The 51,473-nt window shown below is 69.4% G+C and carries 46 protein-coding genes and 2 tRNA genes (1 of these 48 only partly in view); 22 read left to right on the forward strand and 26 right to left on the reverse strand.

Annotated elements, in window-relative coordinates; genetic code table 11:
• Positions 1-703, forward strand: the 3' end of a protein-coding gene (locus tag ACLJRL_RS28145; protein ID WP_410659304.1) for an ABC-F family ATP-binding cassette domain-containing protein. It extends 917 nt beyond the left edge of the window; only the last 703 of its 1,620 coding nucleotides appear in the window; the start codon falls outside the window, past its left edge; the stop codon is at positions 701-703.
• Between the two features lie 29 nt (positions 704-732).
• Here ACLJRL_RS28145 and ACLJRL_RS28150 read toward each other — a convergent pair whose 3' ends face one another.
• From ACLJRL_RS28150 to ACLJRL_RS28165, 4 genes are read right to left on the reverse strand one after another with little or no spacing between them, the layout of a single operon-like run.
• Positions 733-1,695: a pyridoxal-phosphate dependent enzyme gene (locus ACLJRL_RS28150; RefSeq protein WP_410659305.1), complete on the reverse strand. Its 963-nt coding sequence runs from the start codon at positions 1,693-1,695 to the stop codon at positions 733-735.
• A complete protein-coding gene (locus ACLJRL_RS28155; protein WP_410659306.1) occupies positions 1,692-2,336 on the reverse strand; it encodes a transcriptional regulator in 645 nt (214 codons plus the stop codon). The genes ACLJRL_RS28150 and ACLJRL_RS28155 overlap by 4 nt, the downstream gene beginning before the upstream one ends.
• Positions 2,329-2,682: a RidA family protein gene (locus tag ACLJRL_RS28160; protein ID WP_410659307.1), complete on the reverse strand. Its 354-nt coding sequence runs from the start codon at positions 2,680-2,682 to the stop codon at positions 2,329-2,331. Before ACLJRL_RS28160 ends, ACLJRL_RS28155 begins: the two co-directional genes overlap by 8 nt.
• Before the next feature lie 46 nt (positions 2,683-2,728).
• The gene (locus ACLJRL_RS28165) at positions 2,729-3,109 is read right to left on the reverse strand and encodes a hypothetical protein (protein WP_410659308.1); all 381 of its coding nucleotides are present in this window, start codon (positions 3,107-3,109) and stop codon (positions 2,729-2,731) included.
• Positions 3,110-3,226: 117 nt separating this feature from the next.
• On the opposite strand from ACLJRL_RS28165, the gene ACLJRL_RS28170 reads away from it, so the two are divergent.
• The 3 genes from ACLJRL_RS28170 to ACLJRL_RS28180 all read left to right on the forward strand — a co-directional run bounded on the left by ACLJRL_RS28170 (position 3,227) and on the right by ACLJRL_RS28180 (position 5,404).
• On the forward strand, positions 3,227-4,417 hold the full coding sequence (locus ACLJRL_RS28170; RefSeq protein WP_410659309.1) for an MFS transporter: 1,191 nt from the start codon (positions 3,227-3,229) through the stop codon (positions 4,415-4,417).
• Positions 4,414-4,830: a Dabb family protein gene (locus ACLJRL_RS28175; RefSeq protein ID WP_410659310.1), complete on the forward strand. Its 417-nt coding sequence runs from the start codon at positions 4,414-4,416 to the stop codon at positions 4,828-4,830. The genes ACLJRL_RS28170 and ACLJRL_RS28175 overlap by 4 nt, the downstream gene beginning before the upstream one ends.
• A gap of 133 nt (positions 4,831-4,963) precedes the next feature.
• Positions 4,964-5,404, forward strand: coding sequence for a hypothetical protein (locus ACLJRL_RS28180; RefSeq protein WP_410659311.1), 441 nt, complete (start codon positions 4,964-4,966; stop codon positions 5,402-5,404).
• Positions 5,405-5,469: 65 nt separating this feature from the next.
• On the opposite strand, the gene ACLJRL_RS28185 is transcribed toward ACLJRL_RS28180, so the two are convergent.
• Positions 5,470-5,940, reverse strand: a complete 471-nt coding sequence (locus tag ACLJRL_RS28185; protein ID WP_410659312.1) for a cupin domain-containing protein — start codon at positions 5,938-5,940, stop codon at positions 5,470-5,472.
• 207 nt (positions 5,941-6,147) lie between these two features.
• Here ACLJRL_RS28185 and ACLJRL_RS28190 point away from each other — a divergent pair, with 207 nt between their 5' ends.
• Together ACLJRL_RS28190 and ACLJRL_RS28195 are read left to right on the forward strand one after the other, a co-directional pair.
• Positions 6,148-7,158: a YdcF family protein gene (locus tag ACLJRL_RS28190; protein WP_410659313.1), complete on the forward strand. Its 1,011-nt coding sequence runs from the start codon at positions 6,148-6,150 to the stop codon at positions 7,156-7,158.
• A gap of 74 nt (positions 7,159-7,232) precedes the next feature.
• Positions 7,233-8,468, forward strand: a complete 1,236-nt coding sequence (locus tag ACLJRL_RS28195; RefSeq protein ID WP_410659314.1) for a serine/threonine-protein kinase — start codon at positions 7,233-7,235, stop codon at positions 8,466-8,468.
• A 48-nt stretch (positions 8,469-8,516) separates the two neighbouring features.
• On the opposite strand, the gene ACLJRL_RS28200 is transcribed toward ACLJRL_RS28195, so the two are convergent.
• Entirely contained in the window at positions 8,517-9,101 is a 585-nt protein-coding gene (locus ACLJRL_RS28200) for a hypothetical protein (protein ID WP_410659315.1), read from the reverse strand.
• Between the two features lie 404 nt (positions 9,102-9,505).
• Between ACLJRL_RS28200 and ACLJRL_RS28205 the strand changes: the two genes are divergently transcribed.
• The gene (locus ACLJRL_RS28205; RefSeq protein WP_410659358.1) at positions 9,506-10,690 is read left to right on the forward strand and encodes a DUF222 domain-containing protein; all 1,185 of its coding nucleotides are present in this window, start codon (positions 9,506-9,508) and stop codon (positions 10,688-10,690) included.
• Between the two features lie 198 nt (positions 10,691-10,888).
• On the opposite strand, the gene ACLJRL_RS28210 is transcribed toward ACLJRL_RS28205, so the two are convergent.
• Positions 10,889-11,095, reverse strand: a complete 207-nt coding sequence (locus tag ACLJRL_RS28210) for a hypothetical protein (RefSeq protein ID WP_410659316.1) — start codon at positions 11,093-11,095, stop codon at positions 10,889-10,891.
• Between the two features lie 22 nt (positions 11,096-11,117).
• Here ACLJRL_RS28210 and ACLJRL_RS28215 point away from each other — a divergent pair, with 22 nt between their 5' ends.
• Positions 11,118-11,945, forward strand: a complete 828-nt coding sequence (locus ACLJRL_RS28215) for a DUF2382 domain-containing protein (protein ID WP_410659317.1) — start codon at positions 11,118-11,120, stop codon at positions 11,943-11,945.
• Between the two features lie 52 nt (positions 11,946-11,997).
• On the opposite strand, the gene ACLJRL_RS28220 is transcribed toward ACLJRL_RS28215, so the two are convergent.
• A complete protein-coding gene (locus ACLJRL_RS28220) occupies positions 11,998-13,692 on the reverse strand; it encodes a serine/threonine-protein kinase (protein ID WP_410659318.1) in 1,695 nt (564 codons plus the stop codon).
• Complete coding sequence (locus tag ACLJRL_RS28225) at positions 13,689-14,486, reverse strand: hypothetical protein (protein ID WP_410659319.1); 798 nt, start codon at positions 14,484-14,486, stop codon at positions 13,689-13,691. Before ACLJRL_RS28225 ends, ACLJRL_RS28220 begins: the two co-directional genes overlap by 4 nt.
• Positions 14,487-14,814: 328 nt before the next feature.
• Between ACLJRL_RS28225 and ACLJRL_RS28230 the strand changes: the two genes are divergently transcribed.
• Positions 14,815-15,465, forward strand: a complete 651-nt coding sequence (locus ACLJRL_RS28230; RefSeq protein ID WP_410659320.1) for a hypothetical protein — start codon at positions 14,815-14,817, stop codon at positions 15,463-15,465.
• An 18-nt stretch (positions 15,466-15,483) separates the two neighbouring features.
• Here the strand turns inward: ACLJRL_RS28230 and ACLJRL_RS28235 are convergent, their stop codons facing one another.
• The 6 genes from ACLJRL_RS28235 to ACLJRL_RS28260 all read right to left on the reverse strand — a co-directional run bounded on the left by ACLJRL_RS28235 (position 15,484) and on the right by ACLJRL_RS28260 (position 20,980).
• Positions 15,484-15,921 carry a response regulator gene (locus tag ACLJRL_RS28235; protein WP_410659321.1) on the reverse strand — a complete coding sequence of 146 codons (438 nt, stop codon included), beginning with the start codon at positions 15,919-15,921 and terminating at the stop codon, positions 15,484-15,486.
• The gene (locus tag ACLJRL_RS28240) at positions 15,918-17,468 is read right to left on the reverse strand and encodes a sensor histidine kinase (protein WP_410659322.1); all 1,551 of its coding nucleotides are present in this window, start codon (positions 17,466-17,468) and stop codon (positions 15,918-15,920) included. The genes ACLJRL_RS28235 and ACLJRL_RS28240 overlap by 4 nt, the downstream gene beginning before the upstream one ends.
• A complete protein-coding gene (locus tag ACLJRL_RS28245) occupies positions 17,465-18,688 on the reverse strand; it encodes a PP2C family protein-serine/threonine phosphatase (RefSeq protein ID WP_410659323.1) in 1,224 nt (407 codons plus the stop codon). The genes ACLJRL_RS28240 and ACLJRL_RS28245 overlap by 4 nt, the downstream gene beginning before the upstream one ends.
• A gap of 165 nt (positions 18,689-18,853) precedes the next feature.
• Entirely contained in the window at positions 18,854-18,979 is a 126-nt protein-coding gene (locus ACLJRL_RS28250) for a hypothetical protein (RefSeq protein WP_410659324.1), read from the reverse strand.
• Positions 18,979-19,998 carry a TerC/Alx family metal homeostasis membrane protein gene (locus ACLJRL_RS28255; RefSeq protein WP_410659325.1) on the reverse strand — a complete coding sequence of 340 codons (1,020 nt, stop codon included), beginning with the start codon at positions 19,996-19,998 and terminating at the stop codon, positions 18,979-18,981. The genes ACLJRL_RS28250 and ACLJRL_RS28255 overlap by 1 nt, the downstream gene beginning before the upstream one ends.
• 178 nt (positions 19,999-20,176) lie before the next feature.
• Positions 20,177-20,980: an LLM class flavin-dependent oxidoreductase gene (locus ACLJRL_RS28260; protein WP_410659326.1), complete on the reverse strand. Its 804-nt coding sequence runs from the start codon at positions 20,978-20,980 to the stop codon at positions 20,177-20,179.
• Between the two features lie 353 nt (positions 20,981-21,333).
• Here ACLJRL_RS28260 and ACLJRL_RS28265 point away from each other — a divergent pair, with 353 nt between their 5' ends.
• Complete coding sequence (locus tag ACLJRL_RS28265; protein ID WP_410659327.1) at positions 21,334-21,771, forward strand: SRPBCC family protein; 438 nt, start codon at positions 21,334-21,336, stop codon at positions 21,769-21,771.
• Here the strand turns inward: ACLJRL_RS28265 and ACLJRL_RS28270 are convergent.
• Genes ACLJRL_RS28270 through ACLJRL_RS28280 form a run of 3 tightly spaced genes read right to left on the reverse strand, consistent with a single transcriptional unit; the run spans position 21,747 to position 24,879 of the window.
• Positions 21,747-23,009 carry a glycosyltransferase gene (locus ACLJRL_RS28270; protein ID WP_410659328.1) on the reverse strand — a complete coding sequence of 421 codons (1,263 nt, stop codon included), beginning with the start codon at positions 23,007-23,009 and terminating at the stop codon, positions 21,747-21,749. The genes ACLJRL_RS28265 and ACLJRL_RS28270 overlap by 25 nt on opposite strands.
• Entirely contained in the window at positions 23,006-23,839 is an 834-nt protein-coding gene (locus tag ACLJRL_RS28275) for an SDR family NAD(P)-dependent oxidoreductase (protein ID WP_410659329.1), read from the reverse strand. Before ACLJRL_RS28275 ends, ACLJRL_RS28270 begins: the two co-directional genes overlap by 4 nt.
• Positions 23,836-24,879, reverse strand: a complete 1,044-nt coding sequence (locus tag ACLJRL_RS28280; RefSeq protein ID WP_410659330.1) for an alpha/beta hydrolase — start codon at positions 24,877-24,879, stop codon at positions 23,836-23,838. Before ACLJRL_RS28280 ends, ACLJRL_RS28275 begins: the two co-directional genes overlap by 4 nt.
• A 446-nt stretch (positions 24,880-25,325) precedes the next feature.
• Between ACLJRL_RS28280 and ACLJRL_RS28285 the strand changes: the two genes are divergently transcribed.
• Genes ACLJRL_RS28285 through ACLJRL_RS28300 form a run of 4 tightly spaced genes read left to right on the forward strand, consistent with a single transcriptional unit; the run spans position 25,326 to position 33,553 of the window.
• Complete coding sequence (locus ACLJRL_RS28285) at positions 25,326-26,063, forward strand: hypothetical protein (RefSeq protein ID WP_410659331.1); 738 nt, start codon at positions 25,326-25,328, stop codon at positions 26,061-26,063.
• A 40-nt stretch (positions 26,064-26,103) separates the two neighbouring features.
• The gene (locus tag ACLJRL_RS28290) at positions 26,104-27,849 is read left to right on the forward strand and encodes a fatty acyl-AMP ligase (RefSeq protein ID WP_410659332.1); all 1,746 of its coding nucleotides are present in this window, start codon (positions 26,104-26,106) and stop codon (positions 27,847-27,849) included.
• The gene (locus ACLJRL_RS28295; RefSeq protein WP_410659333.1) at positions 27,846-32,048 is read left to right on the forward strand and encodes a beta-ketoacyl synthase N-terminal-like domain-containing protein; all 4,203 of its coding nucleotides are present in this window, start codon (positions 27,846-27,848) and stop codon (positions 32,046-32,048) included. Before ACLJRL_RS28290 ends, ACLJRL_RS28295 begins: the two co-directional genes overlap by 4 nt.
• Positions 32,045-33,553: an MFS transporter gene (locus tag ACLJRL_RS28300; protein WP_410659334.1), complete on the forward strand. Its 1,509-nt coding sequence runs from the start codon at positions 32,045-32,047 to the stop codon at positions 33,551-33,553. The genes ACLJRL_RS28295 and ACLJRL_RS28300 overlap by 4 nt, the downstream gene beginning before the upstream one ends.
• Here ACLJRL_RS28300 and ACLJRL_RS28305 read toward each other — a convergent pair.
• Positions 33,528-33,947, reverse strand: coding sequence for a VOC family protein (locus ACLJRL_RS28305; protein WP_410659335.1), 420 nt, complete (start codon positions 33,945-33,947; stop codon positions 33,528-33,530). The two genes, ACLJRL_RS28300 and ACLJRL_RS28305, sit on opposite strands and share 26 nt — an antisense overlap.
• 124 nt (positions 33,948-34,071) lie before the next feature.
• On the opposite strand from ACLJRL_RS28305, the gene ACLJRL_RS28310 reads away from it, so the two are divergent.
• A complete protein-coding gene (locus tag ACLJRL_RS28310) occupies positions 34,072-34,707 on the forward strand; it encodes a TetR/AcrR family transcriptional regulator (RefSeq protein WP_410659359.1) in 636 nt (211 codons plus the stop codon).
• Here the strand turns inward: ACLJRL_RS28310 and ACLJRL_RS28315 are convergent.
• The 6 genes from ACLJRL_RS28315 to ACLJRL_RS28340 form a co-directional block, all read right to left on the reverse strand.
• Positions 34,667-34,738, reverse strand: a tRNA-Val gene (locus ACLJRL_RS28315). The two genes, ACLJRL_RS28310 and ACLJRL_RS28315, sit on opposite strands and share 41 nt — an antisense overlap.
• 35 nt (positions 34,739-34,773) lie before the next feature.
• Positions 34,774-34,848 (reverse strand) — tRNA-Val (locus tag ACLJRL_RS28320).
• An 80-nt stretch (positions 34,849-34,928) separates the two neighbouring features.
• A complete protein-coding gene (locus tag ACLJRL_RS28325) occupies positions 34,929-36,773 on the reverse strand; it encodes a serine/threonine-protein kinase (RefSeq protein WP_410659336.1) in 1,845 nt (614 codons plus the stop codon).
• 9 nt (positions 36,774-36,782) lie between these two features.
• Entirely contained in the window at positions 36,783-38,666 is a 1,884-nt protein-coding gene (locus ACLJRL_RS28330; RefSeq protein ID WP_410659337.1) for a serine/threonine-protein kinase, read from the reverse strand.
• 278 nt (positions 38,667-38,944) lie between these two features.
• Positions 38,945-40,066, reverse strand: a complete 1,122-nt coding sequence (locus ACLJRL_RS28335) for a DUF6801 domain-containing protein (RefSeq protein ID WP_410659338.1) — start codon at positions 40,064-40,066, stop codon at positions 38,945-38,947.
• Positions 40,067-40,129: 63 nt separating this feature from the next.
• Positions 40,130-41,356 carry a DUF6801 domain-containing protein gene (locus ACLJRL_RS28340; protein WP_410659339.1) on the reverse strand — a complete coding sequence of 409 codons (1,227 nt, stop codon included), beginning with the start codon at positions 41,354-41,356 and terminating at the stop codon, positions 40,130-40,132.
• Positions 41,357-41,857: 501 nt separating this feature from the next.
• On the opposite strand from ACLJRL_RS28340, the gene ACLJRL_RS28345 reads away from it, so the two are divergent.
• From ACLJRL_RS28345 to ACLJRL_RS28355, 3 genes are read left to right on the forward strand one after another with little or no spacing between them, the layout of a single operon-like run.
• The gene (locus tag ACLJRL_RS28345; RefSeq protein WP_410659340.1) at positions 41,858-42,427 is read left to right on the forward strand and encodes a hypothetical protein; all 570 of its coding nucleotides are present in this window, start codon (positions 41,858-41,860) and stop codon (positions 42,425-42,427) included.
• A gap of 30 nt (positions 42,428-42,457) precedes the next feature.
• A complete protein-coding gene (locus ACLJRL_RS28350; RefSeq protein WP_410659341.1) occupies positions 42,458-43,672 on the forward strand; it encodes a lipase family protein in 1,215 nt (404 codons plus the stop codon).
• 7 nt (positions 43,673-43,679) lie between these two features.
• Positions 43,680-44,231 (forward strand): GtrA family protein, encoded by a 552-nt coding sequence (locus ACLJRL_RS28355; protein ID WP_410659342.1) that lies wholly within the window; start codon positions 43,680-43,682, stop codon positions 44,229-44,231.
• Here ACLJRL_RS28355 and ACLJRL_RS28360 read toward each other — a convergent pair.
• On the reverse strand, positions 44,171-45,367 hold the full coding sequence (locus tag ACLJRL_RS28360; protein ID WP_410659343.1) for a helix-turn-helix domain-containing protein: 1,197 nt from the start codon (positions 45,365-45,367) through the stop codon (positions 44,171-44,173). The two genes, ACLJRL_RS28355 and ACLJRL_RS28360, sit on opposite strands and share 61 nt — an antisense overlap.
• Before the next feature lie 314 nt (positions 45,368-45,681).
• Between ACLJRL_RS28360 and ACLJRL_RS28365 the strand changes: the two genes are divergently transcribed.
• The 4 genes from ACLJRL_RS28365 to ACLJRL_RS28380 all read left to right on the forward strand — a co-directional run bounded on the left by ACLJRL_RS28365 (position 45,682) and on the right by ACLJRL_RS28380 (position 51,127).
• A complete protein-coding gene (locus ACLJRL_RS28365; protein WP_410659344.1) occupies positions 45,682-46,902 on the forward strand; it encodes a helix-turn-helix domain-containing protein in 1,221 nt (406 codons plus the stop codon).
• Positions 46,903-47,286: 384 nt separating this feature from the next.
• Positions 47,287-48,297, forward strand: coding sequence for an alpha/beta fold hydrolase (locus ACLJRL_RS28370; RefSeq protein WP_410659345.1), 1,011 nt, complete (start codon positions 47,287-47,289; stop codon positions 48,295-48,297).
• 339 nt (positions 48,298-48,636) lie between these two features.
• Positions 48,637-49,827 (forward strand): helix-turn-helix domain-containing protein, encoded by a 1,191-nt coding sequence (locus ACLJRL_RS28375; protein ID WP_410659360.1) that lies wholly within the window; start codon positions 48,637-48,639, stop codon positions 49,825-49,827.
• Positions 49,828-49,882: 55 nt separating this feature from the next.
• Positions 49,883-51,127, forward strand: a complete 1,245-nt coding sequence (locus tag ACLJRL_RS28380; RefSeq protein WP_410659346.1) for a PucR family transcriptional regulator — start codon at positions 49,883-49,885, stop codon at positions 51,125-51,127.
• Positions 51,128-51,473 lie beyond the last annotated feature (346 nt).

The raw sequence follows: 51,473 nt of genomic DNA on the forward strand, positions 1-51,473 counted from the left end.
GTTCGAGGAGGCCGGACAGCCCGCCGCTCCCCCGCGCGAGCAGAAGATCACTATGCGGCTGCGTGGCGGCCGGACCGGCGTCCGCGCCGTCACCTGCCAAGCGCTCGAACTCCGCGGCCTGATGAAGCCGTTCGACCTGGAGATCTTCTACGGCGAGCGCGTCGCCGTGCTCGGCTCGAACGGCTCCGGGAAGTCCCACTTCCTGCGCCTGCTGGCCGGCGAGGACGTCGCGCACGACGGGCTGTGGAAGCTCGGCGCCCGGGTCGTCCCGGGACATTTCGCGCAGACGCACGCCCACCCCGAACTGCTCGGGCACACGCTCGTCGACATCCTCTGGACCGACCACGCGCGGAGCCGCGGCCCGGCGATGAACCTCCTGCGCCGCTACGAACTCGACGGCCAAGCCGATCAGCGGTTCGAGAAGCTCTCCGGCGGCCAGCAGGCGCGGTTCCAGATCCTGCTCCTGGAGATCGGCGGCGCCACCATCCTGCTGCTCGACGAGCCGACCGACAACCTCGACCTCGCTTCGGCGGAAGCGCTGCAGCAGGCGTTGGAGGCCTACGAGGGAACCACGGTGGCCGTCACGCACGACCGCTGGTTCGCCCGCTCCTTCGACCGATACCTCGTCTTCGGCTCGGATGGCAAGGTTCGCGAGACGACCGAACCGGTCTGGGACGAGCGGCCGGTTCAGCGGGCCCGCTGAACCCCGCCATTAGAGGACTAATCGCGGAGTCACGGGGTCACGAGAAGCTCGGCGAAGCGTTCGGGGCTGATGTTGCCGCCGCTGATGATCACGCCCACCTTGCCCGGGGTGGCGACCTGCCCGCTGAGCAGCGCGGCGATCCCGGTCGCGCCGCTGGGCTCGACGACGAGCTTCAGGCGTTCGAACACGAACCGCATCGCCTCACGGATGGCGTCGTCGGTGACCACCGCGATCTCGTCGACGAGCTCGCGGTTGATCGAAAAGGTGAGTTCTCCGGGGATTTCGGCGGCCTGGCCGTCGGCGATGGTGCGGGGCACGGGGATCGAGACGCGTTCACCCGCCGCCAGTGATCGCTTGGTGTCGTCGCCTGCCTCGGGTTCGACACCGACGACGCGGATGCCGGGCTGCAGCGCCTTCGCGGCCGTGGAACTGCCCGCGATGAGGCCACCGCCGCCGACCGGGACCACCAGGGTGTCCAGCGAACCCGCTTCCTCCAGCAGTTCCAGCGCCGCGGTGCCTTGGCCGGCGATGACGTGCGGATGCTCGTAGGGCGGGATGAGCGCCAGGCCACGTTCGGCGGCCAACGCCTCTCCGATCGCGACGCGGTCGCCGGTGTACCGGTCGTAGGTGACGACTTCGGCGCCGTAGCCCTCGGTGGCGTCCTTTTTGGACTTCGGGGTGTCCTCCGGGACCAGGATCACCGCGCTGCTCCCGAGTTCTCGTGCGGCGAGCGCGACGGCCTGGGCGTGATTGCCCGACGAGTAGGCGGCGACGCCCTTGGCCAGCTGCTCCGGCGAGAGGCGGGAGACGGCGTTGTACGCGCCGCGGAACTTGAAGGCGCCGATGCGCTGAAGGTTCTCGCATTTGATCAGGACTTCGGCGCCGACGAGGTCGTCGAGGGTACGGGAACGCACCACCGGGGTCCGGTGCGCGACTCCGGCCAGGCGGGTGGCGGCGTCGCGGATGTCGTCGAAGGTCACGGCGGGGGTCATGAGGCTCCTTGGGCGCGGATGTCGGAGAGGTAGTTGTAGGCGGAGGCGCGGGAAATGCCGATCCGGGCCGCGACCTGCGGCACGGCCCGCCGCACGGCGAAGACGCCGCGGGCGTGCAGGCTGCGGAACAGGTCGAGCCGCTCGTCGCGGCTGAGCGCGGCCCAGGGTTTGTTCAGCTTGAGCTGGTGTTCGTCGACGATCGCGTCGATGACGGCGTCGATGTCGTCGCCGAAGGTGGTGGTCGGTGTCTCGGCCGTCGTGCCGACGTCGGCCAGTTCACCGACCAGCGTCCGCAGCTGGCCCAGCGCGGTGACGTCGAGGTTCACGCACAGGGCGCCGAACACCGAGCCGCCGCTGTCGCGCACCAGCATCGTCGAGGACTTCACCAGTTTCCCGGAAGCCGTGCGGGTGACGTAGTTCAGCTGGTCCTCGGCGTCGTCGCCCCGGGCGAGCAGGCCCATGCCGATCTCGCTCATCGACCCGCCCACGGTCCGTTCGGTGACCGCTCCGGCGATCGCGACCACCGACCGGTCCGGCTGCCGGAAGTCGTGCACGACGACCTCGCAGAACGAGCCGAGGGTCGCGGCGATACCGTCGGCCACCGGGGCGAGCGCGGCGAGGATCGCGTCCTGCTCAGACATCACGCACTCGAGCGAGGGCCTCGACCTCGACGACACCGCCGTAGGGCAGGGACGCCGCCCCGATACAGCTGCGAGCGGGCCGGGACTCGGCGAAGAACCCCTCATAGACGGCGTTGAGGGCGGAGCGGTCGGTGATATCGGTCAGGTAGGCCACGACCTTCACCACGTCGGTCCGGCTCGCTCCCACCGACTCGAGCGCGGCGTCGAGGTTGGCGAAGGCCTGCGCGCATTCGGCGTCGAAACCTCCCGGCACCAGCTCGCCGGTCTCGGTCACGCCGAGCCGCCCGGACACGGAGACCAGGTCGCCACTGCGGAAGGCGGCGGGGTAAGGGTGCTCGCTCGTCATGGACTCACTGTATATCGATTAGACGAAACGTCCAAAATGGCGTGCGTCACTCCCTCAGCCACTGTCCCGCCGCCTGCCAGAGGAGCCGCTGGTCGGGCTCGCCGGAATGCCACGTTGTCGCGCGAGCGGCGCCGAGGCGCCGGTACTTGCGCATGATCGCGACGTGCGCAGGCAGCCCGACGAAGCCACGCATGCTTTCGCGATCGCGCCAGACCGAGACCGAGCCCAGCCGGCGGCGCGACGGTTCGGCCCACAGCCACAGGCCCACCGCGCCCGCCAGTCGCGGCCATTCACGGCTGAGCGCGAAACCCGCCCGATAGGCGCCCGGGGTATGCCGGAAGTCGTCGAGGGTGAACTCGGTGACGCTGACCAGCACTTCTCCGGCGAAGCCCGCATCCGGGCCGAGGATCCACTTGCTCCTGAACACGCCTGCCCCTGTCAGCATTGATCGCACATCGCGATGATAAGCACATGTATATCATTATCGGCGATTAGGTGATTCCCACCGACGCGAAGCAGGGGATGCGGCTGCGAGCTTGGTGTCATGACGAGCCGAGCTGAGACCAGGGCGCCGACACGCGCGGCCCGCGGCACGGTGCTGGCCGCCGCGACCTTGACCATCATGGCGGCGGCGATCATCGCGCCCAGCCTGCCGGCGATGCGGGAGGTCTTCTCCGGAACACCCGGCGCGGACCTCCTCGTCCGGCTCGCGCTGACCGTGACCTCGCTCGCGATCGCGATCAGCGCGCCGCTGTCCGGGATCATCGCCGACCGCGTCGGACGTCGGCCGCTCCTGGTGGCGAGTCTCGTGCTCTACGCCGTTACCGGCACCGCGGGGTTCTTCCTCGACGACCTGTATCCGCTGCTGGTCTCCCGGGCCGGGCTCGGGCTGGCGGTGGGCGGCATCATGACCGCGGTCAGCACCCTGATCACCGACTGGTTCGAGGGACCCGGCCGCGCGTCGTTCTTGGGGCTACAGCAGGCGTTCGCGAGCCTGGGCGGTGTCGTCTTCCTGCCGCTGGCCGGGATTCTGGCCACGGTGAGCTGGCAGGCGCCGTTCTGGATCTACTCGGTTTCGGCCGTCATCGCGATCGCGGCGATCCTCGTCCTGCGGGAACCGCCGCGGACCAGCCCGGCCGCGATGACCGGCGGGCCGGGAGGCGGACCGCCTGGACGCATCATCGGTGTGTACGTGCTGGCGCTCGTCGCGACACTGGTGTTCTACATGGCGCCGACCCAGCTGCCGTTCCTGCTGGAGGGCTTCGGAAGCGGGCCCGCCCTGATCGGCGCCGTCGTCGCCGGAAGCACGCTGACCAGTGTCGCCGGGGCGCTGGCCTTTCCCCGACTGCGCAAGCGGCTGAGTCCCACCGCGATCACCACGATCAGCGTCGCGCTGCTCGGCACGGGCTGGCTGCTGGTCGGCACGGCGGGCACCGTCGTCCAGGTCGTGGCCGGGCTTCTCGTCGGCGGCGCCGGTGTCGGCTTCGTCGTGCCCAACCTCAACCTGCGCCTGGCCGAGTCCGCCCCGCCCGCCCGGCGCGGCCGGGTGCTCAGCGGCCTGGTCACCGGGATCTTCCTGGGCCAGTTCCTCTCCCCGCTGGTCGTCCAGCCCCTCGTCCGAACCCTCGGGATCCCCGGCACCTTCACCTGGTCCGGCGTCGCGATGGGAGCCGGCGCTGTCGTCGCCGCAGTTGTCCATCAAGCAAGGAAAACCAACCGGAAGGAAGCACGATGATCTACCACGGCAACCGTTTCACCCTGAAGCCCGACGCCTCCCCCGAGCAGATCGAAGAGGCCTTGGAGAGCCTGCGCAACCAGGGCCGCGTCATCCCGTCGGTGAAGTCCTTCGTCGTCGGCCGCGACTTCGGTGGCGAGTACGAATGGGGCGCCGTCTTCGTGATCGAGGACCTCGAAGGCTACTGGGAGTACCTCATCCACCCCGCGCACCGCGACACCGACCGGGTCGGGCTGCCGCTGGTCGACAAGTTCGCGTCCTTCGACATCACCGACGACGAGGACCCGGAGATGGCCGCGAAAATCGCCGAACTCCACCAGCGCCGCTACGACAACGACCCCGAACTGACCAAGCTGGTGTCCGACCTCGGCGAGTACACCGGAAGTGCCGCGCCCGGAAAGCACGGCGAGTGATCATGTCCACAGCACCGTCCACATCGGACTGATAGTCGACGTTGGCCATCCGGCCGACTCCACCCTGGCACCGGAAGCCGATCGGCCGATCACAGACGACGCCGGGCGCCCGAGAATCAACACTGTGAAGATCATGAAATCGAGTACGGCACTGGCGATCGGCGGCATGGTGGCGGTGACCGCGCTGAGTGGCTGCGGGCTCGCCGAATCGATGGCCGTATCGTCGAACGGGCACGCGCAACCGGTCAACTATTCCAGTGGCACCGAGGGAAAGACGAACGCGGACGCCCGGCTGCCGGACTGGGTCCCGGATCAGGCCACCGGGATCGCCGAGATCGTCCGGACCACCGGCACGGAACGAATCCTCCGTTTCTCGAGCGCCGGCTCGAAGCTGCCGGCGCTCTGCGTGCCGGGCGCCGCGTCCACCAAGGCGGCGACCTTGACCGCCGACTGGTGGCCGAAGGGCAAGGAGAGCAGGACGACGCAGATCTGCGGCGGCGACTGGCACACTCTCGCGGAGGGCGACGTCGTCTACGCCTACAAGCCGGAAACGGTGGCCAACGCCGACAAGTGAGGCCGCTGGGGAGAACCCGGGCGAACTTCGCCCGGGTCTTCCCCGGATCAGCCTGCCGCAAATCTTCAGGCCGTGAGTTCGGTCATCCCGGGCGGCCCGAGCAGGACGTCGCCGAGTTCGGCGGCGACACGCGCGAAAAGCTCGGCGTCGATCTCGGTGTCCGGGCCCACGAGCTCGGCTGGTGTCGCGACCCGGGCGATGAGCTCGGCGAAACCGGCGGGCGAAGTCGTGTTGAGGGCGCGGACGCCGTCAGGACCGGCATGGATGGCGTGCACCACGTTCCGCTGGATGAGGGCGTATTCACCGGGGCCGAGCGTCTTCGGATCGCCGTCCAGCCAGACGGTGAGCGAACCCTCGAGGACGTACACACGCTCCTCGTATCTCGTGTGCTTGTGCAGCGGCGTCATGGACCCCGCCGACTGGACGGCTTCGGTGATATCGTGCCTGCCGTCGGTCTCGGCGGCGTTCGCGAGAATGGTGAATTCCTCGTGAGGCCCCAGAAAGAACTTTCCGCGGACAGCGCGGGGGTCGGTCATCAGGTCCTCCATCGAGTGAGCATCGGCACCGGATTCGATCACCTCTCCGTTTATATCGTGTCGACGTCCGATATACACTTCCGGCCGAAATTCCCCCTGATGTGCAAGGAAAAAGCGACACGCCGACCCGGAACCGGACCGACACCGCCCCGCGTGTTCTAATTCCGCCGCACCGCGTTTCGGCGACTGGAGAAGGCTGGGGATCTCGTGAAGGCCGCTGCAGTCCCGTTCGCCATCGCGGCCCTGTGCTGTGCGGCGTTCCTGGTGAGTTTCCTGCGCGACCGCCGTCGGCTGCGCAACGGCTTCTACCTGTTCTTCGCGCTCTTGTTCCTCGGGGTGACCTTGCTCGCCTTGCTGGCCTCGGTGTCACCCGAGGCGGCGGGCGCGATCGCGGTGGGGGTCATCCTGCTGATCGTGCCGACCGTCCTGGCGCTGACGGTGTTCCTGATCTGCAACGGGATCACCATGATCCGCCGCGAGGGGCGCAGCCCGGCCAACGTGCTTTCGCTGCTGACCGGGCTCGGGATCTGCGCGCTCATCGTGTTCAACGCGACGGTCACTCAAATCGCCTGGCTGCCGCTCGACGTCCTGCGCGGCAGTCTCAACGGCATCATCGTCTACGTATCGTTCCTCTTTGTCTGCTTTCTTCTCTACTCGGTCGTCTACGGCCGGATCCGGATGGTGAAGGGCGCGGACTTCGTCGTGGTGCTGGGTTCGGGCCTGACCGACGGCCACAAGGTGCCGCCACTGCTGGCCGGACGCCTGAAGCGGGCCAAACGTGTCGTGGACGCCGAGGCCCGCCGGGGCCGGGAACCCCTGATCGTCACCTCGGGCGGGCAAGGCCCAGACGAGGACCTGCCGGAAGCCGAAGCCATGGCCGAGTACCTCGTCACGGCCGGGATACCGCGCGAGCGGATCCTGGTGGAGGACCGGTCCCGGACGACGCTCGAGAACCTCACCTTCAGCGCGGACATCATGCGGGAGCACCGAGCGGATTACCGGTGCACCGTGGTGACGAACAATTTCCACGTGCTCCGCGCCGCGCTCATCACCCGGCGGGCCAAGGTGAACGGCCAGGTCATCGGCTCGCCGACGGCCTGGTACTTCTGGCCCAGCGCCACTCTCCGCGAGTTCGTGGCCATCCTGGTCGACCACAAGATCAAGAATCTGGTCATCTGCGGGCTGATCGTCGCCTCGCAGGTCACGCGAGCCTTGTGACTCCGTGTCATCCGTTTGTCATGGTCCCGGACTTAGCCTTCCGTGACCGGACTTCAGGATTCTAGGAGAACACTGTGACGGAGTTGGCGAACGCCGAGGCGGGCCCACGCACGATCGGCGGCCGCTACACCCTGCTCGAAGAGCTGGGACGCGGCGGGTCGGCGGTGGTGTGGCGTGGTGACGACACGCTGATCGGCCGTCAGGTCGCGGTCAAGGAGTTACTGCTCTCGCCGGCGCTCGCCGAACGTGTTCTGCACGAAGCCCGCACCGCGGGTGCGCTGAACCATCCTTCGGTGGTGACCGTCCACGACGTCGTCGTGGAGAACGGGGGGTCGTTCATCGTGATGGAACTGGTGGAGGCGCCGACACTGGAGGACCTGGTGTCGTCGGGTCCGCTGTCCGCACAGGTGGTGGCCGACATCGGCAGGCAGGTGCTAGGGGCGCTCGCCGTCGCGCACGCGGCGGGGATCGTGCACCGCGACGTGAAGCCCGCGAACATCATGGTGCGTCCCGACGGCCAGGCGAAGCTGACCGATTTCGGGATCGCGCGGACGGCCACCGACTCACCCGCTTACCTTGCCCCTGAAAGGATCAGCGGCCACGAGGCCACTCCGACGGCCGATCTCTGGTCGCTCGGCGCGGCCCTGCTCACCGCGAGCGAGGGCGGGAATCCGTTTCAGCGCGAGAACACCGCGGCCACGCTGTACGCGGTGGTCAATGAGGCACCGCGGATGAGCCGGACGCAGGGCCCGCTGGCGGAGGTCATCGGTGGCCTGCTGGCGAAATCGCCCCAGGCCCGGCTGATCCCGGACCAGGCGATCCCGCTTCTGACGTTCGCCGCGAGCAATGCCGGAGCCCTTGCGGAAAGCGCACCCTCTACCCCGTGGACGGCGCCCGCCCGTCCGGCGAGTACGCCTTCCGTACCAGCGGTCCTGGCGAGTGTGGCGGCGATGTTGTTCGGCTTCCTCCTGCTCGCCGACGCGATGATGATCCACCAGGCGTATTTCCTGTTCGACATCCTCTATCCGCCGCTTCTGCTCGGGCGCCTCAGCGTCGTTTTCGGCGGAGTGGCCGCGCTGATCGGCGGCGTTCTGCTGCTCGCCCGGCTCCGTGCGGGGCAGATCACGATCTCCGTCAGCGCCGGGCTGACACTCCTCACCGTGCTGCTGCTCACCCTGCCCGACGAGGAACGGGAGTACCTGGGCCTCCCGTTGCAACCGGGCTTCGCCCTCGACCTGCTCGCACTCGCCTTCGCCGCGGTTCTGGCGGCGGCCGTCTGGCTCATTCCGGTGCGGCGCGCGAAGCGATAGAAAGCTCCGGAAGTCCGGTACGAGGGCCCTCGTACCGGACTCACCGGGTCAGTAACTGCACTGGATGATCGCGTCGTCCAAGCGGACGTACTTCGCCGGGCCACCGTTGTTGCCGTAGATCGGCTGCAGGTAGACCGTCGCGATCCCGTTCAGGTTGAGATTGAAGAGCGGAACCAGCTTGTAGCCCGCCGCGTCGTCGATCCACACGACGTTGCTGGCGATCCTCCGCCAGCCGTTGGGGTCCCAGATCTCAAGCCCGACCTGCGCTCCGCCCCCGACCGGATCCGCGTAGATGGCGGCGGCACAGTTCGACCTGTTCGACGGAAAACTGCTGAGCGATTTGGGAGTCCTCATCGCCGACCAGCCGTGGTCCGCGAAGAGCCAGCCATTGTTGTGGCTCCCGTTGCGCGCCACTCCCATGCCGATGTCGACCCAGGAGTGCCCGTCCCCGCCCTGAATCCCCCGCTCCCAGGTGCCGAACGGGTTCGACTCGTAGCCGTCACTCCAGGACACGATCCCGGCATGCGCCGTTCCCGTGACACCCAGAATCGTCGCCATGAACACGGAAACGACCGCGAACGTCCTGCGGAACCGTTGCCCGGCCCGGGTTCTCTCGCCGGAAACCTCGATCACGTGACCATCCCCCTCCGGATGATGAGTTGAATCTTCGCAAAAGGGGATCAAATTCCGGGCGGGCGCACAATGTACGTTCGCGCGCATCATCGACCGCCCGAAAGGGCCTGGGTTTGCTGTGCCTCCCGCACTGGCTGGGTTTGCCGGATTTCGGCAACGGGCTTCAGCCTCGTCGCCTCGGCGGAGGTCGTGGCCACGCGACTACCTCAGGCTGACGCCAGATACTTGACCTGGCTGCGATGGCGGGAATCCTTACCTGCCAAGATTCACTGGCGTATTGCCGAATTTCGGTAACGGGTTCCGAGCACCCGAAATTGTCGGTGGCCGGCTGTAGGTTTGATCTTGTGGACACACACCGATCCGCCCCCGTGGCGCTACTCGAAGACCTCACCCATCCGAGTCTCCTGGAGGACATCAACGCATCTCTGAATTCGTTGGACGACAACGATTCCGTCGCCGTCGCTGTCGCGGCGTCCGCTGGGATCGCGCGTCTGGAAGCGGTCCGGTTCCGCGCGATAGCGCAGCTGAGCCGACACCGCGACGGCGTGGGCAGTGTCGTCCAGGAAGTCGCGTTCGCACTGTCCGTTGTGGACGGTCACGCCACCGGCCTGGTCACAACCGCCCAAGCCCTCACCACCCGACTGCCCCGCACCCTGAACCTGATGGACCAAGGCCTCGTCAGCGGCTTCGGCGCCACCAAAGTCGCCACCGCCACCGCCTGGCTGTCCGACGACGACGCTCGGGCCGCCGACGCGCTGCTCGAAGACCGGTTGCCGGACAAGAACACCGACCAGATCCGCAAAGCCGCCAACCACGCCGCCATGACCACCGACCCCGACGGCGCCACCAGACGAAGCGAGCACAGCCGCGCGGGCCGACGCCTCGTCGCACGCCAAGGCGACACCGGAGTCGCGTCGATCGAGATCGAAGACGGCCCCGCCGAGAAAGTCAACGCCGCGTATCTCCGGATCAACCGGGAAGCCCACGCCCTCAAGACCTCCGAAGAGACCCGCACCCTCGACCAGCTCCGCGCCGACGTCGCGCTTGACCTCCTGCTCAGCGGACAAGGCGGCGCCAATGAACGGGCGGAGGTGTTCCTTTATCTGGACCTCAACACCTACTTTGGCTTGAACGACGACCCGGCTGAGATGGCCGGGCACGGTCACATTCCGGCAGCGCTCGCCCGGCATATCGCCTCCGGGCCGAACACGGTGCTGCGCCGGATCATCACCGATCCACTGTCCGGCCAGGTCAAGGATTTGGGCCGGGATCGGTACCGGCCGACGGCCGGTACCGACGAGTTCGTCCGGGTGCGGGACCGTGAATGCCGAAGACCCGGCTGCCACAGACCCGCCCAAACCTGCGACATCGACCACTCCGTGCCGTGGCAGTTCCACGGCAACACCGACGCCGGCGACCTCATCGCCTTCTGCCGCCGCGACCACCGCCTCAAAGACGCACCGGGCTGGAACTACCAGCTCACACCCGACGGAACACTGACCATCACCACACCCACCGGGCAGACCCACACCAGCACGCCTCCGCCACTCCACGAACCCCGCGACACTGACGAACTACCACCCTTCTGACCCGTCACCGAGATACGGCCACGCCGCAGGCGGCGGAGGCGAGCCAGCGCGATCATGCGGCACTAGGCCAGATCGTCAGGCCGCGTCCGCAATTTGGCGGCGGCTACCAGGCCATAGCCGACGCTGCGGCGCCAGGGGCAAGCCCGGCTGTCTGCTGCAGCGGCGACTCCAGCCGTCCCGGCAACAACATGACGCCGCTCACGAGGTCCACACCTTCGCACCAACCTCCCGCCCGCCGATCACCCCGTGAAACCCGCGGAACCCGGCCTTCACCTGTGCCGCCGCATCGGTCCTAGCCAGCGGATCCGGCTTCAAACCCGCACTTTCGACGGTCACCCACAGGAACATCACGACGGTTGCCGTGATCAACAGAGCGGCCGACGGTGGGCTGATCAGCACGAACACGATTCGGGAGGAGCAAGAACCGATGGCTCAGACCATGCAGCCGCAGGAACTCATCGACAGTGCGGTGGTCGACCCGGCCGGCACCAAGCTCGGGAAGGTCGGCACGGTTTACCTTGCCGACACGACGCACCAGCCGGAGTGGATCACCGTCAAGACGGGCCTGTTCGGCACCAAGGAAAGCTTCGTCCCGCTCTCCGGCGCGCACCGGGACAAGGACGGTCTCCACGTCCGCGTCGACAAGGACGCCGTCTCCGACGCGCCGCGCATCGAGGCCGATGGTCACCTGTCGGTCGAGGAGAGCCAGCAGCTCTACCGTCACTACGGGCTGCCGATGCCGCGGACCTCGCCGGACGGCCGGATGGACGACCGGGCGCAGGGTAAGGGCGCTCCCGGGATGGGCGCGGCGGGCACCGGCAAGGGAGACGGCCGCGGGCGGTCCGAAAAGGACAGTGCCGGTCGTGACCAGAGCGGCAAGAACACCGACCACACGATGACGCGGTCCGAGGAGCGGCTCAACGTCGGGACCGAGCAGGTCGAGACCGGGCACGTCCGGCTGCGCAAGTACGTCGTCACCGAAGAGCAGCAGGTGACCGTGCCGGTGAGCCACGAAGAGGTGCGCATCGAACGCGAACCGATCACGAAGGCCGGCGGTGAGAAGGTCGAGATCGGCGAGGACGAGCAGGAAGTCGTTCTGCACGCCGAGAAGCCGGTCGTGAACAAGGAGACCGTGGCCGTCGAGCGGGCCCGGCTCAAGACCGAGACCGTCACCGAGGATCAGACGATCTCCGGTCAGGTCCGCAAGGAACAGTTCGAGGTCACGGACGACGACGGTAAGCACCGCAAGTCCTGATACCCCGCGAAACCGGGGGCGGCCGTCGGCGACGGCCGCCCCCGGGGAGCGGTTATCGCGTTTTCGGACGCCGGCTCCGTGCCGCCGCGACGACGAATCCCGCGGCCACCGCACCGGCGACCGCGCATCCGGCGCCGAACAGCGGCGCCGGTTCGTGAACCCGCAGGACCGAGACGCACAGCCAGGCCGCGGCGCCGAACAGCAGGCCGAGCACGGGCCCGGCGACGAGAGCACTTCGCCGGCGATGGCCGTTGCGTATCGTCCGCAGCCCGGATTCCAAGTACGCCAAGGCGAACAGCGCCAGGATCAGGCTGCCCGCGCCGAGCGCACTCGCGAGCGGATGCTGCCGGGTGAGCAACGTGAACGTCTGAGGCCGCCCGTCGGTCAGCACCGTGGCGGTCACCGCTCCCCCGACGATCCACCGGGTCAGCCCGGGAAACGTCAGGTCGGCTCGAAAGCCGCCGTCGCGGTCGGCTTTCGGTGCCGCCGTGGCGGATCCGAGCGGGATCCCCGCGGCCGACAGGTCGAGGCTCAGCCGCCGCGGAGTGCCTTCACCGGTCACTGCAAAGGTCTTGCTGAGGTCCGCTTCCACCGGCGCGGTGACGGCCACGCCGTCGAGTTTCAGCGTCGTGGCCTCGTGCGGGATCCGCTCCGGCGTGAGCAGCGCGATCACCACGAGCACGATGAGCGCGAACGCCGCGCCGAGCCTGAGCCAGAGCACCGAACCGGACTTCTCGGCGGGCAGCGGCCGAGGTCTCGCCCGGGTCGCCGACAGCGTCGGATCCGGCGCTTGAGGACGTCGGACGGGCTGGGTGGCGGCGTCGCCGATCGGTGCCGCCGTCGAGGTGCTGAGCGCGGAGATGACCCTGGGCGTGAGATGGCGGACAGGCACCCGGGACCGTTCCAGCCAGCCGTGCCCGTAGACGGCGGTGGCGGCCGCGGCGAGATCGGCCGCGAAGGTCTCCGCCTCGCGGTAACGGGAGTCGAGTTCGCGGGCGAGGCTGCGCATGACGACGCCGGCGATCGGGATCGGCACGCCCGAGATCGGCCGCGGGTCGGTGAACATGTGCTGGCGCATCATGCTGATCGCGCCCCGCGTGTTGTCGAACGGCAACTGCCCGGAGAGCAGTTCGTAGAGCACGGTGCCCGCCGAGTAGACGTCCGCGGCCGGGCTCAACGCGTTGCCCATCGCCTGCTCCGGCGCGATGTAGGCGGGCGTGCCGAGGACTTCCCCGCCGTGCGTGACGAGCGTGGCGCCTTCGCTGATCACCTTCGCGATGCCGAAGTCGGCCACCTTCATCACGCCCTGGGTGGTGAAGAGCAGGTTCTTCGGCTTGACGTCCAGGTGCAGCACACCCGCTTCGTGCGCCGCGTGGAGTGCGGCGAGCATCGCCAGCGCGATCGCGCAGGCCTGCTCGCCGCTGACTCCCCCGTCGTGGAAGCGGCTGTACACGGTGCCGCCATCGAGGCGCTCCATCACCATCAGATGCTCGCGGCCGGTGCGCACGTAGTCGTAGACGGGCACGATATGCGGGTGGTCGAGGCTGGCCAGCACGCGCGCTTCACGGTCGAAGAGCTCGCTGCTCACCGCGTGGTTCAGCACGTCCCACGGGAGTTGTTTGATGGCGACGTCGCGGCCCAGCGACCGGTGGACGCCGGCGAACACGACCCCCATCCCGCCCTGGCCGATCGCGGGCCCGATCTCGTACTGCGGCAGCGCGGCGACGACCTCGGCGGGCGCGCTCATCGGTTGAACCCCCCGGTGGTCGAGTCCTCAGTGGTGTCAGGGAATCGGACCGTCTCGTCGTCCAAGGGCACGGCGACCGACGGGTTCGGGGTGAGGTAGCCGAGGAGGAACGCGATACCGGCCGCGCCGAGCACCACCGGGATCTCGATCGCCGGTTCCGGCGGGACCAGCCGCAGCACCGACAGCGAGACGACCGCGACCAGCCCGGTGCCGAATCCGGCGGGCAGGAACCGGAGCCCGCGGCGCCCGCGGTTGGCGGGCAGGCGGTGTCGGGCGAGCGCCAGCAGGGCACTCAGCCAGGCCAGCACGGTGAGCACGAGCATCGCGAGGCCGAAACCGCCGTAGACCGACCAGAAGGATCCGCGGACGTCGGCGACCGTGGTCGCCTCGCCGACGCTCACGCGCTGGGCGTCGAGCAGTTCCACCGTCGACGGGAGCAGCCCGATCGCCTGTCCGGAGAGGTCGGCCAGGTCCAGCATGAAGGTCCTGGTGACGCGGCTGTGCGCGGGCACTTCGAAGGGGGCCGTGGTGTCGTAGGCGAAGAAGGTCAACGCGAGCGCCTCGCCGGAGAACCGCATGCTGCGGATCTTGACCGGGGTCCCGCCGCTGTTGGTCGCCCTGATTCCGACTTCGATCGGCTTGGCCGGGTCGATCCTGATCGTGGTGTTGCCGATCGGCCTGCCGTCGATCGTGACCGCCAGCTCGAGTTCGCCGTCGGCGGCACTCGCGGGTGGCGCGCCCAGGAGAACCGCACACAGACCCAACGCAACCCCTGCCGCGATGACACGTCCCATTTTGCGTATCCCCTATTTGCGTTATCCGACTGGTCCGGAATGCTACAGCGAGTACTTACCGGAGAGGGACGTCCCAATGCGTATCGTGGTTCGGCTGGTTTTCGGCATCGTGACCGGACTGCTGCTTTTAGTTGCCCTGGTGGGAGCGGGTAACGCGCAACAGTCCCCCTATCAGTCCACAGTTGGTTTGAAACCTTCGAATGGTCCCGCCGGGAGTTCTTTTACCATTTCCTGGAATTTCTACCCGTGCAAAGGCCCGGTTTCTTTCACCTGGCAAGGAGGAGCGCCGCTCGCGTCGGCCGACACCGGCAAGGTGGCGAGCGGACAGGTGGGGGCGAAGGTGCCGAGCAGCGCGACGCCGAACAGCTACACCGTCACCGGCAACTGCACGAACGCGCGCACCGGCGGCCCGCTGACCGGGACCGGGACCTTCCGCGTGACCGGGACGGTACCTACCACCCCGACGACCAAAGTGCCCCCGCCGACGAAGCCCCCGGTGATCACGCCGACCGGGCCGGGGACGACCACCACACCGGCCACGACCACGCCGCCACCCACGACGACCACCACCACGATCCCGCCGCCCACCACGGAAACCACCCCGCCGGCGACCGACGTCCCCTCGACGACCAGCACCGCACCGGGGCTCGACGACCTGGTGCTCGACCGGCCGAGCGTGCAGCCCGGCGACGAACTGTCCGCGACCGGCAAGGGCTGCGAGCCGGGCCGCTCCGTGACCCTGACGTCGAACGGCGACCGGGTCGGCAGCGCTTACGCCGACGGCACCGGGGCCTTCACCGCGGCGGTCGAGTTCACCCGGATCGAGGCGGGCAAGCACACCGTCGTCGCGGACTGCGGCGTGCGGTTGACCGGGGCCGTCGAGCAGGTCGTGACCAGTTCGTCCGGTGGCCACAGCGGCACCCTGGTCGTGCTGGTGTTCTTCGTCCTGGCCGGGATCACCGTGCTGCGCTTCCCTTGAGACACGGCGGAAAACGGGTCAGTGCGGGAGTTTGACCACGGTGAAGAAGAAGTTGTCGATCTGGCGGACGACGTCGGTGAACCGGTCGAAGTCGACCGGTTTGGTGACGTAGGCGTTGGCGTGCAGGTCGTAACTGCGGAGGATGTCCTCTTCGGCTTCGGAAGTGGTCAGCACGACGACCGGGATGCTGCGGAGCTCGGGGGACTGCTTGATCTCGTTGAGGACCTCACGGCCGTCTTTGCGGGGCAGGTTCAGGTCGAGCAGGATCAGCCCCGGCCGCGGCGCGTCCTCGTACGGCGGCCGGCGGTGCAGGAACTGCAGCGCCTTCTCGCCGTCGGAGACGACCGACAGGCTGTTGCGGATCTTGTGGTGCTCGAACGCCTCCCGGGTCATGAGGACGTCGCCGGGGTCGTCTTCGACCAGCAGGATGTGGATCGATTCCAGGGACTCGGTCATGCTTCTTCGCTTCCTTCGTGAGTGCTCGTGGCCGGCGCCGGTAGCGCGGGCAGGGTGAAGTGGAACCGGGTGCCCGGCACGTCGGTGGTGTCGAGCCAGATCCGCCCGCCGTGGTGCTCGACGATCTTGCGGCACATCGCCAGCCCGATCCCGGTGCCCGGATAGTCGGCGCGGCCGTGCAGCCGCTGGAAGATCACGAAGATCCGCTCGGCGTACTCGGCGTTGATGCCGATTCCGTTGTCCGCCACGGTGAAGCGCCACTCCGGGCCGTCGCGCTCGGCGGAGACGTCGATCTCCGGCGGGTGCTCGCCGCGGAACTTGAGCGCGTTGCCGACCAGGTTCTGCAAAACCGCCGTCAGCAAGGACTTCTCCCCCTGCACCGCGGGCAGTTCACCACGGGTGATCCGGGCTCCGGACTCGGTGATCGTCTCGTCCAGGTTGGCCAGCGCGGTATCCAGCAGAGCCTCGATCCGCAGGACTTCGGAGTCTCCGGCGCGGCGCCCGACGCGGGAAAAGGCGAGCAGATCGTTGATCAGCGCCTGCATCCGCTTCGCGCCGTCCACGGCGAAACCGATGTACTGATCACCGCGTTCGTCCAGCTGTCCTTGGTAGCGCTTCTGCAAAAGCTGGCAGAAGCTCGCCACTTTCCGCAGAGGCTCCTGGAGGTCGTGCGAAGCGACGTAAGCGAACTGCTCCAGATCGGAGTTCGAACGCTCCAGTTCCCGCGTCCGGACGATGATCACTTCCTGCGCGCGCTCCAGTCCCGCCACTTCGTCGAGGATCCGTGTGCGCAGTGATTCCACATCGGACGCCAGTTCGCGCATCTCCCGCGGGCCCGATCCACGGACCTCGCGGTGGACGTCGGTCTGCGCGACGTCACGCACCTCGCCCGCCAGCTGCCGGATCGGCCTGATGAGCTTTCGTTGCAGCAGAAAGAAAACCAGGTACAGCGTCACGCAGAGCAGGATCGCGATGAGGATCAGCATCGTCCGCAGCACGTCGGCAGAGGACGCCAGGTCGTCCCTCGCCAGCTGGCGATCGCCTTCCAGCCGGCTCTGCAGCACGGTCAGGGCGCCCCGGACCTGATCGAAGAGCGGTTTCCCCTCGCCGTTCTGCGCGCCGGTGGAGGGAGTTCCGGCGAGGGTCGGCTCCACGATCGCCTCGCGCCAGATCGTGGCGGCGCGCAGCACCTCGTCCAGGTCGTCACCGGTCGGGGTGCCGGGAGTCGCGCCGAGCCGCCGCAACTGGGCGGCGGCGGCATCCTGCGCCCTCAGGCCGTCCCGATACGGATCGAGGAACTCGTTCCGTCCGCCCAGGATGAAGCCGCGGACACCGGTCTCCTGGTTCAGCAGCGCCGTGGACAGCGAACCGGCCTGCAGCACCTGCGGCCCGGTCACGTCCAGCAGGCGGGAGCGGGAGTCGGTCAGGTTCCCCAGCGCCAGCGCCCCGGCGACGATCGCGGCGCCGATCAGCGCCGACGAGATCACCCCGGACAGCGCCGCCCAGCGGCTGATCGACCACACCCCGGACGAGGAATCGGGCTTCATCGAGCCGGCTCCCCGGGAGCGAACGTGAGCAGGGCGAGGGCGACGTCGTCGTCCAGCGGGCCGCCGTGGAGGACGTCCATCTCGCTGATCAGGTGGTCGAGCGCCGCGGCCGCACCGCCTTCGGTGTTCAGGCTGTCCAGCGCGGCCGCGGCCATCCGGTCGAGCCCGACCCGTTCCCCGCTGCCTTCGACGCGCCCTTCGAACAGGCCGTCGGTGTACAGCAACAGCGACCACCGCGGTCCCAGCGGCACCGTCAGCTCTTCCCACCCGGTGCCCGGTGCGACCCCCAGCGGCGGGCCGAGCGTCTCCCTGGACAGCAGGCGGCCGCCGACGTCGTCGACCAGCAGCGGTTGCGGGTGACCGGCCAGCGTCATGCGCAGGGACCGGCGGTCCGGGGCGACCGTGATCATGCAGACGGTGGCGAACAGCGGCCCCAAAGCCTCGTGCTGCAACATCTTTTCGACCAGTGCCAGCGTCTCGGCCATGGGCAGTCCGGCCAGCACGACCGACCGCCACGCGATCCGCAGCGCGACGCCCAGCGCCGCCTCGTCCGGGCCGTGCCCGCACACGTCACCGATGACCAGTTGCAGCGTGCCGTCGGGCAGTTCGACGGCGTCGTAGAAGTCCCCGCCCAGCAGGGCCCCGTTCCGGCCGGGCCGGTACCGCACCACGAGACCGAGCCGTGGATCGGTGACCAGCGGGGTCGGCAGCAGCCCGCGTTCGAGGCGAGCGTTCTCCCTGGCCAGCAACTGGTGCTGCAGCAGTTGCTGTTCGACGCGCTCGGCGCGGCTGCGCTCCCACGAGTACCGCAACGTCCGCGCGAGCAGTTGCCCGTCGACCAGGTGCTTGACGAGATAGTCCTGGGCGCCGGCACCCACCGCGGACACGCCCAGGGCTTCGTCCTCGCGGCCGGTCAGCACGATCACCGCCGCCGACGGCGCGTGCTGCCGCAACCTGGTCAGTCCGGTCAGTCCCGTCGCGTCCGGCAATTGGAGGTCCAGCAGCACGCAATCGGCGGTGACCGGCCGGGCCAGAACCTGTTCGAGCGTGGTGACCCGCTCGAGCACGACACGCTCCAGGCTGGCCGCGGCGTCCGCGAGCATCTCTTCGACCAGCAACGCGTCGCCGTCGTCGTCCTCCACCAGCAGGACATGCAGACGGTCGAGCTTCGAGGGTCTCAGAGGTGCGTCCAGCCCACCGTGACGCACGGCATTCGACACGACAGCCACCTTCCTCACCCGACGTTTCCTGCCGGATGAGGGCGCACGGACGCCCGACAGGAGATGGCTGTCTTCTCAACCATCGGCGAGCGTACCGGCCGTGCCGAACATGCCCGCCGTTCGGACCCGGCCGACACGCCAGCGTCACCTGTCCTTTTCGGACTGTCACACGTACGGGCCCCGAGGTGGCCGGGGCGGCCGCATCGCGGCGGACACCAGCACCACCGCGGCCAGGAAGAACACGGTGACGACGACGTCGATCAGGACCTGGGCGAAGAATTCACCGATCATCACTCACTCCTGTTTGATCCGGCCGGTGTGGTCCGCCGCGCGTGCAGGCTGGTCAGCGTGACGGTGACCAGGACGGCGATGATCACGACCAGCGAGAGCGGGGTGGGGACCTGCGGCACGCCCGGCCAGATCCCGTGGGCCCAGTGCAGAACCAGTTTCACGCCGATGAAGGCGAGGATGATCGCGAGACCATGGTTCAAATGGACGAGCTTGGCCAGCGCCGAATGCAGGACGAAATAGAGGGCGCGCAGGCCGAGCAGGGCGAAGGCGTTGGTGGCGAACACGAGATACGGGTCTTCGGTGATGCCGTAGACCGCGGGCACCGAATCGACGGCGAACACGACGTCGGTGGCGAAGACCGCGACGACCGCCACCGCCAACGGCGTGAGCGCCCGCCGCCCGCGCTCGCGGACGGTCAGGCGGGTGCCGTGATAGTCCTCGGTGACCGGCATCAGCTTGCGCAGCAAGCGAACCGACCGCATCGTCGAGATGTCCCGCTCGGCGTCCGCCCCCGCGAGCGCCTCACGCAGGATCTTGACCGCCGAGGCGAACAGGATCACCCCGAAGACGACGAACGCCCAGGTTCCCGCGGAAAGCATCGCGGCACCCGCCGCGATGAAGATGCCGCGGAGCACGAGGGCACCGGCGATTCCGTACAGGAGCACACGTTGCTGCACGGCGGCCGGGACCGCGAAGGCGGCCAGCAGCAGCATGAACACGAACAGGTTGTCCACCGACAGGGACTTTTCGACCACGAAGCCCGTCATGAATTCGATCGCCTGATCGCCACTGAAATCGAGCCACAGCCAGAGCCCGAAGAACACCGGGAGCGCGAGGTAGAACGCCGACCAGCCGGCGGCCTCCCGCATCGACACCTCGTGCGGGCGGCGGGTGACGGCGAAATCGGCGACCAGCAATCCCAGCAGCACCACGATGCTGACCGACCACAATCCGACGGAACCCAGGGGTTCGGCAGTGCTCGCCACGACAACGGATTCGGGCACAGCGGATTCGGGCACAGGGGCCTCCTCGAACGTCAAGTTCGAGGTCTCCTTCACCCACTAGGGGCGGTCCCCCGAGGACACCAGCGGAGTGTCCGTACTGACCGGGCAGACCCTTGAGAAGTACTCCCCTCGTCAGCCCAGTATCCGCCCCGGCCCGGCCAAAAGTAAAGCAATAGTAAAGACGGCCGTTCGCTCAGGCCGGGCCGTCCCTCAGCACGCCGCGGACCGCGTCCACGGACAGGTCGTCCCACGGGAACTCGGCCAGCCACCAGGTCGCACCCGCCTTCGCGTACGGCGCGAGATCAGTGCCCGCCGGCAGCCCGATCGCGAAGTCGTAGGGCGTCTCATCGTCGCCGCGCAACCCGGTGATCGTCTCGACGGCCTCCGCCAGCGCGTCCGCGCCCGACAGGTTCACCGGGAAGAAGCCGTCGTAACGCGCGGCCCGGCGCATCGGCTTCGTCTTGCCGGGAAAACCCGCCAGCCACAGGGGAATCGGCCGCACCGGTCGCGGCAGGAAGGTGATGTCTTCGACCGTGTAGTGCTTGCCGTGATGCCGCACCGGCTCACCGGACCAGGCCGACGTGAGGATCGAGAGGGACTCGTCCAGCATCTCGGCGCGGACGCGGTCGTCGACCTCATCGCCGGTCTTCGAGAACTCGTGGCCGAACCGGTCGCTGCCCAGCCCGGCGCCGAGGATCAGCCTGCCGCCGCTCAGCCTGTCCAGTGTGGCCGTCTCGCGGGCGAGCTTGACCGGACGGCGGCGGGCGAGCGGCGTGACCATCGGGCCGAAGACCAGGTTCTCGGTGGCGGACGCGACGGCGGCGAGGGTGATCCACGGGTCGGCGATCTCGGCCACCGGCTCGCGCCAGCGGACATGGTCCCAGACGAACAGCCCGTGCCAGCCCGCTTCTTCGGCCTCGGCAGCGAGGCGCGCGATGACCAGCGGGTCGGCGAGTTCGTCGAAGAGCGGCAGCCAGAGTGCGGAACGCAGGTTCATGAGGCGACCCTACGAGCGAAGCCGACCCGCGGGGAGGATCAGTCGGCGTCAGCAGTGGCGCACTAGTGCGCCACTGCCGGGCCTTGGTCGCAAGAGAGGCGGCAACGCGGGCGGGCTGGTGCGCGGGCGGCGGTTTCGTGTGACCGCAGGGACGGCACGCGTGTCCAGACGGACGGCGAGCGTGTTCAGACGGACGACACGGGGTGGAATCCGGTCGCGGGCGTGTCGTCCGTCCAGTCACACGTGTCGTCCATCCGGTCACAGGTGTCGTCCGTCCAGTCACGTTCGGGAGCGCGTGGTGCGGTAGGTTACTCAACTAAGTGGTTGAACACGTTGCGACAGAAATGCGAACGATGACGGACCTGACGATCACGCGTCTGCTCGACGCACCCCGCGAACTCGCCTTCCGGGTCTGGACCGACCCGGATCATCTCGCCCGCTGGTGGGGGCCGGAGGGATTCTCCGCCAAGTCCTGCACAGTCAACCTCACCGAGGGCGGCCGGTGGCGTATCTGCATCGGCGACGGCGAGACGGACTTGTGGGCCTCCGGCGTCTACCACGAGATCGTTCCGCCGGAACGGCTCGTCTTCAGTTTCGCCTGGGAGGAACCGGACGGCTCGCCGGGCCACGACACCTTGGTCACGATCGTCCTCTCCGATCGCGACGGCAAGACCGAAATGTCGTTCCACCAGGCGATCTTCGAGACCGTGGCGGACCGCGACGGCCATATCGAAGGCTGGCAGTCGTGCTTCACCCGCCTCACCGCTCACCTCACGGAGGCCGGCTCCTGACCGAGCACGTCCCGCAGCACTTCGCGGGCCCGCGCCACACCGTCCTCCTCACGCAGGCGCGCGGCGACGTACTGGGCACCACGGCGGAACAGGAGGTTGCCCGACAGCTCCAGGAGCCGCGTGGTCAGGCTTTCCGCGGTGAGGTCCCGCAACGGCAGTGGCCGGGGTCCGGCGCCCAGCCGGGAAACCCTGTCGCCCCAGTAGGGCTGATCGGAAAAGACCGGGCAGACCAGTGCCGGGACGCCCGCGCGCAACGCCGCCGCGGTCGTGCCCGCGCCGCCGTGGTGCACGACCGCCGCGGTGCGAGGGAACAGCCACGCGTGCGGAACGTCCTGGACCGCCAGCAGATCGTCGCCGTCGTCGACGTCCTCGTCGGTGCCGAGAAGGCCGCGCAACCCGACTTCGCGCAGTGCCGTGCGCACGGCGGCGAACGTCCGTTCGGCCTCTGACGGCCGCATGCTGCCGAATCCGACGTACACCGGAGGGGGTCCGGCGGCGAGGAAGTCCCGCAGACGCGGGTCCGGGCGCCATCCGGCGGCGGGTTCGAGGAACCAGTAACCGGTGACGTGGACCCGGGCGGGCCAGTCTCGCGGCCGCGGCACCACGGCGTCGGAAAACCCGCACAGCACCGGGGTTTCGCGACGCCGTGGCCCGCACCACCCGGCCGGGGGCAGGCCGAGTGAGCCGATCCGCCAGCGGTCCACCTCGGGCCGCAGCACCTGCCAGGCGAGGGTGTCGACGGCGTCGAAGCTCAACCGGCGCCCGCACGGCCCGAGCCGTCCCGCCCAGGGCAGCAAGGGATGCGCGAACGCGCGCGTCGGCACGCTGGGCTGGTAGTGGAGTTCGACATCGGGAATACCGAGCGAGGCGCCCAGGTGCGCGCCGAGGAAGCCGAGCGTCGGCGCGAGCACGAGGTCCGCCCCGGCCGCGCCGTCCTGCGCGTCGGCCAGCAGCCGCTCCAGTACCGGCGCCAGCGCACCTCGCAGCCCTCGCAGGAACGTCGCGGGATTGCGCCCGCCCTCCGTCCACTCGCGGCCGGCGGCCGAGCCCAGCACCTCGGCGGGATCGGCCGAGAGCGGCGCGAACTCCAGGCCGTACCCGGTCACCAGCGACCGGAACCGCTCCGCCGCGAGAATCCGCACCCGGTCTCCGTCGACGGCGAGACCACGGCCGAGCGCGACACAGGGCTGGACGTCGCCCCGCGAACCGGGCGCGACGACCACGATGAGCCGGCTCACTGCTTCGCCGCCGTCAACCGGTAGCGGAGCCGGAACGGCAGATTCGCCAGCACCGCGGCGAATCGCGCGTCCCATCCGACGAGATAGCGCGGAGCGGGGCGGCGGGTGGTCAGCGCCCGGACGACGACCAGCGCGGCCTGTTCCGGCGGCACCCCGGACCGCGCCGAGCGATCCGCGCTCCGTTCGGCCTCTTCCAGTTGTGCCGCATACCTTTCCCGGGCGGCGTCCGGCAAGGACGCGCGCACCTCCTCGGCCGCCGCGCGGGCGCGGGGCCAGATCGCCGTGGCCACCGCGCCGGGTTCCACGAGGACGACGCCGATGCCGGACGGGGCCAGCTCGGCGCGCAGGGTGTCGGTCAAGCCGACCAAGGCGAACTTCGACGTGTGGTACGGCCCGACCATGGGCCCGGCGATGCGACCGCCGATGGAACCGACGGTCACCACCCGTGCCCTCGTCGCGGCGCGCAGCGCGGGCAACATCGCCTGCGTGACCGCGAGCTGGCCGGTGACGTTCACCTCCAGCTGCTGCCGGAACACTTCGAGCGGCACATGTTCCAAGGGGCCCGGACGCGCCATCCCGGCGTTGTTCACCAGGCCCTGCAACGGTCCCGCCGCCGCGACCTTCTCCCCGCACTCCGCGATGGAGGCCTCGTCCCGCAGATCCATCCGCAGCACGCTCACCGCGTCGCCGTGGACACGGGCGAGTTCCGTTTCATCCGCGTCGGTGCGCACACTCGCCCACACGTGCGCGCCCCGGCGGACCAGTTCCGTCACGCAAGCCCGGCCGATGCCGCTCGAAGCCCCGGTGACCACATAGGACAGCCGGGTCATGACGCCTCCCCTGTCTTGGCAGGAGCGTCCAGCACTCGCAGCATCCGAGGCCAGGTCTTGTGCAACTGGTCCTGCCAGTACGCCCAGTGGTGCGTACCCGGACCGTAGAAGTCCGACGTCACCGGGACGCCGAGGCGGTTCAGCCGGTCCGCCATCGCGATGGTCTGGCCGCTGCAGAGGAATTCGAGCAGCATCGCGCCGGGCAGGACGTCGATCGGGAGCTTGCCGTCGAACGGCCCGGGCAGGCCGTTGCCCGTCGACAGGTACAACTCCGTGCCCCGCAGGCGGTCGGCGTTCACCACCGGATCGTGCGCGTCCCAGCGGGACGCCTCGCGCCGCCGGTCACCCCAGAGCGCTTCGGGGTCGAGCCGGGCCGAGCCGACGATCGCCCCGGTCAGCAGTTCGCCGTACGGGCCGGTGGGATTGAGATTCCCGCTGAACGACCCGGCGAAGCGGAACACGCCGGGCCGCCGCGCGGCGAGTTCCACCGCGCCGTACCCGCCGAGCGACAGCCCGGCCGCGGCTCGCCGCCCGTCCCCGCGATAGCCGCGGTCGATCAGTTGCGGTACCTCGACGGCGGTGAACGTCTCCCACTGGTTCGCCACGATGTCCTTGCCGTAGTTCCACCAGTCCGAGAAGAACCCGGCCGAACCGGAACCCGGCATCACCACCAGGACGCCGGATTCGTCGGCGAGACGCCGGACGTCGGTGTTGGCGGTCCAGCCGCGGTAATCCTGCAGGCGAGTCTCTCCGGCCAGCAGGTACACCGCCGGCCACTTCCGGTCCGGCTCGGCTTGCCAGCCCGCCGGGAGGATCACCCGGACCATCGCGTAGCTCCCGACTCCGACCGAGCGCACCGTGAGGTCCAGCATCCGCGGATCACCGTCCACAGTGGTCTGGGCGACGACGTGCGAGCCGTCGTCGGCCCGGGCGTCCGGAACAGCAGCGGCCTGCGCCGGCGTCGCGGCGACACTCGCCAGCGCGCACGCCAGGGCCGTCACCAGCGCGACGGCCCGCGGCCGCCTCGAAGTCATGCGCATACGTAATCCTTTGCACGGTCGCTCGATCGAAACAGGAAATGTGACGGCGATTACCCCGAAATGAAATCCGTGGATGCCGGACACGTTAAGCGGAAGAGACCCTTCCTAGCAATTGTCCTGTCCAGCATCCGGGAGGACAATGTGAATGCCAGGGAAACACGAAATACGCTCGCATCCCCCACCCGGGTGACCCGTCGCTCACGGACAGTGAGCCACTGTGGCACGGTGGTACCAGACTTGGTCACGCACCAGCGAAAAGACCCGAAGTCCCAGGTCACACCCAGTACACGAAGGGCATTTACGTTCTCTTGATACCTTCCGGTATTCGATTTCCCGCCGTAGCCTTCGTCGTGCCGACCGGGCTCGGCGTGCACTGACGCGACCCCGGCGCCTGTGTCCCAACGCGGGGACAGCACCCATCAGGATCCTTGAAGAAAGGGCTATTCATGACTGCCCGAATTCGCCCGAATTCTCGTTTACCGCCACCGAAGTGGCGGGCCCGCGCCACCGCGTTCCTCGCCACCGCGGCCGCGGCGACCACCATTTCAGGAGCGGCCACCATTTCAGGAGCGACTGCGGAAACGGTTCTCGCGGCCCCTCCCGCGACTTCGCCGTCCGCTTCACCGGCACCGTCGCCCGCCGTTCCACCGTCCGCGCTGCTGCCGCCGGAGGCACTGCCCGCCGCCGCACGCGACGGCTTCGACCTGCGGGCCGCGATGTCCGCTTCGGACCGGAAGGACGACGGAACCGGCGAGTGCGGCGACGTCGTCCACGGCAGGCTGGTCACAGCGGAGGCGTCCGGCCAGGGCTTCCAGTCCACGGTCCCCGGCGGGCAGGTCTCCGAACTGGTCGCGCGCACGACGAATCCACCCGATCTGACGGCCTGGGCCGCCCGGGCCGCCCGGTGCGCCGAAGTGACCGTCGACGATCCGGCGGGCACAGCGATGTCGACCATCACCGTCCGGCCAGGACCTTCCGTGCCCGGTACGAAAACCCTTTCCTACGAACAACTCCTGACGTTGCCCGGCCAGCCCCCCGAGCTGCCCGGACTTCGCCTGCGCACCGTCGCCATCGCCGCCGACGACGTGCTGGTCGTGCTCCGCGACGCCGGAAGCACCGGCGTCGACCTGGACACCCTGGCCGTCACCGCCTGGCGGCACGCCGCGAACCGGCTCGGCCGCTGAACGCACCCCGCTCGACCCCGCTCAACCCCGAGGAGAAGCCATGTCTCTGGCCCCCGAAACCTTGCCCGCGGCAGCCGGCACCACCCTCCCCGCCTGCCTCCGGCATTGGGCGGAAGTCGCGGGAGACCGGCCCGCGCTGACCTTCGCCGACTTCTCCACCGATCGCGACGGGCGACGCCGGACCCTGACCTGGCAACAACTCCAGGAGCGCGTCGACTTCGTCGCGGGCACACTTCCCGTGCGGCCCGGTGACCGCGTCGCCGTGCTGTGCCCGCAGAGCACGGAGTACGTCGTCGGCTTCCTCGCCGCGATCACCGCGGGCGCGATCACCGTGCCGCTGTTCGACCCCGGGCTGCCCGGGCACGCGGGACGGCTCGCCGCGGTGCTCACCGACTGCGCCCCCACCGCCGTCGTCACCACCGCCGCGGCCGAGGAGTCGGTCCGGGAATTCCTCGCCGGTCTGCCCGGTGGCGAGAACGTCGCCGTCGTCGCGGTGGACGAGCCGGGCGAAGGGCCCGCGCGCTCGTGGCCCGCACCGGACGCGGCGCCGGACGACGTGGCGTATCTGCAGTACACCTCCGGTTCGACCCGTACCCCGGCCGGTGTGGTGCTGACCCACGCGAACGTGCTGGCCAACGTCACCCAGGCCGCGCGAGGGCTCGGCATCGACCCGGCCGCCGCGACCACGGTCTCGTGGCTTCCGCTGTTCCACGACATGGGTCTCGTCCTCGGCCTGATCCTGCCGGTGGCGCTGGGCATGCGGTCGGTGCTGATGGACCCGCTGGCCTTCATCGAACGTCCGGTGCGCTGGCTGGAACTGCTGAGCGACCACAACGGAAGCTGGAGCGCCGCGCCGAACTTCGCCTTCCACTACAGCGCGAGCCGCGTCCGCGAAGCCGACCGCGCCCGGCTGCGGCTCGACCGCGTCGCCGCGATCGTCAACGGCGCCGAACCGATCAACCCCGACGTCCTCGACCGGTTCCACAGCACTTTCGCCGAAGTGGGCTACCGGCCGGAGAAGACCCGGCCCGCCTACGGCCTGGCCGAGGCGACCGTCTTCGTCACCACCGGGCCCGGCGCGCCTCCGCGCGTCACCACGTTCGACCGGGCCGCCCTCGGAACGGGCACCGCACGGCAGGCGGACGACGGCCTCCGGCTGGTCGCCTGCGGTGTCCCGGTGGGTCAGCACGTGGCACTGGTCGATCCCGGAACCGGTGTCGCGCTCGAAGACGGCTCGGTCGGCGAGATCTGGGTCCACGGGCCCAACGTCGGCACCGGCTATTGGCAGAAACCCTTGGAGAGCACCGAAACCTTCGGCGCCCGGCTGACCGGCGACCACGACGGGCTGCCCGAGGGGCCGTGGCTGCGCACCGGCGACCTCGGCGTCCGGTACGACGGCGAGGTCTACATCGCCGGCCGGATCAAGGACCTCCTCATCGTCGACGGCCGCAACCACTACCCGCAGGACGTCGAGGCCACGGCCGCGTCCGCCGACCGCGACATCCGCCCGGGCAGCGTGGCCTCGTTCGCCGTCGAAGGCACCGACACCGAGGCCGCGGTCATCGTCGCCGAACACCGCGGTCACACCGGTCTGTCCACATCGGACGAACGAGCGCTCGCCGCCACGATCCGGCGGCTCGTGTCCGACGCGCACGGCCTCTCGCTGCGCGCCGTGATCCTCGTCCCGGCGGGCCTGGTCCCGCGTACCTCCAGCGGCAAGATCGCGCGAAGCGCCTGCCGCGACCGCTACCTCGCCGGCGACTACGGAAAGGCCTTGGCGCGATGAGAAACCCGACGTTCGACACCCCCGCATTGCGTCGCTGGCTGCTCGACACCGTCGCCGAGCACACCGGCGTCGACGCCGCCCTGCTCGAACCCGACAGCCCGCTCGGTGACTACGGCCTGTCCTCCCGTCAGGCCGTCGGAATCGCCGCGGACCTCGAAGACCTGCTGGGCACGCCGTTGCCCGCCACCCTGCTGTGGGAAAGCCCGACGATCGACCACCTCGCCCGCTCCCTCACCGGCGGCGCCGAACCCGAATTCGTGCCCGCGGCCACGGATCGCCGTCAGGCCGACCCCATCGCGGTCGTCGGTCTCGGCTGCCGCTGGCCCGGCGCGAACGGACTCGAAGAGTTCTGGGATCTGCTGAGCACCGGACGGGACGCCGTCCGGGTGGCGCCGCCGGGGCGCTGGAGCGCCGACGCCGCCCCCGTCGTGGGCGGTTTCCTCGACGACGTGGCCGGATTCGACGCCGACCACTTCGGCATCACTCCGCGTGAGGCGTCCACTATGGACCCCCAGCAGCGAATGCTCCTGGAGGTCGCCTGGGCGGCATTGGAGCACGCCGGGATCGCCCCGGCTTCGTTGCGCGGCAGCCGGACCGGCGTATTCACCGGGATCTCCACCCACGACTACGGGCACCTCACCATGTCCGGCGGCGACGTGGATCTGTGGACGGCCACCGGCGCGGCGGGCAGCATCTCGGCCAACCGGCTTTCGTACATCTACGACTTGCGCGGGCCGAGTATGGCGGTGGACACCGCCTGCTCGTCGTCACTGGTCGCGGTACACCACGCGGTACGCGCGCTTCGTGACGGCGAGGCGGATCTGGCGCTGGCCGGCGGGGTGAACCTCATGCTGCTGCCCGGTCCCACGGCCGCGTTCGCCGCGGCCGGGCTGCTCGCCGGCGACGGCCGCTGCAAGACCTTCGCGGCGAGCGCCGACGGGATCGCCCGCGCCGAGGGCTGCGGCGTCGTCGTGCTCAAGCGGTTGGCGGACGCCGAATACGACGGCGACCGCGTGCTCGCGGTGATCCGGTCCACCGCGGTCAACTCCGACGGCCGCTCGCAGGGCATGGCCGCCCCGAATCCCGCCGCCCAGCAGGAAATGCTGCGGACCGCCTATCACGGGGCGAGGCTCAATCCATCCACTGTGGACTACGTCGAAGCGCACGGTACCGGCACTCTGCTCGGCGATCCGATCGAGGCTCGCGCGCTCGGCGCCGTCCTCGGCGCGGACCGCACGGCCGACGCCCCGCTGCTGATCGGCTCGGTGAAGACGAATATCGCGCACGCGGAGGCGGCCGCCGGGATCGCCGGGCTGATCAAGGTCGTGCTGGCCATGACCCACGACGAGTTGCCGCCGCAACTGCACTTCGCGGCGCCCAACCCGCATATCCCGTTCGACGATCTGCGGCTGCGGGTGGTGACCGAACCGACGCCGTGGCCCCGCCTTTCCGGCCGGGCCACCGCCGGGGTGTCCGCTTTCGGGTTCGGTGGGACCAACGCCCACGTCGTCCTCGAACAGGTGCCGACGCCGGAACCCGCACCGGAACGCACGGACGTCCGCATCGCGCTGCTGTCCGCCCGCACCCGCGACCGCCTGGAGGAGCGGGCCACGCAACTGGCGGACTGGCTGGCCTCCCCCGCCACGCCGGAGAATTCGCTCGCTGACGTCACGCACACGTTGTTCCGGCGCGACAACGGCGCACCGCACCGGGCCGCGCTCGTCGCCGGGGACACCGCCGAACTGGCGGCGCTGCTGCGGGCCGTCGGTTCCGGGGCCGACCCGCTGCCCGCGGGCGCGGTCACCGGCACCACCCGGACCACCGACGGCCCGGTGTTCGTGTTCTCCGGCCACGGCTCGCAGTGGGCCGGGATGGGCCGCGATCTGCTGGCCGCCGAGCCCGCCTTCACCGCTCAGGTCGAGAAGCTCGGCGACCTGTTCACCGAGCACACCGGACGGTCGCTGCGAACACTGCTGACCACGTCGGATCCTTTGTCCCTGCCCGAAACCCAGGTGGCGATCTTCGGGACGCAGGTCGCGCTGGCCGCCCAGTGGGAGGCACTCGGCGTCCGCCCCGCGGCCGTCATCGGGCACTCCCTGGGTTCCGCGGCCGCCGCCGTGGTGAGTGGAGCGCTCACCACCGACGAGGCCGTCCACCTGGTCGCCACCCGCGCCCGGCTGCTCGGCAAGGTGAAACCGGGCGGGGCGATGGCCGCGGTGGAACTGGAACCCGAGGATCTGGCGCGGTACCCGGGTGTCGAACTCGCCGTCGAGTCGGCGCCGCGTCAGCTGACCGTGGCGGGCGACGCCGACGTGCTGGACTGGCTCGTCGCGGAGTTGGAGGCCGCCGGGCGGACCGCGCGCCGGCTCCCGGTCGAGGTCGCCGGGCATTCCGTGCGCGTCGAGCCCGTGTTGCGCCGGCTCCGCACCGCCCTCGCCGAACTGGCCGGCCGGCGCCCGACGATTCCCTGGTACGACACAGTTCTGGCCGATCCGCGGGAGCTGCCAGACTTCGACGCCGGGTACTGGGCCGACCACCTGCGCCGGCCGGTGCGGTTCCGGCAGGCCGTGGCGGCCGCCGCCGAAGACGGGCACCGGGTGTTCGTCGAGGTGTCGCCGCACCCGATCCTGCGGGGGTCCGTCGCGCGGACACTCGAAGCCGAAGGAGTGGTCGACGCCGTCGTCACCGGAACCCTGCGCCGAGGCCAGGACGAGGTCCGGGCACTGGGCGCCGCCGCGGCCGAACTGTACTGCGCGGGCACCCGGATCACCCCCGCCGATCCGGACGACGGCGCCCGCCTGGTCGACGTCCCGCCGATGCCGTGGCGGCACGAGCGGCATTGGTACACCTCCGCCGAAGGGGCGCCGGCGTTCGCGGCCCGCGTGACCGAGCCCGAACCCGTTCGGAACACCGGCGGCGACCGGCTCACCGAGATCGTCGCCGCCGTCATGGGATTGCGGCCCGACCGCATCGACGCCGACGTCCCCTTGGTCGAACTCGGGCTGGATTCCTTGATGGCCAACCGGATCCGGGAGGCCGTCCGCCGTGAGTTCGGTGCCGAGCCCGACACCGCCGCCGTGCTGCGCGGCGCCACGCTCGCCGATCTGAACCGCGATCTCGCACCGCGCGAGGACGAGGAGCCCCGTCCGGCACGTGGTCGCGCCTGGGACGCGGCAGATCGCCTGGTGCTGCGCCTGTGGCAGGAGCACACCGGCGCCGACGCGGGCGGCACCCAGGTTCGGCTGACCGAGACCGGCAGGCCGGACCGGCTGGCGGAACTGCTCGCGGAGGGGCTCACGGCGGAACTCGACACCCCGGTGGAGGCGGCCGAACTGCTGCGGCACGACTCCCTGGCGGCCATCGCCGACGTCGCCCGTGCCGTGCTCGACACCCGGGAAGAGCGGGGACCGGTGCACATCCTCTCACCCGGCGACGCCGAAACCGCACCGCTGCTGCTGTTCCACCCCGGCGGCAGCACGTGCACCGTGTACCGGCCGTTGCTGGACCGGCTGCCCGCGGCGGTGCCGTGCGTCGGCTTCGAGCGCGTGCCGGGTGTCAGCATCGAAGAACGCGTCGAGCACCTCTTGCCATTGGTGCGAGCGCAGCACCGCGGCGGTGCGTACCGGCTGGCGGGCTGGTCGTTCGGCGGGGCGCTGGCCTACGGCGTCGCGGCGCGGCTCGCGGAAGAAGGCGACGAGGTCGAGTTCGTCGCGCTGATCGACACCATGCTCCCGCTGCCGGAGCCGGACCTCGACCCGCGGGCGTCGTCCGCGCGCAGGTTCCTGCGGTTCACCGGTTACGTCGAAGGCACTTACGGCCGCGCCGTCCATCTCGGTCACGAGGAACTCGCGCCACTGCCCGAAGAGGAGCAGATCGAGCTGACCATGCGGCGGGTCGCCGAGGCCGGCTTGCTCAGCCCCGGCGTGCTCCGGCACCAAAGTCAGTCCTTTTTGGACACTCTGGCGGCGGAACGCGGTACGCCACGCCGCTACGGCGGCCGTGTCGTGCTCTACCGGGCGACCGAGCAGTACGCCGCCGGGCTGGCGATGGAACCGCGCTACTCCCGCACGGACCTCGCGGCGGGCTGGGCGGAACTGTGCCCACGACTGGAGATCGTGCCGGTCGACGCGCACCATCTGTCCGTTGTGGACCCACCGCATGTCGACGTCGTCGCGAGGCATCTGGCGGGTCTGCTGTGACGGTGGCCCGGGCCGAGCCGGCGATCCGCGCCTGGCCGCTGCTGGCCGTGCTCGGCGCCGGGCTGTTCCTGGTCGCGGTGGACGCGACCGTGTTGCACGTCGCGTTGCCCGACCTCGTCCGGCAGCTGCGGCCGGGCGCCGCGGCCCAGGTGTGGATCGTGGCGATCTACCCGCTGACCGCGGCACCGCTGCTGCTGCCGTTCGGGACACTCGGCGACCGCTACGGAAGGCGTCGGATCCTGGTCGCCGGGTACGTGGTGTTCGGGATCGCGTCACTCGCCTGTGCGCTCGCCCCGAATGTGCCTGCCCTGCTCGCCGCCCGCGCGGTGCTCGGCTGCGGCGGCGCGATGATCATGCCGGTCACGATGTCGCTGCTGCGGGAACTCTTCCCGGAGCAGCGGCACCGCCGGACGGCGATCGCGGTGTGCAGCGGTATCGCGGGCTCCGGCTCGGTGTTCGGTCCGGTGCTGGGCGGCGTGCTCGTCGAGACGTGGGGCTGGCGCGCGACCTTCCTGCTGAATCCGCCGGTGATCCTGGCCGCCGTGGTACTCGCGTTGCGGTGGCTCCCCCGGACTCCGCCCGGACGGCGATCGTGGGACGCGCTCAGCGCGGGGCTCGCGGCGGGCGGTGTCCTCGGGATCGCGTTCGCCGTCGGACAGCCGAGATCCGAGGGCGCGCTGTGGATACTGGGGCTGGCGGCGGGGGTGGCCGGGTGTGTCCTCATCGGACTGTTCCTCCGCCGCCAGCGCCGGACCGATCCGCCGCTGCTGGATCTGACGCTGTTCCGGCTCCCGGGCGTGCCGGGCGCCGTCGGCGGGGTACTGCTGGTGATGAGCACACTCGTCGGGCTCGGCTTGCTGTTCGCCCAGTATCTGCAGGTGGTGCTGGGACTCTCCCCGACGGCGGCGGCGTCACGGCTGCTGCTGGTGCTCGGCGCTTCGGCCGTCGGGAGTGTGGTGGCCCCGGCCCTGCTGGGGCGGTTCGGCAACGCCCGGGTCCGCACGGCCGGGTTCGTGGTGGGCGCGGTGTCGTTGACGGTCCCGGCGGCGGGATCGGCCGCGCTGACGTCGCCGGGACTGCTGGGCATCGGACTGGCGGGGCTGGGGCTGGGTATGGCGCTCGCGCTGACGTCGAGCACCGACACCCTGCTTTCGGCGACCCCGGCCGAGCAGGCGGGCGGCGCGGCCGCGGTGGAGAAGACCGGCTACGAACTGGGTGCGGGCTTCGGCACGACGTTGTTCGGTTCCCTGGCGGCCGCGGTGTACGCGGGCCACCTGGTGGTGCCGTCCGGCGTCCCCGATTCGGTGCGTCAACTCGCCTCGGCGGGCCCGGCGCAGGCCGAAACCGTCGCCACGGGATTGACGCCCTCGGTGGCGGACGAACTACTCGCCGCCGCGCGGGCCGCTTGCACCGCCGGGCTTCAGGTGTCCGCTGCTGTCGCTTGTGGACTGTTCGTACTGGCCGCGGCCGTCTCCGGGCTCAGCTCGGGCGCGCCTCGTCGGTGAACTGCGCGGCGTACTCGCCGGTCGGCGGAATCTGCTGGATCACGTCGATCAGCACACCGTTGGGGTCGGCGACGATGAAGTGGCGCTGTCCGAACTCCTCGCTGCGCAAGGAAAGCGTCTCGGGCAGCCCGGCCTCCACGACGAGCCGTTCGTGCTCGGCGTCGGCGTCCTCCACCTCGAAGTTGAGCAGGAGGCCCTGCACGGGCTTACCGAACCCGGCGGGGATGGTGCCGTGGCCCGGCGCGAGGATCGCGAGCTCCCAGTCGCCACGTTTGAGGCTGACGTACCAGTCCGCCTCGAACGTGAGCTCGAAGCCGAAGTGGCCGACGTAGAAGTCGCGCGTCTCGGCGATCCGCTCGGTCATCACGACGGGATAGAAGCTGGTCAGCTGCATGGTGCCACCTTGTCTCACGAATAATACCGACCGTCGGTTTGTTTCTTCGAAGTTAGCCAACCGACGGTCGGTATGTCAAGATTCCGGCATGGCCCGCACGAAACAGCAGCAGCGCGAAGAGACGATGGAAGCGCTGAACGCCACCGCCCGACGCCTGTTCGCCGAACACGGGTACGGCAACGTCGGGCTCGAAACCATCGCCCAGACCGCGGGCGTCAGCAAAGGCGCGCTCTACCACCACTTCAGCAGCAAGGCGGAACTCTTCCGGCACGTCCTCGCCCGGGTGCAGCACGACGTGGGCGAGCAGGTCGCGCGAGCCGCGGACGCCGCCGCGGACCCCTGGGAGGGACTGCTCGCCGGCTGCCGCGCGTTCCTCGGTGCCGCGACCGACCCGGAAATCCAGCAGATCATGCTGCTGGACGGCCCGGCCGTGCTCGGCTGGCAGGACTGGCGCGAACTGGACGACGAGTCCAGCGCCCGCCACCTCGCCGAAGCCCTGTCCTCGTTGATGACCGACGGCGTTCTGGCGCGGCGACCCGTCGAACCGTTGGTGCGCCTGCTTTCCGGGGCGATGAACGAGGCCGCCGTATGGCTCGCCCACTCCCCCGACGCCAAGGCCGACCTCGCGGCGACCATGGACACCCTGACCCCGATGCTCGAGTCGTTGCGTGCAACGCAAAAGGCCCCATCCTCGAAAGGATGGGGCCTCAGGACTGCGGTGGGCGATACTGGGATCGAACCAGTGACCTCTTCGGTGTGAACGAAGCGCTCTCCCCCTGAGCTAATCGCCCGCGGTACGAACTTCGGTTCACCGGGGAAGTGAACCTGGTGCGCGATACTGGGATTGAACCAGTGACCTCTTCCGTGTCAGGGAAGCGCTCTCCCGCTGAGCTAAACGCGCGCTGTGAACTCGTTCGTACTGAGAATACTCTAGCGGACCCGTTTCCGAGCCCGCTCAGGGGATCCCCCAACTGCCGCGGCTCAAGGTTTCGGCAGCTTCGAGACGATCGAGACGGCGATCTCCTTCGTCCGATCGCAGGGGCTTCCGCTCCCTTCCTTGGCGAGCAGCCGGACAGAGACGTGTTCGACCTCCCGGTCCGAAAGCGCGCGATGTCGCCAGGTCACGGTGCAGTTCGAGTCCCCGAACTCACGGATGTCGCCGGTGACACCGCCGCCCAGATCGACCGGCGACCCCTCGGGCGAGTACGCGCCTCGGCCGAGTACGACGGTCAGCGAGTCCCCGTTTTGCTGCCACTCGCAGATGCGCAGGGTCCGCGGACTGGACTGCGCGTTCTTCATGTTCTTGCCGACGACCGCCGGGTCCGGGACGGCGCACGGGTCCAGCGGAAGCAGACTGGCCGGGTCGCCGGCCCGATCGACCTCGTGTGTACGCAGCCGAGTGAGGGCACCGGTGAGCGCGCCGTCGGCGATGGCACACGGGTCGCCTTCCCGGTTCGAGTTGCGGATGAGTACCCCCAGCTGCCGGTTCGACGGCAGCTGCACCACCGAGTCGCAACCTCCGCTGATGGTGCTGCGCAGCAGGGGAAGCCCCTCGGCGACGCGATCCGTCCGCTCGATTCCGCTGGTCGTCAGTCCCTCGCCGAGCTGAAGGTCGAAAGCGACACCTTGGGTACCGGTGTACTTGCACCGGGCCGGGTAAGTCGGATCCGTTTCCGGGGTCAGCGTGCCGAGCTCCTGGACGAACCGGCCGGCGAGGACCTTGCACGGGTCGACGAGGCGCAGCCGCTCCAGGCTGAGGGCTTCGGACACCGCCAGGGAGGTCGTCCCCGGATCCTCCGGCTTGGCGTAGTCGGCGATGGAGAGCCCGAGCGCGACGATCCCGGCCACGAGCAGCAAGACGACCCCGGAGACCACACCGGCGATGATCTTCTTCGTGCGCGGCACCATCTTCTTCGGCGGCGGACGCCAGATCGGGAGCGGGAGTGCCAGCACCGAGCGCACCTCGGCGTCCTGCTGCTGGATCCGCGCGTGCACGGCGGGCGGCCAGGGCGCCACACCCGGCGGGACCGGGCCGAGGAAGTCCAGGATCTGTTCCGGGGTCGGGCGCCGCGCCGGGTCCTTGGCCAGGCAGGGCTCGGCGAGCTGCCGGATTTCCGCCGGGACGTCGCCGAGGTCCGCGACGCTGTGCACGACGTTATACAGTGTCTGCGGCGCTGTCGGCCCGGTGAACGGGCCGCGGCCGGTGGCGGCCATGACCAGGATCGCGCCGAGGGAGAAGACGTCGCTCGCCGTGGTGATCTGGCCGCTTCCGGCCTGCTCCGGGGACATGAACGCGGGCGAGCCGATGATCGCGCCCGTACCGGTGAGTTCCTGCACTTCCTCGGCCGCGCGGGCGATGCCGAAGTCGATCACCCGGGGGCCGTCGCCGGTGAGGATGATGTTGCTGGGCTTGAGATCCCGGTGGATCAGTCCCGCACGGTGGATCTCGGTCAGTGCCGCGGCCAGTCCCGAAGCCAGCAGCCGTACCGATTCGACGGGCAGCGGCCCGGCCGCGTCCACCGCCTCCTTCAGGGACGGCCCGGTGACGAAGACCGAGGCCAGCCAAGGGGTTTCCGCTTCCGCGTCGGCGTCCATCACCGCCGCGGTGTAGGCCCCGGAGACCATCCGCGACGCGGTGACCTCGCGGCGGAACCGTTCCCGGAAGCGCTGATCATGCGCGAACTGCGCGTGCAACTGCTTGACCGCGACGAGCCTGCCGTCCGGAGCCAGACCGAGCACGACCCGGCCCATGCCGCCTTCGCCGATTTCGGCGATGATCCGGTAGGCGCCGATCTGCCGGGGTTCGCCGGGATTCAACGGTTTCACTGATCAGCCCTAGGGTTTCGGGAGTTTCTGCAGCAGGACCTCGGCGAAGCCCTTCGCCTTCTCGCAGGCTTCGGCGGAGGTCAGCTTCGTACCACTGGTACCGAACGTCAGTTCCACGTTCTCGCCGTCACGGTCACTGACGGACCGATGCTGCCAGGTCAGCGAACAGCTGGAGCGGGCGACGCCGTCGTCGTTCTCGGCCAGGTACACCTTGGTACCGCCGAGATCCAGGGTCGCGGTTCTGCTGTAGTAGGCGTCCTTCGACTGAACCGGCGGATACGCCCGGACGAGGCTCATCCGGAGGCTGCCGGCCGCGTCGTAATAACACTGGTGCAGGTGCTCGCGGTTCGTCGCGACCACCGGCCCGATCAGCCGATCCGCCGTCGCGGGGCCGACCAGCGCACAGGGATCCAGCGGGGCCAGCGTGCCCGCCGGAAGCTCCCGCTCGTGGCCGCCGGCCCGGATCCGCTTGACCGCGTCGGTGAGCGCGGACTTCACCACGGAACACGCTTCGTCCTTTGTGGACAGCGAATTCACCCTGGTGCTGAGCTTGGTGTTCGGCAGACCGGGGAGGGCGACCGCCGCCCCGCAGGAGTCATCGGACCCCTTGACGTACAACGGAAGCCCCTCCAGCTCGCCCGCCGGTTCCCCGTCGACCAGGCCGCCACCGGCGCCGAGCTCCAGCCATTTGCCCGCGGGCGTGGAATACGTGCACGTGTCGAAGTGGATGTCGATTTCCTTGCCCAGCTTGCCGAACCCGGGTACCTCCCGGCCTTCGAGCACCTTGCAGAAGTCGACGCGGCGCAGGTTGTCCGGACCGAGCGGGTCCGGGTTGACCGGGGTGGTGGCCGGCACGTCCGGCGGCGCCGGCTCGGACGGCGCGGCGACGGCCGGTGGCGGGTCCTCCCCGTTCAGGGAGACCGCCGCGACCGTGCCTCCGGCGACCACCACGACGGCGACGGCGGCCAGCGCGGCGTACAGCCCGCGCCGGGAGCGCCTCGGCGGGGGCGGGTCGAGCAACAGCCGGACCTCGGCCTGCTGCGCCTGGATGAGGTGCGGCACCAGCGGCGGCCAAGGGCTCGTCGTCGGCGCGATCGGGCCGAGCTGCTCCAGCACCCAGGCGGGGGAAGGCCGGGCCGTCGGATCCTTGGCCAGGCAGGGCTCGACGAGCTGCCGCAGTCCGGGATCGAGATACCGCAGGTCGGGCTGGACGTGCACGACGTTGTACAAGGTATGCGGAGTGGACGTTCCGGTGAACGGATTCGACCCGGTCGCGGCCATCACCAGCAGGGCGCCGAGGGAGAACATGTCGCTCGCCGGCGTCAGCGGCTTGCCCTCGGCCTGCTCCGGCGACATGAATCCGGGTGAGCCGATGATCGAGCCGGTGTGCGTGAGTTCGGAGTCGCCCTCGACAGCGCGGGCGATGCCGAAGTCGATCACCCGGGGGCCGTCGCCGGTGAGGATGACGTTGCTCGGTTTGAGGTCGCGGTGCACCAGCCCCGCGCGGTGGATGTCCCCCAGCGCCAGCGCGAGCCCCGCGGCCAGATGCCGGATCGCGGGCGGCGGCAGCGGCCCGCCGGCGGCCACGGCTTCCGACAGCGACGGTCCCGGCACGAACACCGAGGCCAGCCAGGGGACGGGCGCGTCCGGATCGGCGTCCATGACGGGAGCGGTGTACGCGCCGGAGACCATGCGCGACGCGGTGACCTCGCGGCGGAACCGCTCGCGGAAGCCGGGATCGTGCGCGAATCCCGGGTGCACCTGTTTGATCGCGACCAGGCGTCCGTCCGATGAGGTCCCGAGCAGTACCCGGCCCATCCCGCCCTCGCCGAGCGCGGCGAACACCCGGTAGCGCCCCACGTCGGTGGGTTCGCCGGTGTTCAACGGCTTCACAACGCCCCCTTGTCCTGGGGGCGATGGTACAAAACCACTCGGAAGTGTCACGCGCCGCGTCGGTCTGCAGCTCAGCGACCTGCCTCCGCAACCGCTGCACCTCATCGGCGACCGCAGGATCATCCGCCGGCGCGGCCGCTTCCTCCTTGGCCTTGTCACCCACGACCGCAGGGTCGGGTGTACGGCGTCTGATCACGCGAGACCCGTGTCTGATCACGCGTGACGTCTGTCTGGACACGCGTGACGTCCGGCCAGTCACGCGTGTCGTCCATTCAGGATCACGCGACGCGTGGCGTCAGCATGAGATCGAACGTGTTGCCGTCGCCCTGGACGAACGTGCTCAGGTATGGCGTGAAAGCGCCGCAGCCGGTGAGCGGTGCCAGCGTGTAGGTGCCGGTCAGCGCGCCGCCACCGGCCATCGTGAAACCGTCTCCGGTGCGCAATTCGGCCGTCGACGGGCTCGACGTCTTGCAGCCCGGCCCGCTGCTGACCGGCATCCCGACGAGGGTGACGAGCGGCAGGACGGTGGTGAAGCGGGGCCGCGCGATGAACCCCGTCCCGGCGAGGTCGCCACCCTGCGGCCCGTCGGCGACGAACTCGAGATCGGCCGCTCCCGGAACGAAGCCGAACAGCCGGAAGTCGGTGTGCGCCTTGTCGAACACCGGACCGCCGGTGAAGACGGTCGCCGCGGTCGGGCTCAGGTCGAAGCCACCGGTCAGGGGCGCGGCGGCGCCCAGCGCCTTGACGGTCGTCTTCCCGGCGACCGTGTAGCGGTGGCCGGTCGGCGTGCCGCCGAGGTCGAAGGAAAGCAGTGTCGCGTCCTGGCCCGGGTCGAGCGTGCAGTCCGAGGTGAACGAGCCCAGCCCGGTGAAGGAGCCGTCGGCCTTCTTCGGGGTCAGCCGGGTGGTGAAGTCGCCGATCGTCAGCGTCGTCTTGCCCGGTTTCGCCAGTGTCACCGCGGGCACCTGACCGGTCGCCACCGTGGTGAACGTGCCGGTCTGCGGGATGTCGGTCTTGGCCACGTTCAGCGGGATCTTCACCGGGAACGGTTTCGCGTCACCGTTGACCAGCGTCACGCCGGCCGCGGCGGTGCCTTCGATCGTGGTGGCGCCGACGAGGTTCAGTCCGCGCGCGGACTTGTCCGGCACGGTGACGGCGATCGTCAGCCCGGACGTCGTGAGCGTGCCGCCGGGAGCGGTGGGGACGTCGAAGTCGGCCTTGATGTGCACGTCGAGTTTCTGCAGCCCGATCAGCGGGAACGGGCAGGTGAACGACAACTTCTTGTCCACGGGTGTGCCCGCCGCCGCGCGGTGGACCACGACGAACAGCAGGCAGGCGGCGGTGAGCAGGACGATGAGGACCGTCGCGAGCAGCGTCCGGACGGTGAAGCGAAGGGGCATGGTCGCCTTCCCTGAGACGGCACCGGTCCCCGCCGCGACAGCGACGGGGACCGGCTTGCCTGGCTACTTCTTGGTGAGGTCGAGATCGAGCGTGTTGCCGTCACTCTTGGCGAACATGCTGATGAAATCGTTCAACTGACCGCAGTTCTGCAACGCGGACAGCGAGTAGGTGCCGGCCAGCTTCCCGCCCTTGAGCAGGTCGAAGCCTGGTCCGGTGGCCATCTCGCTGGTCGACGGGGTGACCGTGCCGCACTTCGGGTCACTGCTGATGGGGATCCCGAAGACCTGCACACTCGTCAGGAACACGTTGAACTTGATGTTCGCCTTGAACCCGGTGCCGATGAGCTCACCGGTCTGCTTGCCCACCTGCTCGACCTTGATGTCCGAGCGACCCTCGACGAACCCGAACAGCTTGAACGCGGTGAACGAGGGGTCGAGCTTCAGGTCGCCGGTGAACTTCTTCGACGCGAGGTCCACGTCCGCGTCGAAGCCACCGTTGATCGCGGCCGTGCTGCCGAGCGCCTTCAGGGCGGTCTGGCCCTTGATGCCGAAGGCGTACTTCAGCCCGCCACCGGGGGTCGTGGTGACCGGAGGCGTGGTGGTGCTCGAAGGCGGCGGGGTGGTCGTGGTGCTGGACGGCGGCGGGGTGGTCGTGGTCGTGCCGCCACCACCCTCACCGATCTTGATCGTGGCCAGGGTGTTCGCCTGACCCGGATCCTGCGTGCACGGCGCGTCGATCGTGCCGTCCGGGGTGATCCCGGTGACCGAACCGTCGGCCTTGCGCGGGGTGACCTTCAGCTGCAGGTCGCCCACGGTGATCTTCGCCTCGCCGGGCTGGTTGAAGGTCAACGACGGCGTCTTGCCCGCCGCGTTGACCGTCATCTCACCCGAGGTGGGGATGTTCTGCTTGGCGATGTCGTTGGGCACCTTGACCGGGAGGTTCAGTCCCGGTGCCGCGACGTTCGCCGCCGCGATGGCCTGGCCGTCGAGGGTGGTGGCCCCGATCAGGTTCAGCCCGCTGACCGTGTCCGCGTTGATCGTGGAGATCGCCTTGATGTCGAACGTGCCGGTCGGCTGACCGGTCTTGACCGACAGCGGGAGATCGGTGTTGATCACCACCTTCAGCGACTGGGAACCCACCAGCGGGAGGTTGCAGTGGTAGTTGAGCGACAGGGAAATCGGCTCGGCGACACTGGACTGTGCCCCGACCACGAGTACCGCGGTGGCAAGCCCCACGGCGCCGGCAGCGGCGGCGGCGACCGCCTTCTTTGTTCCTCTACGGTGACTCACAATCGTCCTTCCGTGGTATCAACGATGATACGAAACGGCCAACAATTCCCCAGAGCAGTTAATATCGGCCCGAGAGAATTCTCCGGGTAGCGACGATGTCTGACGGATCGCAACCGAACAGTAAACTAACGACGCGACAGGACCGCTATCAAGGGCTTACCCGGAAAAGTTGAGACACGCTCGGTAAATTGTCACCCAGGCACGGTGCGACCACCCTGTTCCTAGTAGACGCACGTGGGTTTCCCCAGTACAGAGCCACCTGGGACGGTCGCGGGAACCGCTGACGCGAGTGACAACATCAATCGCCGAAATTATCTCGCGCGTGCCAATCACGCTTTTCTCGTCCCCTACGGTGCACCGATCGGCTTGCTTGACGGAATCTTTCGTGAGTAACCTCGCGGTTCAGCAAGCCGGTCAGCGGCGACCACTGCGGGTTTCCGCTACCCGGCCGCGGCCACCGGCTCCTCTTTCGCCGAATTCGACGGGGAAACCATGAAAAGAATGCGCCGCACGGCAGCGCGAATCGCGTTCGCCACCGTCTCCGCCGCCGCCGCGGCGGTCCTGCTGGCGGCCTGCGGGACGGACGAGCCGTTGGACACCGCCCACCACGCCGACCCCGCCGCGCTCGCCTGGGTGGACAAGGTGTGCTCCGGGGTCGCGACGGGCTCGGCGAAACTGGCCCAGCCGCCCGCGTTCGACCCCGCCAACCCCCAGGGGACGAAGACCGCCATGGTGAGCTTCCTGAATTCGCTCTCCTCCGCGCTCGACGACATGGCGGGCGGTATCCGCAACGCCGGTGCGCCGCCGGTCCCGGAGGGACAGTCCGCTGTGGACAAGGCCACCACCACCCTCGGCGAGACCAAGACGAAGATCGCCGACACCTTGACGAAGATGCGGGACGCGAAGGTCACCGACCAGGCGAGCCTGCAGAAGGTGGTCGCCGAGGCCGACACCACGATGAGCGGGCTGAGCGAGCCGGAGGGTCCCATCAAGCACCTTCGCGCCAACCCCGAACTGAACCTCGCCTTCGCCGAATCCTCGACCTGCAAACAGGTCTACGGCAACGCCTGACACCGTCCCGCGCTATCTGGAGGCCCGGCCGTGCCGATCTCGTTCCCCCGCCCGTCCCGCCGCACGCTCGCCGCCGTGCTGGCGATCGTCCTGACCGCCGGCGTGCTGACCGCGCTGAGCGGGAGCCCGGCGAACTCAGCCGTCCCCGCCGCGTCCGACGACTCGTTCTACACCCCGCCATCCCCGCTTCCGGCGGGCAAGCCGGGTGACATCATCCGCTCGCGTGTCTCGAAAGCCGGGCCGCGTAAGGATTCCGTCAACGCGTGGCAGGTGATGTACCTGTCCACCGGCGCCCTCGGTCGACCGGACGCGGTGACCGGCACGGTGCTCGTGCCCAAGAACGCCGACCCGTCGACGGCGCCGATCGTCTCGTTCGGCGCCGGCACGCATGGTCCCGCGTTCGTCTGCACGCCGTCGGCGATGATCGATATCGGCGCCTTCTACGAGCAGTCCGGTCTCGACGACCTGCTCGACGCCGGGTACGCCGTCGCGCTCACCGACTACGAGGGCTACCGCCAGGACCCGAAGACGACGTATGTGGTCGGCCGTTCGGAAGGCCCGGCGATGATCGACGCGGTCCGCGCGGCCCAGCGCCTTCCGGAGACGAAACTTTCCGCGAACGCCAAGGTCCTCTTCCGCGGTTATTCCCAAGGCGGCGGCGCGGCGGCCTGGGCGGGCGAACTGCAACCTTCTTACGCCCCGGAAATGAACCTCGTCGGCGTCGCCGCGGGCGGTGTCCCCGCCGATCTCGTGCAGGTCACCCTGCAACTGGACGGGAAAGCGGGTTTCGGGGTCTTCGCCTACGCCCTCGTCGGCCTGGACAACGCTTATCCCGAGCTGAAGCTGGACTCGTTCCTCAGCGACAACGGGCGCGCGAAACTGGCGGAGATGCAGAAGAGCGCCTGCACCTTCGAACTGCTGACCACCTACGCGAACCAGAAGATCGCCGACTACACGACGAGCGCGGGCTACGTGCGGCCCGAGTGGGTGAAGCGGCTCAACGAAAACAAGCTCGGCGCCACGCCGATCAAGGTCCCGGTGTTCCTCTACCACGCCACCCAGGACCAGCTCGTGCAGTTCGCCCAGGCCGACGCGCTGCACAAGACCTACTGCGCCGCCGGGGTCAAGACGACCTGGAAGACCTACGACACCGACCACATCACCGCGGTCTACACCGGGAACGCCGACGTGCTCGCCTTCGTCAAGGACCGGGTCGCGGGTACCCCGGCGACGTCGAACTGCTGAGCCCGCGGTGCTGAGAACCGCCCCTGAGTCCTCTTGGGACCGAACGGCCGCCGGCGGTGAGCGGAACGGGAAGCGACGAGAGCTTCTCCGTTTCGCCACCGTCGGGCTGGCCGCCTTCGCGCTCACGCTGGGGACCAATTACGGGCTCAAACTCACCGTCCTGCAAGCGAAACCGGTGACGGCGCTGGCCATCGCGACCGTCGTGGCGACGGCCTTCGCCTACCTGCTTTCGCGGCGCTGGGCGTTCCATACCCGCGGCGGCAGGCGCGGGGTGCACGAGGCCGCGTTGTTCTTCGTGGTCAACGCGATCGCCGTGACGATCAACCTGTGCCCGCCGCTGATCTCGCGTTACGTCCTGCATCTCGAAGTCCCCGAGGTGAGCTTCCTCGCGCAGGAGATCGCCGACTTCGTCAGCGGCATGCTGCTCGGCACCGCGGCGGGCTCGGCCTTCCGCTGGTGGGGCTACCGCCGCTGGGTCTTCCCGGTCGCCGGCGCCCGTCAGGCGCCGGCGGGCCGCAGCCGTTCCGCGCGCAGCGCGAGTTCGATCCGCAGCCGCTGATCCGGGTCGTCCAGCCGGTCCCCGAACAGCTCGGAAAGCCGTCGCAGACGGGCCCGCACGGTCTGCGGATGCACGGCGAGCCGGCGGGCGATCTCGGGCGCGCTCCCCCGCGTCTGCACCTGGGTCAGCAGTGTCACCGCGAGTTCCTCCTGCTGCCGCGGTGTCAGTCCCGACAACGGTTCCAGCGCCTCTCCGGCCAGCTGGTCCAGCAGGAACTCGTCGGCCAGCAACAGCAATGTGGTGATGTGCTCGTCGCACCACAGCACCGGGCCGACCGCGGTGATCATCCCGCGCCGCGCCAGTCCCGCCGCGCGGCGAGCGATCCGGAACGACTCCGCGGCTTCCGCCACCGGAACGGTCACCCCCACCGTCGCCGACCAGCCGGTGGGCAGGTCCCGCAGGCCCCCGAGATCGATCTCGGGACAGGCCACCAGCGCGCCGGGCGCGTCGGTGACCAGGTCGGCGGGTACCGCGGAAGGAAGCAGCCCCGCGGGGAACGCAGGGGCGCCGGGGGCCGCGCTGAAAACGACCGCGGTGACCTGCTCCGGGACCCGCCAGCCGATCGCGACGGCGAGCGCGCCGACATCGGACTGGGTGTATCCCGCGCCGCCGGTCAGCAGGCGGAACAACCGGGCTCGCTGCTCGGCGGGGCCGGTGGCGTCGGACTGTGCGGCGTTGTAGCCCTCGGTGAGCGCCATCGTCACCTCGACGACGTCGCCGAACAGGCACTCCGCGGCGCCGTAGAGGACGTCGCCGGAGAGCTGCAGCTGACGGCCGGCGGCGGCGATCGAACGCCACAGCACCCGGCTGGACACCCGGAACGCCGCCTGCGCGGCTTCCCGGCTGAGCCCCTGATGGAACGCGATCCGGCCCTGCGCGCGGAAGTCCGCGAGCAGGTCGATCTGCAGTAGTTCCGGGACGCCGACCCGGTCGATGGCGCGCTCGATGCTGCGCCGGGTCAGCTCGACGGCGCCGGCGCGAGCCTCGCTGTCGCTGAACACTTCGGCGCATTCGCCGATCTCGGCCATCACGCCTTCGACGCAGTTCCGGGCGATCGCCGGGATCCGGGGCCGTACCGCGTCACCGAGTTCCCTCGGCAGCCGCGCCCACAGCGAACCAACGGGCTGCCAGCTCACCTGTGCACTCCCCAGCTCAGAAGTATGCCGACGATTACGGGCACCAATTCCCTTTCGTCCGCGCGCCGCCGGCGCACTCGAATACACGGAGCGTAGAACCGGCGGCTCATCCGTGTCAAAAGGCGCCACGCGGAAACCCTCATCCGTGGCACGGCGAAGAGTACCGCGACTATCCGTCGTCAATTCATCGTCACATTCGTGGTACACGCCGTCGGCCGATCGAGTAGAAACACTCCCTGCACCGTTCCCGCCAATCCGACGCGGTCGTGCAAAGGGATTCACGTTTCCCGCCGCTCCGTTCGTCGAAATCGAAGGTGGTCTTCGTGGTCGAGTACCGCAGCTTCGGCATGCTGGCGACGTTGCCGCGCTCGCTCGGCAAGGCGTTGCGGCCCTACGTCGGCCACGCCGCGGCCGCGATGATCCAAGAGGTGCAGCGTTCGGTCGACGCCTATTCGCTGCCGTTGCGCGGTGTCTTCGGCCGGGTCCTGGTCGTCTCCTGCGAGCGGGCGGTGCGGCAGTACGTCGACTGCATCGGCGATCCGGACGTCCGCCATGACGCCTGGGCGGGCTTCTATCGCATGCGCGGGCGGATCGAGTTCACCGAAGGTCGCAGCCTGGAACCGCTGCACGACAGCGCGACGATCGGCGCCCGCGCGGGCTGGCGCGCGATGCGGCCCATCGTGCGCGGGCTCGGCGTCGGGCCCGACGTCGTCGCGCTCGCCGCGGAGTCAGTCTTCGTCTACGTCGACGAACTGTGCGCCACGACGATCGAGGGCTACCAGGAAGCGCAGGCCAAGGCCGACGGCGCCGTTCCGGCCCGTCGCCGCAGACTCCTCGAACTGATCGCACAGGCACCGGAAGGCTCCGCGTGCAGCATCGCGAGCCTGGCCGAGGGTGCGGGCTGGCGGGTGCCGAAGACCGCCGCCATGGTCGCGCTCCAGCGCACTCCGCGGGCGCAGGACTTCCCGGCCGGCCTTCTGGACGACAGCGTGTTGCTCGACCTCCAGGCCGCCGAACCGTATCTACTGGCCGCCGATCCCGACGCCGACCTCGCCCCGCTGAAAGACGAGCTGATCGGCTGGCGCGCCGCCGTCTCCCCCGTCGTCCCGCTCGCCGACGCCCCGGCCGCGCTGCGCACCGCCCGCCGCGCACTGCTGCTGACCAGCGACGACGCGCCCGGCCCGGTCATCTGGTGCCGCGATCACCTCGCCACGCTGTGGCTGCTCGCCGAAGACTTCCTCGGCGCCGAACTGGCCAAGCAGAGTCTCGACCCGTTCACTTCGCTGAGCGAGAAACAGCAGAAGCGGCTCAGCGAGACTCTCTTGGCGTGGCTGGAAACCCGCGGCGGGGCACCAGAGATCGCACAGCGCCTCGGCGTCCATCCGCAGACCGTGCGCAACCGCCTGCGGCAACTGGAAGAACTGTTCGGCGACCGGCTCAAGGACGCCGACGACCGGCTGGGCATGCAGCTCGCGCTGCGCGCCCAGCGGCTCATGCGCGCCCACCGCCGCGACGAAGGTTCACCAGAGAACTGACGCGCCTGACCCGCCGCCGCGGTCCCTGGACGGTGGGCAGCACCCATCGCCAGCCCCGGCGGGAGCGCCCCGCTCGCGGGTGTTCGAGGTGGAAGTCCGCCCGGCAGGCCATCAGAGCGTGGCCGCCGATCCGGCACGAGGCATCGTCGCATCCATGCGTTTCTCCCGTGGTGACGGGTGTTTACGGACGCTTTCCTGAATACCGGCACAGCCGGTAAATGTCGATGCGCAATTGTTCGGCCGTACCAGATTTTAGCACTCGGCTCGGGGTCTGCGACGGCTTTCTTGTCACACCGGTCTCACTTGATTGACGTGTCCGGCGACACGCTGACGAACCGGCCGATTCTCACGTTATTTTGACGCCTCACCACAGAAAGGCGGGACATGGTCCTCGACGCGCGCGCACTGACCCTGCATGGGCAGGAAATCCGGCTGCGGGAATACCTCCCGCCCACCGCGGCCGGCTCGGACGAACCGCTCGTGCTGCTGCACGGTATCTCGGGCAGCGGCGAAACCTGGATTCCGCTGCTCGAACACTTCGACCGCACCGGTTTCGGCCACCGCGTCCTCGTTCCCGACCTACCGGGCCACGGCGATTCCGGCGCGCCCCGGGCCGACTACGGCCTCGGGGCGATGGCCAGCGTGCTCCGCGACCTCCTCGCGCTCACCGGGAATCCACGGGCGACGGTCGTCGGGCACTCGCTCGGCGGCGGGATCGCGATGCAGTTCGCCTACCAGTTCCCCGAGATGTGCGCCCGGCTGGTGCTCGTGGGCAGCGCCGGGCTCGGACCCCAGGTGACCTCCGTTCTGCGCGCGACGGCGTTGCCCGGGGCCAAGGCGACGCTGACCGCCGCCGTCAACCCGGTCACCCTGGCGATCGCCCGCGGCATCGCGGCGGCCGGACGCGGCCTCGGCGGCAAGCTCGCCCCCGAGACCCGAGAGCTGACTCGTCACTTGGCGTCACTGGCGGACCCCGGCCGCCGGCGCGCGTTCCTGTTCATCGCGCGCAGCCTCATCGACCTGAGGGGCCAGCGCGCGAGCGCGGTCGACAAGCTCTATCTCGCCCAGCAGGTGCCCACGTTGCTCGTCTGGGGCGCCCACGACCCGCTCATTCCGGTCGAACACGGCCGAAAGACGGCCGAAATGCTGCCAGGTAGCCGCTTGACGGTGTTCGAAAATGCGAAACACTTTCCACATGTGTCCGATCCCGTCCGGTTCGGTGCCGAGCTCGAGCGCTTCCTGGACGAGACCGAACCCGCCCGGCTGACCCTCGAAGAGGTCGTCGCGGTCCTCGTTCGAGCGAGCGAGGCGGCGGATCAGGCCGGACCGCCCCCGAAGACCCCTCGGAAGGCCCCGGAAAAGTTGTCACCCGGGCCCCATCGCCGTCATGGGTAAATGTCACTCGTCGCCGGATCGGACCACCCGTTCGGGTGTAGTCCATCCAGGTGGACGATCAACGCCCCGCAATCCGTTGACAGCCCTCTCGGGTGGATTTTATGTTGCGTGAGCCACAAAATCTGGATCGGCTTCACCGTTGAAGAGGCTGATTTTGTTGCTAACAAGGATAAAAACATGACCGACTTGGATACCGGGTTCTCGCGGCACGATCTGCGGACCGCACGGCCTGACCCCGACGTGCGCTACCCCGCCACCCCGCACCGCCAGCCACCGGGTCCGGTCCAGCGACCGCGCGCCTTCACGCCGGCACCGAGAACCCCAGTGGAGAACCGACCCGTGCGCAGCACCGGCGCGAATGGACTGTGGGCGCAACTGCCCCGCGAGCTGGGTGAGCGATTCCGGCCGCGGGTCGACCCCATGGCCCGAGCGATCCTGCAGGAGGTACAACGAGCGGTCCCCGAATACGCACAGCCACTCGAAGGCGCGTTCGGCCAACTGATCACGCAGGGTATTCGTCAAGCGATCCTGCACTGCCTCGACACCATCGGTCAGGGGACGACGGCACTCGACAAATGGAGCACGGTCTTCCGCAATCTCGGGAGGGTCGAGTTCAACGAGGGCCGCAGTCTCGACTGCCTGCAGACGGCCTACCGCGTCGGCGGCCGGGTCGCCTGGCGGCACGTCTCCGAGTTCGGCCAGGCGATCGGAGCGGACGCCGATCTCCTGTGCACCACCGCGGAAGCGATCTTCGCCTACGTGGACGAGATCTCGGCGCTGTCGATCGAGGGCTACACGGCCGCTCAGGAACGAGCGGCGGGCACCAGAGCCAGACGTCGGCGACGGCTGCTCGAACTGATGCTGTCCGATCCGCCGTCCTCGCCGCAGTCGATCGCGACCCACGCCGCGAACGCTCAGTGGGCGATGCCCGCCGAGGTCACCGTCGTCGCACTGGAACGCCGTCCCGGGCCGCAGGACCCCGACAGTCCCGACCTGGACAACGCCGTGCTGGTCGACCTCGAAGGCGCCAAGCCCTGCCTGGTCACCGGCGACCCCGACAAGCACCTGAAGGACCTCGCCGAGCGGCTCCCCGGCTGGCGGGCGGTGATCGGCCCGGCCGTGCGGCTCACCGAAGCGCCACGCTCCCTAATGTGGGCCCGCCGCACGCTAAGGCTGGTCGAACGCGGGGTCCTGCCGGACAACCCGGTCACGCGGTACAGCGATCACCTGTCCACCCTGTGGCTGCTCGCGGACGAGTTCCTGGTCCGTGAACTGTGCGCGCGCAGCCTCGCCCCGTTCAACGACCTCACCCCCAAGCAGCGCACGCGGCTCGGGGAGACGTTGCTGATCTGGTTGCAGTCCCGGGGAAGCGCCCCGGAAATCGCGAAGAAACTCAAGGTCCACCCCCAGACCGTCCGATACCGCATGCACCAGCTCATCGATCTGTTCGGCGATCGGCTGAACAACGCGGACGATCGGCTGGACATGGAGATCGCCCTGCGTGCGGAAGCCTTGCTCGCCGAGGACTGACGGAACCCCCGCTCACGCCGCCTTCGGCTGACAACACTCACAACGAGGTGACGAGGTGACCCGACCGCAGGATGCCCGTCGCGGGGTCGAGGCGACGTACGGCCCGCTCCTCACGCCCGCGAGACCGGGCGGAGCGAGCGGGCGTCCCGTCCAGCTCTGGGCACTGCTGCCGAGAGAACTGGCGGCGGTGTTGCGCCCGGTGCTCGCCGACGTGGCCGGTGAGGTGGTCCGCGAGATCCAGCGGACCATCCCCGACTACGCGCGGCCGTTGGACGGCGCGTTCGGTAAGGCGCTCAAAACCGGTGTCCAGATGGCGTTCCTGCAGTTCCTCGACCGGATCGGCAACCCGGACGCGCCGTCGGAGGACCGCCGGATCGTGTTCCTGAGCCTGGGCGTCCAGGAGTTCCACCAGGGCCGCAACGTCGACGTCCTGCAGGCCGCGTACCGGGTCGGTGCCAGGGTGACCTGGCGCCGGGTGGCGGAGGCAGGACGTCGCACAGGGGTGCCGTCGGCGACGCTGTGCCTTCTCGCGGAGGCCATCTTCGCCTACATCGACGAGCTGTCGGCGCTCTCGGTCGAAGGGCACGCGGAAGCCCGGGAGAAGGCCGCCGGCGCCTTGGAACGCCGACGTCATCGGCTGATGGAAATGTTGCTCGCCGAACCACCGTCACCGCCCGAAGCGGTCAAGGAAGCCGCCGACCTGGCGCGGTGGCGGCTACCGGAACTGCTCGTCGCCGTCGCCCTCGACCAGCCGTCGGACGAAGCTCCGGCGGCTGCTTCGAACGCCCTGACCGACTTCGAGAGCAGTACGCCCTGTCTGCTGATGCCCGCACCGGGACCCGGCGAACAGGAACACTTCGCCGAGGCCTTGGCCGGCCGCCGGGTCGCGATCGGCCCCGCCGTCCCGCCCGTCTTCGCGGCGCGGTCCCTGCGCGCGGCGCGCGAAGCCCTGCGGCTCGTCGAATCCGGCGCCCTCCCCGACGAACCGGTGACGTGGTGCGCCGACCACCTTTCGCGGCTGTGGCTGCTCAAGGAACCCTTCCTCGCCGCGGAACTCGTGCGGGAACGCCTCGGGCCGCTGGCCGGGCTCACCGGGAAGCAGCACTCGCGGCTCGCGGGGACGCTCCTGGCGTGGCTGGAGACCTGCGGGAACGTCCGCGAGGTGGCGGAACGGCTCGCGGTGCACCCGCAGACGGTGCGGTCGCGCGCTCAGGAACTCGAAGCGCTGTTCTCGGACGGGCTGACAGATCCCGAACGGCGCTTCGAAATGATCCTGGCCCTCCGAGCCGCCCCCACCTGAGGCTCACCGGTGGGCGGTGGGCCAAGTCCGTGAAGGCCTCCTTGAGGGACTCTGAGTCCCTCAAGGAGGCCTTCACGGACAGCTAGTCTTCGCCGGTGAGCGACCACCGCGGGCCACACCATGTCGCCGACTTATTGGTGGGTAAGGCAAACGTGGCTTGATGCAGCCTCTCCAGTTGGTGAAGGGGAGCCTGTGGTCGTGAGTGATTCGGGTCGTTCTAACGACCTGTCATGTTTCAGGACTTCGTGAACGGTTATGTCTCACGACTTCGTGAACAGTTTTGGTTGTTCAGTCCTTGGTAGCGTACTGATCTGTCGAGGGTGAGGTCGCGGGCGAGTGTGTCGCC

The sequence above is a fragment of the Amycolatopsis sp. lyj-112 genome (assembly GCF_046549055.1).
GTDB lineage: Bacteria > Actinomycetota > Actinomycetes > Mycobacteriales > Pseudonocardiaceae > Amycolatopsis.

Bases quoted from the DNA above. Each gene is read 5' to 3' on its own strand.
- ACLJRL_RS28150 (WP_410659305.1), bottom strand. From the start codon at position 1,695: ATGACCCCCGCCGTGACCTTCGACGACATCCGCGACGCCGCCACCCGC.
- ACLJRL_RS28155 (WP_410659306.1), bottom strand. From the start codon at position 2,336: ATGTCTGAGCAGGACGCGATCCTCGCCGCGCTCGCCCCGGTGGCCGAC.
- ACLJRL_RS28160 (WP_410659307.1), bottom strand. From the start codon at position 2,682: ATGACGAGCGAGCACCCTTACCCCGCCGCCTTCCGCAGTGGCGACCTG.
- ACLJRL_RS28170 (WP_410659309.1), top strand. From the start codon at position 3,227: ATGACGAGCCGAGCTGAGACCAGGGCGCCGACACGCGCGGCCCGCGGC.
- ACLJRL_RS28175 (WP_410659310.1), top strand. From the start codon at position 4,414: ATGATCTACCACGGCAACCGTTTCACCCTGAAGCCCGACGCCTCCCCC.
- ACLJRL_RS28180 (WP_410659311.1), top strand. From the start codon at position 4,964: ATGAAATCGAGTACGGCACTGGCGATCGGCGGCATGGTGGCGGTGACC.
- ACLJRL_RS28185 (WP_410659312.1), bottom strand. From the start codon at position 5,940: ATGACCGACCCCCGCGCTGTCCGCGGAAAGTTCTTTCTGGGGCCTCAC.
- ACLJRL_RS28215 (WP_410659317.1), top strand. From the start codon at position 11,118: ATGGCTCAGACCATGCAGCCGCAGGAACTCATCGACAGTGCGGTGGTC.
- ACLJRL_RS28220 (WP_410659318.1), bottom strand. From the start codon at position 13,692: ATGAGCGCGCCCGCCGAGGTCGTCGCCGCGCTGCCGCAGTACGAGATC.
- ACLJRL_RS28225 (WP_410659319.1), bottom strand. From the start codon at position 14,486: ATGGGACGTGTCATCGCGGCAGGGGTTGCGTTGGGTCTGTGTGCGGTT.
- ACLJRL_RS28235 (WP_410659321.1), bottom strand. From the start codon at position 15,921: ATGACCGAGTCCCTGGAATCGATCCACATCCTGCTGGTCGAAGACGAC.
- ACLJRL_RS28240 (WP_410659322.1), bottom strand. From the start codon at position 17,468: ATGAAGCCCGATTCCTCGTCCGGGGTGTGGTCGATCAGCCGCTGGGCG.
- ACLJRL_RS28250 (WP_410659324.1), bottom strand. From the start codon at position 18,979: ATGATCGGTGAATTCTTCGCCCAGGTCCTGATCGACGTCGTCGTCACC.
- ACLJRL_RS28260 (WP_410659326.1), bottom strand. From the start codon at position 20,980: ATGAACCTGCGTTCCGCACTCTGGCTGCCGCTCTTCGACGAACTCGCC.
- ACLJRL_RS28265 (WP_410659327.1), top strand. From the start codon at position 21,334: ATGACGGACCTGACGATCACGCGTCTGCTCGACGCACCCCGCGAACTC.
- ACLJRL_RS28275 (WP_410659329.1), bottom strand. From the start codon at position 23,839: ATGACCCGGCTGTCCTATGTGGTCACCGGGGCTTCGAGCGGCATCGGC.
- ACLJRL_RS28280 (WP_410659330.1), bottom strand. From the start codon at position 24,879: ATGCGCATGACTTCGAGGCGGCCGCGGGCCGTCGCGCTGGTGACGGCC.
- ACLJRL_RS28285 (WP_410659331.1), top strand. From the start codon at position 25,326: ATGACTGCCCGAATTCGCCCGAATTCTCGTTTACCGCCACCGAAGTGG.
- ACLJRL_RS28290 (WP_410659332.1), top strand. From the start codon at position 26,104: ATGTCTCTGGCCCCCGAAACCTTGCCCGCGGCAGCCGGCACCACCCTC.
- ACLJRL_RS28295 (WP_410659333.1), top strand. From the start codon at position 27,846: ATGAGAAACCCGACGTTCGACACCCCCGCATTGCGTCGCTGGCTGCTC.
- ACLJRL_RS28305 (WP_410659335.1), bottom strand. From the start codon at position 33,947: ATGCAGCTGACCAGCTTCTATCCCGTCGTGATGACCGAGCGGATCGCC.
- ACLJRL_RS28310 (WP_410659359.1), top strand. From the start codon at position 34,072: ATGGAAGCGCTGAACGCCACCGCCCGACGCCTGTTCGCCGAACACGGG.
- ACLJRL_RS28335 (WP_410659338.1), bottom strand. From the start codon at position 40,066: ATGCCCCTTCGCTTCACCGTCCGGACGCTGCTCGCGACGGTCCTCATC.
- ACLJRL_RS28345 (WP_410659340.1), top strand. From the start codon at position 41,858: ATGCGCCGCACGGCAGCGCGAATCGCGTTCGCCACCGTCTCCGCCGCC.
- ACLJRL_RS28370 (WP_410659345.1), top strand. From the start codon at position 47,287: ATGGTCCTCGACGCGCGCGCACTGACCCTGCATGGGCAGGAAATCCGG.